Genomic DNA, 56,533 nt, shown 5'->3' with positions numbered 1-56,533 from the left:
AGTTCGAGCACGGCATGAAGTACAAGGTGACGGCGGAGGATCTGGCCGACATCCCGGCGGGGTCCAGCCTCGTCGGCATCCAGGCCGGAACCACGTACACCGTCCACCAGTTGTGGCAGGGCGTCTTCCTGCGCTCCGGGAACGACGCCGTGCACGTGCTCGCCTCGATGTACGGCGGCGTCGACAAGGCGGTCGCGGCGATGCAGACCCGCGCGCGGGATCTCCAGGCCCTCGACACGCACGTGGTCAGCCCGGACGGCTTCGACCATCCGGGCCAGGTCTCGTCCGCGTACGACCTGACGCTCTTCGCCCGCGCCGGGCTGCGGAACGCGGACTTCCGCGGCTACTGCGCCACGAAGGTCGCCGACTTCCCGGCGGGCGGCGGCAAGACGTTCCAGATCCAGAACACCGACCGCCTCCTCACCGGGCAGGGCATCGCCGCGTACGAGGGCCTCATCGGCGTCAAGAACGGCTACACCTCGCACGCGGGCAACACCTTCACCGGCGCGGCGACCCGCGACGGCCGTACGCTCCTGGTCACCGTCATGCACCCGAAGGCCGGGTACGAGGCGGTCTACGCGGAGACGGCCGCGCTCCTCGACTGGGGCTTCGCGGCGGGCGGCAAGGTGAGCGCGGTCGGCGAGCTGGTGACGCCGCTGAGCGAGCGCCCGAAGTCCTCCGGGTCCTCCGCGTCCCCGGTGCCCGGCGCCCCCGGCGCCGCCTCCGCGACGCCGCCCGCCGAGACCACACAGGGCTGGGCGCTGGGCGGCTCGGCTGCGATCGCGGCGCTGGCGGGTGGCGGGTTGTTCGCGTTGCGGCGACGGGGGCAGCAGCGGCCCACCGGCCGCCGCAGGAAGGCGTGACCGCACTGGCACCAGACGGCCCCGTCCGTGGCCCCGTGACCCCGTAGCCTCGTAGCCTCGTAGCCTCGTAGCCTCGTAGCCTCGTAGCCCGCGTCAGCGTACGGCGCCGGCGCGCGGGTCCGCGTCCGTCGACACCTCCACGTCGTACACCAGGGGCTCGTCGCCGACCGTGACGCGCCGTTCGAGCGAGTCGGCGTTCCGGTCGGGCGCGGTCACCCTGAGGACGTACGTGTCCGGGGCCGGGGCCGCCACGATGTAGGAGCCGTCGGCCAGGGACTCGACGCGGTCGAGCGGGCGGCCGTCCGTTGCGGCCAGGGTGACCGCGGCCCCGGCGAGCGGGTCGCCGTCCGGGGTGCGCAGGAAGCCGTGGACGACGGTGGCCCCGGGCGGCTTCTCGGCTGTCAGCGGATGGGGTGCCGGTGCTTGTGTCGGTGCCAATGCCCGGGCCGGTGTCGGTGCCGGTGCCGGTGTCTCGCGGGGTTCCACCGCGAGATGGGGCAGGCGCCGGTCGAGGCCGCGCGGCAGCCACCAGTTGGCCCGGCCGAGCAGGAACATCGCCGCCGGCACCAGCGCCGTACGCAGGATGAACGCGTCCAGGGCGACCGCCGCCGCGAGCCCGATGCCGGCCATCGCGCCCTCCATGTCGCCGCTGAGGACGAACGCGGAGAAGACGCAGACCATGATCAACGCGGCGCAGTTGATGACGCGGCTGGTCTCGGCGAGGCCGACCCGTACGGCCCGCGCGTTGTCCTTCGTATGCACCCATTCCTCATGCATCCGGCTGACCAGGAACACCTGGTAGTCCATGGAGAGGCCGAAGAGCAGCGACAACATGATGACCGGGAGGAAGGCCGTGATGGGCCCCTCCTTGCCGAGACCGAGGGCCTCCGCGCCCCAGCCCCACTGGAAGACCGCGACGAGCACGCCGAACGAGGCCGCCGCCGCGATCAGATTCATCAGCGCCGCCGTCAGCGGGACCACCAGCGAGCGGAACGCGACGAGCAGCAGCAGGAATCCGAGCGCGATGATCGTGCCGATGAAGTACGGCAGCCGGTCGCCGGTCACCGCCGCGAAGTCCTTGAAGACCGCGGTCACACCGCCGACATGGGCCTCCACCCCGGCCGCCGGAATCACCTCCTCGCGCAGCCGGTCGATCAGCTCGTCCGTCTCGACGGACTGCGGTGAGGTCGTCGGTACGACCTGGACGACCGAGACGCCGTGCGCGGGCGGCGCCGCCGCGACCTGCGCGACCCCCTCGGTCGTACGGATCCGGGCGACCAGGCCCGACGCGTCGGCGCCGTCCGCCATGACAACCTGCAGCGGCCCGTTGAAGCCGGGTCCGAAGCCCTCCGCGAGGAGGTCGTAGGCCTGCCGGGTCGTGGTCGAGGTCTTGTGGTTGCCCTGGTCGGTGGCGCCCAGGCGCAGCGAGAGCACCGGGATCGCGAGGACCAGCATGACGACGAGCGCCGCCGCGCCGATCGTCCTCGGCCGCTTCTGCACGTACGCCGCCCAGCGCGCCGCGAGCCCGATCGGCTCGGCCGGCTCCGGTCCCTGCGCGGCGAGGCGACGGCGCCTGCGGCGGCTGAGCACGCGCGGGCCGAGAACGCCGAGCAGCGCGGGCAGCAGCGTGATCGCGGCGAGGACCGAGAGCACGACCGTGAGGGAGGTGGCGATGACGACGCCGTCGAGGAAGCGCAGGTTCATCACCAGCATCCCGGCGAGCGCGACGCAGACGGTGCCGCCCGCGAACAGTACGGCCCGGCCGGAGGTGTTGAGCGCCTGGACCGCCGACTCCTCGGGGGCGAGGCCGCGTTCGATGCCCTTGCGGTGGCGGGTGACGATGAACAGGGCGTAGTCGATGCCGACGCCGAGCCCGATCAGCGAGCCGAGCAGCGGGGCGACCTCGGGGACGTCCGTGACGTGGCTGATCAGCGCCGTCGACATCAGGCCCGTGCCCACGCCCATCACCGCGACGACGATCGGCAGCGCCATCGCGAACAGCGAGCCGAACGCCAGGAAGAGCACGACCGCGGCCGCCGCGACGCCGACCGCCTCGGACAGGCCCTGCGGCGGCTCCTGGGTCCGGGTGATGGCCTGACCGCCCAGTTCGACCTGCAGCCCGCCCTGTTCGGCCGCTCGCGCACGGTCGACGACGTCCTGCACGAGGTCCTTCGGCACCTCGTTGGCCTGCTGGGTGAAGGTGATCTGGGCGTAGGCGATGGTGCCGCCGTCCTCCCTGCTGATCTGTGCCGCCGCGCCCGGTCCCGTCCCGTACGGGCTGGTGACCTCGCCGACGCCCTTCATCGCGGCGATGTCCTCCAGCGCGGGCTCGATCCGGTCCCGTACCGCCCGGTCCCGTACGGAGCCCCCGTCGTCGGGGGTCTTCCAGACGATCGTGTCCGTGTCGCCCGCGCGCTCCGGGAACGCCTTCGTCATCTCGTCGTACGCCGTCTTGGAGTCGGTGTTCGGGAGGGAGAAGACGTTCGCGTAGTCGGTGCCCGCCGCCGTGCCCGTGGCCCCGAGGCCGAACAGCGCCCCCAGCCAGAGCAGCAGGACCACGAGGCGGTGCCTGTAGCACCACCGTGCCAATGCCGTCACGTTGCTCGCTCCTTGTCGATGCGTCCGCGTCCCCCGAGGCATGGACCTGTGCGGACCTCAGCATCCGCCGACGGCCCGCCGTCCGCCGTGGCGCGGCCATGACTCTCAAGGAACTCCAAGGAGCGCGGGGCCCTGCCGGGGCGGGGCGCGCGGATACTTGGGGTATGAGTGCCGATGACAGGGACGGTGCGAGGGGTTGTGCCGGGGGCGATTCCGCGACCAGGGACGAGCGCCTGGGGACGAAGCCGGCTGAGCGCGCGGGCTCCGCGCCGGGGGGCGGGGCCGGGGTCAGGGCCGGGTCTGGGGTCGGGGTCGGGGTCGGGGCTGAGCATGCGGGTTCCGCGCCGGAGGCCGGGGCAGGGATCGAGGCCGAGGCCGGTTCCGCAACCGGGGCCGGTTCCACGACCTGGGCCGGGGTCGGGGCTGAGCATGCGGGCTCCGCGCCGGAGGCCGGTTCCACGACCGGGGCCGGGGCCGGGGCCGGGACCGGGGCCGGGACCGGGGCCGGGGCCGGGGCCGGGACCAGGGCCGGGGTCGGGGCCGGTTCCGCGACCGTGCTCGTCGTCGAGGATGAGCCGAGCATCGCCGACGTCCTGACCATCGCGCTGCGCTACCACCGCTTCGAGGTGATGGCGGCCGGCACCGTACGCCAGGCCCTCGCCCTCGCCGAACGGACCCGGCCGGACGCCGCGCTCCTCGACATCATGCTGCCGGACGGCGACGGCCGCGCCCTGGGCCGGGAGCTGCGCGCCCGCCGCCCCGAACTGGCCCTGGTCTTCCTCACCGCCCGGGACGCGCCCGCCGAGGTCGTCGGCGCGCTCGGCTTCGGCGACGACTACATCACCAAGCCGTTCAACATCGACGAGGTCGTCGCCCGCCTCCACGCCGTCCTGCGCCGCACCCGCCCGGCGGACGTCCTGCCGCAGCGGCCCCCGCTCACCTACGGCGACCTCGAACTGGACGACGTGACGTACACCGTCCACCGCGACGGCCGCGCCGTCCGCCTGACCCCGACCGAGTACGCGCTCCTCCGCTTCCTCGTGCGCAACGGTGGCCGGATCGTGCCCAAGGAACAGCTCCTGCGCCACGTATGGCAGTTCGAGCACGCGGCAACAGCGGAGTCCACGGTCGTCGAGACGTACATCAGCTACCTGCGCCGCAAGCTCGACGCGCTGGGCCCGCCGTTGATCACGACCCGGCGCGGCGTGGGGTACGGGCTGGCGACGCTGTGAGGCACCCCCGCCGGTGGACGCGTTCGCTGCGCGCCAAGCTGACCTTGGCCAACGTGGTGCTGCTCGCCCTCGGTATCGTCGCCGCCACCGCCGTCAGCCTGATGGGCATGCGCCACTACCTTCTCGACAACGTCGACCAGGAGCTGCGCGCCTCCCGCACCTCGATCCAGCGGACCGGGATCACCCTCAAACAGGTCCAGGCCCTCAGCCAGCTGGGCATCGCGCTGGACAAGATGTCACCGGGCACCACCGGCCCGGCGGGCTCTCTCCCCCGGTCCGAGTCGGTGTTCGTCGCGGTGGACAAGGACGGCGAACCGGTCCCCGTCGGCGCCCTCCGTCCGACCGGCCGCCAGCGCGAACTGGCCGCCGCCGTCGACGACCCCGCCGCCCTCGCGCGCGACACCGGCATCCGCGACCTGCACCTCGGCGGCGACCCGTACCGCCTGGTCGGCGCCCATCTCGCCGACGACACCACCATCCTGATGGCGACCTCCACCGGCGCCGTGCAGTCCGCCGTCCACAAGGCGCTGCGCCTCGATCTCGCGCTCGGCGCCGCGCTGTTGCTGCTCCTCGCGGTGGCCACGCTGCTCGGCACGCGGCGCCGCCTGCGCCCCCTGGAGGACATGGTGGAGACGGCCTCAGCCATCGCCGAGGGCGACCTGACCCGGCGCGTGCCCTCGCGCCGCGCGCCCGTCCAGGAGACCGAACAACTCCGCATCGCCCTCAACTCGATGCTGCACCAGGTCGAATCGGCCTTCGACACGCGCGAACGCAGCGCCGCCCAGCTCCGCCGCTTCGTCGCCGACGCCTCGCACGAACTGCGTACGCCGCTCTCCGCGGCTACCTCCAGCTCTACGACAAGGGGATGCTCCGCGACCCCGAGGAGCGCGCCCGCGCCTGGCGACGGGTCAACGCCGAGGCCGACCGCATGCAGCGTCTCGTCGACGAGCTCCTCACCCTGGCCCGCCTCGACCAGCGGCCCGAACTCCGTCTGCGCAACGTCGACCTGAGCCGCCTCGCCCGGGACGCCGCCGACGACCTGCGGGTGCAGCAGCCCGAACGCCCGGTGACCGTCGCCGCCGAAGGGGCGGTACTCGTCCGCGCCGACGAGCCTGGGCTGCGCCAGGTCCTGGGCAACCTCCTCACCAACGTACGGGTGCACACGCCGGTCCGTACTCCCGTCTCGGTGTCCGTGACACGGGCGCCGGCCGATTCCGGGGCGGTACGCCTCGTCGTCGCGGACGAGGGCCCGGGGCTCGCACCGGAGGACGCGGCGCGCGTCTTCGACCGGTTCTTCCGGGCCGGGGGCGCCGCGGGGAGCGGACTCGGTCTGGCCATCGTGCAGGGGGTGGTGGAGGCGCACGGCGGGAAGGTCGCGGTGCGTACGAGCCCGGGGGCGGGGCTCAGCGTGACGGTGACGCTGCCGGGGGCGGGGCCGGGAACGGGCACGAGCACGGACACGAGCACGAGCACGAGCACGGGCACGGGGACGGGGACGGGGACGGGCACGGGCACGGATGCGCGGCCCGGAGCGGAAGGTGCGGAGAGGGCGGGGGCAGGGCCCGGCTCCGTGGAGCAGGGTCAGGAACGCACCAGCGCCCAGACCGTCTTGCCGTAACGGCCCCGATGCCACACACCCCACGCCTCGGCGAGCGCGTCGACCAGGTGCAGGCCGCGACCGCTCTCGTCGTCGGGGGAGCGCGGCGGCCGCATCTCGGGATCGGCCGTGGACTCGTCGGACACCTCGATGAAGCACGAGCCGTCCGCGAGCACGGTCACCGCGATCTCGAACTCCCGCTCGCGCGCGGGCCCGTGCCGGATCGCGTTGGTCGCCAGCTCGGAGACGAGCAGTATCGCGGCGTCGAGCGCGTCGGCCGGTTCCGTGTGGCCCCAGACAGCGAGATGATCGCGCACGCGCAGCCGCGCCACCCCCACCGAGGCCGGGTGTCGGGGCAGTCTGAACGCACTGCGCCGCAACACACGTAGCCACCTCCTCCACTAGTGAACACAGGTTCGACACATAATGCAGCGTGAAGGCAACTGTGTGTGTCACTGCGCTCACTTTCCCCACACCACTATTCGGACAGTTTGCCGACGTGCAGGAGGAATGCGCGTTCTCAGGCCTGTTTTGAGGCGAGTTCGACGACCGTGATGTCGGACGGCGCCCCCACCCGGACGGGCGGTCCCCACGCGCCCGCGCCGCGGCTGACGTAGAGCTGGGTGTCGCCGTACCGTTCAAGACCGGCGAGCGTCGGATTGGCCGCGTCGGCGACGAGGTTGCCCGGCCACAGCTGACCGCCGTGCGTGTGCCCTGACAACTGCAGATCGACGCCGTGTCGCACCGCTTCGTCGATCATCACCGGCTGGTGCGCGAGCAGCACCGCGGCGCGGGATCTGTCCCGGTCACCGAGCGCCTTCGCGTAGTCGGGCCCGTCGTCGTGGTTCTCGCCGCTGATGTCGTTGACCCCGGCGAGGTCGAAGGCGCCCATCTCGACCCGGGCGTTCTCCAACGGGCGCAACCCGATCTCCCGCACATGCGCCACCCACGGCTCGGCACCGGAGAAGTACTCGTGGTTGCCCGTGACGAAGAAGGTGCCGTGCCGCGCGCGCAGCCCGGCGAGCGGGGCGACCGCGGGGGCGAGGTCCTCGACGCTCCCGTCGACCAGGTCCCCGACGACCGCGATCAGATCCGGCTGCGTGGAGTTGATGGTGTGCACGACCCGCTCGGCGAACCCCCGCCCGAGCACGGGCCCGAGGTGGACGTCGCTGACCACCGCGATCCTGAACCCGTGCGCCGAGCGCGGCAGCCTGGCCAACGGCACGGTGACCCGCTTCACCTTCGGCCCCCGCAGCACGCCGTACGCCCCATTGCCCACGACGCCGACGGCCGCGACGGTGGCCACGGCCCCGACGGAACGAGCGAGCACCAGCCGCCGGGTCGGGGCGCGTGGGACGGTCGGAGCGGGGGCGGTCGGAGCGGGGGCGGTCGGAGCGGGGGCGGTGTGGTCGGCGCTCTCAGGGGCGGAGGCCAGGGTTACAGGGTCGGCGGCAGCGGGGTCGGCGGCAGCGGGCCCGGCGGCAGCGGGGTCGGCAGTAATGGACGCAAGCTCCGCTGAAGGAACCTCGGGCACGAACACGCGCCGCAGCAACGGTCGCACCACCTCCCCCACCAGCAGGCCAAGCAGCAAGTAGAGCGCGAAGGCCAACCAGAGGAACCCCGGCCACGCCAGAATCCGCTGCAACAGGAACGGCGCCCCGGCCCGCTCCGCGATCAACGCCGCGAACATCAGCACCGGCCCGGCGACGAACACCACCGTGCCCAGCCGCCTCGGCCATCCGGGCCCCGCGGTCGTGTCCCGCACGAGCCGCCGCCACGCGTAGTAGTGCAGCCCGGCGAAGGCCGCGAGCACCACAAGGCCGACCAGCACAAAGACAACGACCATGACCCCGCCCACCCGCTTCGCTCGTTATTGCCGATAAGTCCGTGCTGTGGCCCGCTAGGTCGCCGAGGTGCGCCGCAGAGCGCGCACTCCACGGAACCCGATACCTCCGACCACCGTCCCCAAGACAAAGGAGACGACGGCGAGCGTCAGATGCACGAAGAAGTACGCCGTCGGGTCACCGGCGTCGTCGAAGGCGAGGCCGCTGCCGTCCTTCCACAGGTTCTTGACGAAAGTGATCCAGATGATCCAGCTCCACACCCCGAAGGCGAGCAGGAACCAGGAGACGGGACGGCTGAGCTTCATACGTTCAGTATCGTCAGCCGCCGTCGCACACCGCCGCCGGGGTGGGGCCGGAGAGACACAGAACACCTCGGCGAAGACTTACGGGCCGGGTACATGTACGTTTCCGACCGTGCCTGCCTCCCATGCGTCGTACTCGTCATACTCGTCGGACACGTCATATGTGCCGCACGTGTCGGACGCGTCGAACTCGCCGTACCCACCGCGCTCTCCGTACTCGTCGCGCTCCAGGCTGCTGGCGGCTTCCGCGGCCCTGCTGACGGTCTCCGCGCTGTCCCTGACAGCCGCGCTGCCCGCGTCCGCCGCGGACAGCCCGGACAGCAAGCCGACGGAAAGCGCCTCGGGCAAGGCCGGTCCCCCGGCCGACATGTCGACCATCGGCGGCGCGCAGCTCGGCAAGTCGGGCACCCAGGTGAACCTCGGATCCGGCGCCCCCGTCCTCCCGAAGGACCTGACCGCCAAGTCCTGGATCGTCACGGACGCCGAATCCGGCGAGGTGCTCGCCTCACACAACGCGCACTGGCAGCTGCCCCCCGCAAGCACCCTCAAAATGCTCTTCGCGGACACGCTCCTCCCCAAGTTCCCCAAGACCACGACACACAAGGTCATCCCCTCCGACCTGGACGGTATGGGCGAGGGCTCCAGCCTCGTCGGCGTCAAGGAGAACTTCACCTACACCGTCCACGACCTGTGGCTCGGCGTCTTCCTGCGCTCCGGCAACGACGCCGTGCACGTCCTCTCCGCGATGAACGGCGGCGTCTCCCAGACCGTCGAGGACATGCAGACCCACGCCGACGAGCTCCAGGCCAACGACACCCACGTCATCAGCCCCGACGGCTACGACGCCCCCCGCCAGTACTCCTCCGCCTACGACCTCACCCTCTTCGCCCGCTCCGGCCTGCAGAAGGCGGACTTCCGCGAGTACGCCGCCACGGCCACCGCCAAGTTCCCCGAGGCGCAGAAGAAGGGGAAGACGACCAGCCGCTTCGAGATCCAGAACACCAACCGCCTCCTCACCGGCGACGTGGGCCTCGACGCCTACAAGGGCATCGCCGGCGTCAAGAACGGCAACACCACCAACGCCGGCGCCACCTTCACCGGCGTCGCCGAACGCAACAACAAGGTCCTCCTCGTCACCGTCATGCACCCCGACGCGAAGGAGAGCCACGCGGTCTACAAGGAGACCGCCCGCCTCCTCGACTGGGGTTTCCAGGCCGACGGCAAGGTCACCCCCGTCGGCACCCTCGTCCCCCCGAAGAGCGCCGCCTCCCCCAGCGCCTCCGCCGGCTCCCAGGGCGACGCGGGACCCACCAAGCCGGCCACCCGCGCCGCGGTCTCCGCCTCCCGCTCCAGCGGCATCGGCATCGCCCTGGCCATCACCGCCGGCGCCCTCCTCGTCCTGGCCGCCGCAGCCTTCACAGTCCGCAAGAAGTGGCCCACCCGCACGTCTAAGCCGTAACTCCCCCCTCCCCTCAACCCCGCCGAGCCGCTCCCCTCGCCCACTAGCTCCGCCCTGCCCCGACGGGGCGGATCGGCCTACTGGGGCAAGGCTGCCGGACGGGGCTGTCCCGGCTTGGCGAGCCTCCTGTCGTGTGTCGTGCCTTGTGTCTCGTGCCTCGTGACCAGGCGGATTGGTTTTGCTGGGCTGAGGCCGCTTGGCGCTGCTGGGCTGAGGCTGCTGGGCCAGGGCTGTCGCGGCTAGCCGGACCCCTTGTCGTAACCAGGCGGATTGGTCCTGCTGGGCTGAGTCTGCTGGGCCAGGGCTGTAGCGGCTTGCCGAGCGATCTGACCGCCCAGGCCGGCTGACCGCCCAGGCCGGCTGGCGGCTGGCGGCTGGCGGCTGGCGGCTGGCGGCTGGCGGCTGGCCGAGGTGACCCGGCGACCCGGCCGGTCCGCACCTTCAGCGTCTGCAGTTCAAGCCCACCCAGCCGGACCCTGCCCCCTCACCGTCGGTCACGCCCCGGCTCTGGACTCCCGGTCGGCCCCGCCCCCAGCAGCGAGGGAACTCCCTCCAGCCTTCCGCGCGCCACGACCACCATGGCCACCACCAGCCTCACCACCACCAACTTCACCACCACCAACCTCACCGGCGTCCGCAACTCCGGCGGCCCCTGCACCACCTTCCAGACCGGCGGGACCCACCGCCCCCTCCAACTCGGCGCTCTCCCCATCCCGCTCCCGCGCGGCAGCGCGCCCCGTCGCGGTCCACGCCGCGCAGAACAGCACCAGCTTCGCCGTGAAGTTGATCCACAGCATCAGCGCGACCGGCGTACCGAACGCCCCGTACATGCTCTTCCCGGCTACCCCCTTGATGTACCCGCCGAGCAACAGCTTCAGCAGCTCGAACCCCGCCGCACCGATCAACCCCGCCTTGAGCAGATCCCGCCGCGGCGGCTGCACCCCTGGCAACAACGTCAGCACGTACAACAGCAGCAGGAAGTCCGCCGCCACCGCGATCACGAACGCGAAGACTTGCAGCAGCGCCCCGCCCCACCCCTCCTTGTCGATTCCCAGGTGATCCGCGGACCACCCCACTGCCGTGGACGCCACGGTCGATGCCACCAACGAGGCGAGCCCGGCACCCCCGAGCCCCACCAACACCCCAGCATCCTTGAGCTTGCGCAGAATCGGGTTCTCGTCACCCTGCGGCAACTCCCACACCGTCCGCAGACAGTCCCTTATCGACCCGACCCAGCCGACACCGGTGAACAACAGCAACGCGCCGGCCACCACCCCGATCGTCCCCGCATTGTCGATCAGCGCCCCGAGATCCAGCTGATCGGCGATCCCCGGCACCTGCTCGCTGATCTTCTCCTCGAACTTCCGCTGCTGCCCCGGCCCAAGCGCCCCCGCCGCGACCGCCGCGCCCACGGTGATGAGCGGGAACAGCGCCAGGAAGCTGATGAACGTCATCGCCGCCGCCAGCCTCGACCAGAGCACCTCGTCGAGCCGCTCGTAGGCCTTCCAGACATGGGTCCGCATCAGCCGGGCGAACAACGGCCCGACTACGGGAAGTCTCTTCAGCCAATCCATGATCCCCGCCTGCCCTGATCGACCGGTCCGACCGGTCCGACCGGTTCAACCGGCACGCCCGATCGAACTCGTCGCGCCGCGGTCGGCTCCTCGTCAGCCGGCCTCCCACTCGGTTTCGTACCGAAGGCCAGAGTCCGAGTACCCCAGAACCGCACCACCGTGGCCAGAGCCATCCCCACCCCGGCCCCTGAGACAGTGTCCGCCCGCGGCGACGTGAAGCCGAGCACGTAATGCGAGACCGCGATGCACAGCACCTGCACCAACGCCCCCGCCACATTCACCGCGAAGAACACCCCGTACTGCCGCAGCCGCGACGCCCCCGTCACCCTCTTCCGGTACGTCCCCAGCGCGTTCCCCACGTACGCCACCGAGCAACCGGCGACGAACGACAAGGCCTTGGCAGAGATCGGATCCATCCCCGCCGCCCCGCGCAGGCACACGAAGAGCCCCAGGTCAACGGCGTACGCACACACCCCAGCCGCCGCGAAACCCACCAGCTCGGGCCCCAACACCCGGAGCCGCTCCCCCAATAGCCGACGCCTCTCGCGCATGACTCCCCTCAAGCCCGCCACCACACCCCGCCCCCTTCCTCTGCCCTCTCCACACCCCTGGTCCTCTCCAGACCTCTGGCCCGGTCCACACCCTTGGTCCCCTTCACACCTCTGGCCCGGACCACACCCCTGGTCTTCTCCACACCTCTGGCCCGGCCCATGCCCCTGTTGCTCACCAACCCACGACCGCGAGCCCATACATCGCCAGCCACACGAGCCCGATCACCGCCAGCGCCCGGTCCCGCAGCACCACGTTCTCCGGTTCGCCCGCCGTGCCCCGGTCGGCGAAGACCGCGTATCTCAGCACCGCGACGATGAACGCCACCATGGACAACTGCCGCCACGGCAACAAGCTGCTGTCCGCGCCCCCTCCCTCCTCCATCGCCCACAGGCAGTACGCGAGCACAGCCACCCCTGCAGCCAACTGCCATACGAAGCGCAGGTATCCCGTCGTGTACTCGGTCAGCAGCGCCCGCGTGGCGCCCGCTCTGCCAGCCATCTGGACCGACTCCGAATACCGCTTGGCCGAGACCATGAACAACGCCCCGAACCCCGTAGTGATCAGAAACCAGCGCGACAACGGAATCCTCAGCGCGAGTCCCCCGACCATCGCCCGCATCAGAAACCCGGTGGTCACCACGATCAGGTCGACGACCAGCACATGCTTGAGGCTGATGCAGTACGCCAACTGCATCCCGACGTAGGCGGCCAGCAACGCCGCCGTCACCGCATTGCACAGCACCACCGCCCCAGCCGGCGCGAGCACGGCCAACGTCCCGCCGACGGAATACGCGACCGGCACCGGAACCAGCCCCGCCGCCACGGGCCGATGCCGCTTCAACGGGTGCGCCCGATCCGCCTCCGCGTCCCGCGCGTCATTGATCAGATACACCGCCGAGGCCGCCGCCGTGAACAAAACAAAGACGACCGCCAGTTGCACGAGCGCGTCCGGTGCGAACAACTCGCCTGCCGCAGCCGGAGCGGCCACCACCAGGACGTTCTTCACCCACTGCTTCGGCCTGGCCGTCCAGAACAACCCGACCGGCAATGCGACCGACATCGCAACGGCACCCGCCGCGACCTGCCCAGGCGGCCGCTCCAGCACCGCGGTGCCGGCCCCAGCATTACGCGCCGCCCCGGCAGACCACGCTGCACCTTCACTCACCCCCATGTCCTCCTCACCCCCTGCCCTCTCATCCCGGCCCTCACCGCCCACTACGCGGCCCTCCAACCCGTCGGCCCTGTCCCCGTCCTCGAAACGCCCCGCACCTCGCCCTCCCCCACACGGCGGCTTGCCGCCCTCCACCGGCCCCACCTGCTCCACCGGCTTCGCTCGCCCCACTCGCTCCGTCACCGCACTCCACCCCCGGCCATCCAGCGGGCCCCGAGCCGAGCTGTGACCGCGCCCAGCAACGCGCCCGCCGCGACATCGGAGGGGTAATGCACACCGACGACCATCCGTGAGACGCACACCGCGGCTGCCAACGGCGGCACCAGCTGCGCCCCCACCGGCCTCAGCGCCCCGTACGCGACTGCCGCCGCGGCCGCCGACGTCGCATGCGAGCTGGGGAACGAGTGCTTTCCCGCCGTCCGCGCCAGCGGTTCCGCCCCCGCTTGCCCGCCTGGCCTCGGCCTGCGCACCACCCGTTTCACTCCCATGCTGGCCAGATGCGCTCCGGCCGTGAGAGCCGTCCCGCGCAACCATGCCGAACGCCGCTCACGATCGGCCGCGGCACCTGTAAGCCCCACCACCAGCCACAACGCCGCATGCTCACCCGCCCAGGACAGTGCACGCGCCGCCCCGGCCACGCGCCGGTCGGTGCCACAGTCGCGCAGTGCCGACAGCAATCGACGGTCCATGTCGTCCATGTGGCTCACCCTGAGTCCCCGACCACTCATATTGTTGGCTATTCATAGCGACATCCCCTGAATCACCCGTTTCGTGGAGAGATCACTAGTTTTAGAGTGAATTCTCCTATTCGGAGCGATACGGTTTCGCACATGGCTGCCGACTCCGCACCCGCCCTCACTTCCGCGCCCGCACCTGTCGCCGCCCCTTCACCCCTCGCTCCCACCGCAACCGCGCTCAACCCTTCGCCTTCCACCTCGGCTGCGCCGACCTCTCCCTCGGTCCCGGCAGCGACTTCCGTCTCGCTCCCCTCTGCATCTGCCGACGCCGCTTCCCGCCCGGCCTCGGAATCGATCCCTGCGTGGACTCCCGGTTACGACACGGCGCCCATCACCGGCTGGGGTCGGACGGCGCCCACATCCGCGTACCTGGTGCGGCCCCGCTCCTACGAGGAAGTCGTGGCGGCGATCGGAGAATGCGCTCTCCCCGGCCACCGGGGCGGCATCGCCCGTGGTCTGGGCCGCGCCTACGGTGACGCGGCACAGAACGCCGGGGGCGCCGTCCTGGACATGACCGCGCTCGACGCGATCCATGCCATCGATGCCGCCGGCGGCACCGTGTTGTGCGACGCGGGTGTCTCCCTGCATCGGTTGATGGAAGTGCTCCTCCCTCTCGGCTGGTTCGTGCCAGTGACTCCGGGCACGCGCTACGTCACGGTCGGCGGTGCGATCGGCGCCGACATCCACGGCAAGAACCACCACGTCTCCGGATCGTTCTCTCGCCACGTCCTCGCTTTTGAGCTCCTCACGGCCGACGGTGAGATCCGCATCGTCGAGCGCGGCACCGAACTCTTCGACGCCACCGTCGGCGGCATGGGACTGACCGGCGTCATCCTCACTGCCACGGTGCAGCTGCAGCCCGTCGAGACCTCGCTGATGTCCGTCGACACGGAACGGGCCTCCGACCTCGACGATCTACTGGCCCGGCTCACCGCCACGGATCACCGCTACCGCTACTCGGTCGCCTGGATCGACCTGCTGGCCCGCGGGACAGCAATGGGCCGCTCCGTCCTGACCCGGGGGGATCACGCCCCGCTGGACGCCTTGCCTGCCCGCACCCGTCGCAAGCCGCTCGCCTTCCGGCCCGGCCGGCTCCCGTCCGCTCCCTCCGTCTTTCCAGGAGGTCTGCTGGGCCGGACGACAGTCGGTCTGTTCAATGAGTTGTGGTACCGCAAGGCCCCCGCTTCGCGTGTCGGCGAGATCCAGAAAATGTCGACATTCTTCCACCCCCTCGACGGCATTCCGCACTGGAACCGCATTTACGGGCGCGGCGGTTTCGTGCAGTATCAGTTCGTCATCGGCTATGGAAAAGAAGAGGCGCTCCGGCGCATCGTGCAGCGCATTTCGGATCGCCGCTGCCCTTCCTTTCTCGCGGTACTCAAGCGCTTGGGAGACGGAGATTCGGGCTGGCTGTCCTTTCCCATGCCGGGCTGGACCCTCGCTCTCGACATCCCGGCCCACCTTCCGGAGCTCTCCCTGTTCCTCGACGAACTCGACGAGGAGGTGGCTGCCGCGGACGGTCGCGTCTATCTCGCCAAGGACTCCCGGCTGCGCCCCGAACTGCTTGCCGCGATGTATCCGCGTCTGGACAATTTCCGCTCGCTGCGGGCACGGATGGACCCCCGGCAGGTGTTCCGCTCCGACTTGTCGCGTCGGCTGAATCTCTGAATTGCTGCGTGGCGCGAGCTGAATCCCGCATCCGTACTCGTACTCGCACCCGCTCTTGCTCTCGCTCTCGCTCTCGCTCTCGCTCTCGCTCTCGCGCGCAGGCTTCCATGTGACGCACCCGTCCTGTCCGATTTACCGCCGCGGCTCCTCCGCGCCTTCGTCACTTTCAATACACCGCTCGGACCGACCAGGTTCCCGATCTCATTCGTCGAATTTCCGGCCGCCGGCCGACACCGCACCCTTGGAGTTCGGATCTCATGAAGGACGCCTTCGGCACCCCGCAGTCCCTTCTCATCCTCGGTGGCACGTCCGAGATCGCCCTGGCGACAGCCCGTCGGCTCGTCGCCCGCCGCACCCGTACCGTGTGGCTCGCGGGCCGTCCGTCCCCCGCGCTGGACCGTGCTGTCGCCCAACTGCGGGGATTGGGCGCCGATGCGCATGCCGTCCCGTTCGACGCCCTGGACTCGGGATCCCACGAGGAGACGCTGGGCAAGGTTTTCGCCGAAGGCGACATCGACATGGTGCTGCTGGCCTTCGGCGTCCTCGGTGACCAGGCCCGGGACGAGGGCGAGCCCATGGCGGCGGTGCGTGTCGCGCAGACCAACTACACGGGCGCGGTCTCGGCCGGTCTGGTCTGTGCCCGGGCGCTGCAGACCCAGGGGCACGGTTCGCTGGTCGTACTCTCCTCAGTCGCGGGTGAGCGGGCCCGCCGCGCCAACTTCATCTACGGATCGAGCAAGGCGGGACTGGATGCTTTCGCTCAAGGGCTGGGTGACGCACTGCACGGCACGGGCGTCCACGTCATGGTGGTGCGCCCCGGGTTCGTGCGGTCGAAGATGACGGCCGGCATGGCGGAGACGCCGATGGCCACGACGCCGGAGGCAGTGGCACTGGCCATCGAGACGGGGCTCCGACGCCGTTCGGAGACGGTCTGGGTGCCGGGGGCGCTGCGGGTGGTCATGTCGGCTTTGCGGCACGTGCCTCGGCCGTTGTTCCGCAGGCTGCCGGTCTGACGGTCCCGCACGCGCGCGATGCCGCGTACGTGTGTGCCTGCGCGACCTGGGTCAGCTTGCGGGCAGTCGTCGGCCGCGCTTCGTGCGGTCGGGCGCCTGTGCGGGGAGCGTGGGCTTGCCGAAGGTGAAGTCGCGCAGCCGCCGCCAGATGCCGTCCTCGCCCTGCTCGTAGAGGGCGAAGCCATTGCATGACCATGCCGCTTCGTAGTCGGCGAGCTCCGCGAAGGCGTGGTCCATCGCCTCTTCGGAGATCCCGTGCGCCACAGTGACGTGCGGGTGGTACGGAAACTGCAGCTCGCGTGCGACCGGCCCCGACGCGTCACGTACTTGCTTCTGCAGCCAGGTGCAGGCCTCGGCGCCTTCGACGACCTGCACGAAAACAACGGGCGACAACGGCCGGAAAGTTCCTGTACCCGAAAGACGCATCGAGAACGGCCGCCCGGACGCGGCGACCTCCACCAGGTGCGCCTCGGTCGCCGGAAGATCCCCAGCCTCCACCTCGGTGGGCGGAAGCAGGGTGATGTGCGTGGGGATGCCGTGCGCCGCGAGGTCGCCGAAGCCCGCACGCCGCTCCTGGAGCAGGCTGCCGTGAGGCTCCGGGACCGCGATCGAGACACCGATCGTTACGGTCCCCACGTCGTACTCCTGTCGTCGTGTGGCGGGCGTGCGGGCGGGCGTGCAGCAGGTGCGGGCTCAGTGCTTGGCGGGCAGGAAGCCGATCTTCTCGTACGTCTGGGAAAGGGTCTCGGCGGCGACGGTACGCGCCTTCTCCGCACCCTTGGCCAGGATCGAGTCGAGCGTCTCCGGATCGTCCAGGTACTCCTGGGTGCGGGTCTGGAACGGTGTCACGAAGTCCACCATGACCTCAGCCAGGTCCGTCTTGAGCGCACCGTACATCTTGCCCTCGTACTTCTGCTCCAGTTCCGGGATACCGGCGCCGGTGAGGGTCGAGTAGATGCTGAGGAGGTTGCTGACGCCCGGCTTGTTCTCCGCGTCGTAGCGGATCACGGTGTCGGTATCGGTGACCGCGCTCTTGACCTTCTTGGCGGTGGCCTTCGGCTCGTCGAGGAGGTTGATGAGGCCCTTGGGCGTCGACGCCGACTTGCTCATCTTGATCGACGGGTCCTGAAGGTCGTAGATCTTGCCCGTCTCTTTCAGGATGTACGGCGCCGGGATCGTGAAGGTCTCCCCGAAGCGGCCGTTGAAGCGCTCGGCCAGGTCGCGCGTCAGCTCGATGTGCTGGCGCTGGTCCTCGCCCACCGGAACCTGGTCTGCCTGGTAGAGGAGGATGTCCGCGACCTGCAGGATCGGGTACGTGAAGAGACCGACTGTGGCGCGGTCGGCACCCTGCTTTGCGGACTTGTCCTTGAACTGTGTCATGCGGCTCGCCTCGCCGAACCCTGTGAGGCAGTTCATGATCCAGCCGAGCTGAGCGTGCTCGGGGACATGGCTCTGGACGAACAGCGTGCAGCGATCCGGGTCGAGACCGGCGGCAAGGAGCTGGGCCGCGGCGAGCCGCGTGTTCGCGAGGAGTTCCTTCGGGTCCTGCGGAACCGTGATCGCGTGCAGGTCCACCACCATGTAGAAGGCGTCGTGGGACTCCTGCAGGGCCACCCACTGGCGGACCGCGCCGAGGTAGTTGCCGAGGTGGAACGAGCCTGCGGTGGGCTGGATACCGGAGAGCACGCGGGGACTGTCAGAGGCCATGCTCCTCATTCTCTCAGGTGTCTCTCATTGCTTGGGCCCAGGTGCGTGCCGTGTGCGCATCGCCATGTGGAAGCTGCGCACGCAGGCTCGGGCCCGGGCGTGACCGAACGTGAGAACTCGTGCGGTACGAGTGGGAACCGATCACCGCCGGCCGGTGTATCAACGCTGTGAGGGCACAGGTGGAAGTCCTGGAGGGGGGCCGCATCGTCGACGAGGATGCGGTGATCGCCCGCGTGCGCGCCGGAGAGCCGGAGGCGTACGCGGAGCTGGTCCGCGCCTTCACCGGCGTCGCTCTGCGGGCAGCGAGAGCGCTTGGGGCGGGGGCGGACGTGGAGGACGTGGTGCAGCAGTCCTTCTTCAAGGCGTACTGCAACCTGGGGCGATTCAAGGACGGGTCGGCGTTCCGGCCTTGGTTGCTCAAGATCGTCGCCAATGAGACGAGGAACACAGTGCGATCGGCCGGGAGGCAGCGCTCCGTCCTCGGCCGGGAGGCCGCGATGGTCGAGGCCGAGCCGCTTATACCGGAGTCGGCCGATCCGGCGGCCGCGGCGATCGAGATAGAGCGTCGGGCCGAGCTGCTCGACGCGGTGGAGCGGCTGAGTGAGGAGCATCGGCTCGTCGTCACTTACCGCTATCTCCTGGAGATGGACGAGGCGGAGACGGCGCAGGCGCTCGGCTGGCCGCGTGGCACGGTCAAGTCCCGACTCAACCGGGCGCTGCGCAAGCTGGGCGAGTTGTTGCCCCGTGCGGCGCAGGGAGCCGCTTCAGTACCGGCACAGCGGTCGAGGAAAGGAGGTGACGAGCATGGGCGGGCGACGCGGTGAGGAGCCGAAGCTGCCTGACGAACTGCGCTCCCTGGGCCGCCTCCTGGAGGGGCCGGAGAACGCGGGCGAGACGATGGCGGAGCGCGTGCTGGCCCAGATACTCGCCGAGCGCGTGCCCACGCCGGTCGCCGAACCACGGAAACCGATGGGCCTTCTGCACACGATACGGCGATGGGTGCGGCTGCGCTGGCGGGCGCTGGTCGCTGCGCTGTGCGGGGTGGCGACGGTCGTGGTGTTCACGCCGCCGGTACGGGCTGCGGTCGAGGACTGGTTCGGCTTCGGTGGGGTCGAGGTGCACTACGACCCGTCGGCCACTCCGTCGGCGGGCGCTCACGTCCCGGGGTGCGGTGCCTCCCTTTCTTTGGAGGAGGCCGTGCAGCGGGTCGGTTTCGAGCCTGCAGTCCCGTCCGAGCTCGGCCGGCCGCAAGCGCTCACGGTCACCCGCGCGCCGGGCGATCGCATGCTGCTCACCCTGTGCTGGCGTGCCGCGGGCCGCACGATACGGCTCAACGAGTACCCCGCCCACCTTGATATCGGGTTCACCAAGACGGCCCCGCTCCGTCCGCGGTGGGTCACGGTGAGCGGCTCACCCGGCCTGTGGTTCGCGGACGAGCACCGGTTGAGCTTCTGGATGTACGACGAGCACGGTCACCGGTGGACCCGCTCGGAGCGGACAGCAGGTCCGACGCTGCTGTGGGCCCACGGAACGGACGGCGCCGACCTCACGCTGCGACTGGAAGGCGTCGCGTCCATGGACGAGGCCATGACGATCGCCGAGTCCGCAGGCGAGGCACGCGAAGGCTAATGCGGGCGCCGGACAGCGCGGGCTGAATCGGAAGGACACCGCGCCGGATCGGGAACCTCGAAGCGTCGAGCGGTGTACCAGAAGTGAATCGGCACGGAGCACCCGTGCCAAACCGACTGGGGGGTTCGGATGCGTACGTTGTTGAGAGGGGCGGCGCTGCTCACAGCGGTGGCGGCCGCACTGGCCATGGTGTTGTGGAGCGGGCCGCAGGCGTTGGCCGGCGGACCCACGAGCGTCCTCGTCGTTTCACCGGAGAGCAAGCAGAGCGCGTCGCTCTACTTCAGTGACAAGGAGTACGACGCTTTGAGCGGTCTGCTCGGTGCGCCGGGCAAATCACCGGAGGAGCTGCCGCCCGGGCTCGGGGTGGGTGCGGGGCGGCAGCTCAACGTCACGTGGTTGCTCCACGATGTGCAGCCCTGGCGCATGGACCGCGTCTATCCCGACACGCCGGGCACCAAGGCCGTCTGGATACACACGTCCGCAAAGCTGCCGAGGTCGTACGACGGTTACTGGCACAAGGCGGAGAACCCGGCCGAGCTGCGCGCCCTGCTACGCAGGCTGGGTGTGATGGGTAAACGGTCACCCGGAGGAGCCCCACCCATATTTCCGCGCCCGGAGACCCACTGGAACTCGGCTGCCACTGCTTCCGGAGCCGACGCAGACGCACCAGCAGCGCCCTCAGCGGCTGCGGTGAGCCGCAGCACCAACTGGTGGTGGGCGCTGCCCGGCCTCGCTGCCGGAGTGGCGGTGACTCTGCTGGTGCGGCCGATGGTGGCGCGCATACCGGAGTCCTTGGCTTTGGTTCGACGACGCCGGGAGGCGGGGCCGAGGCAGGAGCTTCAGGATCTGTGAGGGTCCTGGAGGCCAGGCCCTCGGAACGGCGCCAGGGCGAGGCGGGTGCCGCCTCCGTCGGGTCATCCCGTACCGGAGACGGCGACCGGTGAACAGGCTCAGGTGAGGTCGACCGACGGGTAGAGCGGGAAGCCGGTGAGCAGCTCGGCCGCCCGGTGGGCGACCTCATCGGCGATCTTGGCCTCCAGCACGTGCTGCGCCTTGGAAGGAGCTCCCTTACTGGTGGTGCCGGGCTCGGTGGCCGTGAGGACACGATCGATGAGCGCGGCGATCTCGTCCATCTCGCCCGCCCCCAGTCCGCGCGTGGTGAGCGCGGGGGTGCCGATGCGGATGCCGGAGGTGTACCAGGCGCCGTGCGGGTCGGCAGGGATGGCGTTGCGGTTGGTGACGATGCCGGAAGCGAGAAGCGCGGACTCGGCCTGTCGGCCGGTCAGACCATAGGAGGTGGCGACATCGATCAGATTCAGGTGATTGTCCGTACCGCCGGTGACCAGGGTGGCGCCGCGACGGGTGAGGCCTTCGGCGAGAGCCCGGGCGTTGTCGACGACGGCTTGGGCGTAACCGCGGAAATCGGGGCGGCGTGCCTCGGCGAGGGCGACGGCCTTGGCCGCCATGACGTGCGGGAGCGGTCCGCCCAGCACCATCGGGCAGCCGCGGTCGACCTGGTCGGCGAGCGAGTCGTCGCACAGGACCATGCCGCCGCGCGGGCCGCGCAGCGACTTGTGGGTGGTCGTGGTGACGATCTGGGCGTGGGGTACCGGGTCGAAGTCCCCGGTGAGCACCTTGCCGGCGACGAGGCCGGCGAAGTGCGCCATGTCGACCATCAGCGTCGCCCCGACCTCGTCGGCGATCTCCCGCATGAGGCGGAAGTTCACCAGACGCGGATAGGCGGAGTAGCCGGCCACGATGATCATCGGCTTGAACTCGCGGGCCGTGGCACGCAGCGCCTCGTAGTCCAGGAGCCCGGTGGCCGGGTCGGTTCCGTAGCTGCGCTGGTCGAACATCTTGCCGGAGATGTTGGGCCGGAAGCCGTGAGTGAGGTGACCGCCGGCGTCAAGGGACATGCCGAGCATGCGCTGGTTGCCGAAGGCCTGGCGCAGTTCGGCCCAGTCGGCGTCGGACAGGTCGTTGACGTTGCGTACGCCGGCCCGCTGCAGGGCCGGGGCCTCGACGCGGTCCGCGAGGACGGCCCAGAAGGCGACGAGGTTGGCGTCGATACCGGAGTGCGGCTGGACGTAGGCGTGCTGGGCGCCGAACAGCTCTCGGGCGTGCTCGGCGGCCAGGGCCTCGACGGTGTCGACATTGCGGCAGCCCGCATAGAAGCGGCGGCCGACGGTGCCCTCGGCGTACTTGTCGCTGAACCAGTTGCCCATCGCGAGGAGGGTCGCCGGAGAGGCGTAGTTCTCGCTGGCGATCAGCTTGAGCATCTCGCGCTGGTCGGCGATCTCCTGGCCGATGGCGTCGGCGACCCGGGGCTCCACACCCCGGATGACGTCGAGGGCGCTGCGGAAAGCGACGGACTCGGTGGAGAGAGAGGAGGAAGAAGGGGTGGGCTCTGGCATGAGGGACCTCCGGGACGGGTTTCCCCGGGCCCGAAAGAGATCGGGCGCACGGGGCGGTGCACGGTTCGGCCCAGGCGCACGGCACACAGTTCGCGGGCCGCTCCCCGATGGTCGGTCCCATCCCAGCGCGCCAGTCACGGCCCGGACATCACACTACCGGGCGCGGCGGTGCGGAAGGTTTCCGCGTCCATGATGCGAGCGACGATAGGAATGGGCGACAAACCCGTTTCGCGCCGTAAGAGCCGCAAGGCCTTCAGAGCCGTAAGAACGGAGATCCCGTGACTTCTGTAACTCCCACCCACACCGATGGGAACGCACGCACCGCTACGGAGGACCTGATCGCTGTCTCCGACGAGCACAGCGCGCACAACTATCACCCACTGCCTGTCGTCATCGCCACGGCGGACGGCGCCTGGATGACCGACGTCGAGGGGCGGCGCTATCTGGACATGCTGGCCGGATACTCCGCGTTGAATTTCGGGCACGGAAACAAGCGGCTGATCGACGCCGCGAAGGCACAGCTGGACCGGGTCACCCTGACCTCCCGGGCGTTCCATCACGACCGGTTCGCCGAGTTCTGTACGCAGCTCGCCGCTCTGTGCGGCATGGAGACGGTGCTGCCGATGAACACGGGGGCGGAAGCGGTGGAGACCGCGGTGAAGACCGCACGCAAGTGGGGCTACCGGGTGAAGGGGGTACCAGACGGACAGGCCCGGATCGTGGTCGCGAGCGACAACTTCCACGGCCGGACGACGACGATCGTCAGCTTCTCGACGGACCCGGAGGCCCGGGCGGACTTCGGGCCGTACACGCCGGGGTTCGACATCGTTCCGTACGGGGACCTGGCGGCGCTGCGGGACGCGGTCACCGAGAACACGGTGGCGGTGCTGCTCGAGCCGGTACAGGGCGAGGCGGGGGTGCTGGTGCCGCCGCCGGGGTACCTCGCGGGCGTACGGGAGCTGACGCGCGAGCGGGGCGTGCTCTTCATCGCGGACGAGATCCAGTCGGGTCTCGGCCGGACGGGGCGGACGTTCGCCTGTGAGCACGAAGGTGTGGTGCCCGACATGTACGTGCTGGGCAAAGCGCTCGGCGGTGGTGTCGTGCCGGTGTCTGCGGTGGTGTCGAGCAGGGCGGTGCTTGGGGTGTTCCGGCCGGGCGAGCACGGGTCGACGTTCGGGGGCAATCCGCTCGCGTGTGCCGTGGCGCTCGAGGTGATCGCAATGCTGCGCAGCGGCGAATTCCAGCAGCGGGCCGCGGAACTGGGTGAGCACCTCCACGCTGAGCTCGGCCTGTTGGCGGGGACGGGCAAGGTGACGGAGGTCCGGGGCCGCGGGCTCTGGGCGGGTGTCGACATCGATCCCGCGTACGGGACGGGCCGGGAGATCTCGGAGAAACTGCTGGAGCGGGGTGTCCTCGTCAAGGACACCCATGGCTCCACGATCCGGATCGCCCCGCCCCTGGTGGTCAGTAAGGAGGATCTGGACTGGGGACTCGACCAGCTCCGTGCGGTACTCGGCGCGTGAACGGCAGCGCCCGGACAGACGTCCGACAGATCTTTGACATCTGAACAGTGACAGCCCCGGCCCGCGCTAGAGGATGACGTGCGGCAGGAAGCGGGCGTACTCGTCCGTGACCGGGCCTGATGACTCGCGGATGCCGAGTCCTGCCGCCTCGTTCTCCACGACCCAGGCACCGAGCACCACGCGGTTGCCGTCGAAGTCGGGCAGGGGGCACAGCTCCTGGTAGCAGCATGCCTCTTCGCGGACGGGCGGCGCGGACGGGGCACTGCTCGGTTCGTGGAGGGTGATGCCCGCGCCCTCGCGACCGAGGAGGGGCTTGGCGACGTACCCCGTAGTGCGGGCGAGTTCGCGCGGGCCATCCAGATAGGCGGGGAGGAGGTTCGGATGGCCTGGGAAGAGTTCCCAGAGCACCGCGAGGAGCGCCTTGTTGGAGAGGAGCATCTTCCAGGCTGGTTCGATCCAGAGGGTGGTGCCGGTGCCGCCGCCGTTGTCGAGCGTGTCCAGGACGTGCGGCGCGAAGCGGTCGGTGGTCAGCCACTCCCAGGGGTAGAGCTTGAAGCAGCTGCGGATGAAGCGGAGCTTCTTGTCGACGAAGCGCCGCGACAGGGGGTCCCAGCCGATGTCCTCGACGGAAATCGCTTCCGTGTCCAGGCCTGCCTGGGCGGCGGTCTCGCGCAGGTACGCCACGGTCATCAGGTCCTCGCCGAGTTCGTCGGCGGCGGAGTGCGCGAAGTACAGGGGGCTGCCGGGTGGGAGGAGCGTGGCCTGCTTCTTCCAGGCGTCGACGAGGCGCTCGTGCAGCGAGTTCCACTGGTCGGCGCCAGGGAAGCGCTCCTCCATCCAGAACCACTGGGGGCTCGCGGCCTCGACGAGGGAGGTGGGTGTGTCGGCGTTGTACTCCAGGAGCTTGGCGGGAGCCCCGCCGCGGCCGTCGTAGTGGAGATCGAAGCGGCCGTACACGGCAGGCAGTTCCGCGCGGCGGTGCCAGGACTCGCGGACCAGGCACTGGAGGCGTGGGTCGGTGATACCCAGGTCGGCGAGGCGGTCCTGGGCTACGAGGTACTCGGCCGCGGCGAGGCACATGTCGTGCAGCTCTTCGACGACCTCCTCGAGCGCCTCTACCTCGGGGAGGGAGAACGCGTAGTAGGCGCCCTCGTCCCAGTAGGGGCGCAGGGAGTCGTCGGGGTAGCGGGTGAGCGGGTAGATCAGTCCCTGGCTCTCGACGGTCTGCTGCCAGCCGTCGCGGGGTTGGATGGTGTGGCGCCGCATATCCGGTTCAGCCGCCCCCGGAACCGGAGCCCGAGCAGCCGAAGCCGCCACGGTCGACAGCTTCGCTCTTGCTGAAGGTGCCGTCGTCGGCGTAGCGGCCGCTGACGTCGGGGTCGTAGTACCAGGCGCCGTCGACGCGTCCGTTTTTGCCGGTGCCGCTCGTGTTGCCACCGGTGGTGGTCTTGCGGCCCTTCCCGGCCGAGGTCGTTCCCGAGCCGCTCTTGCAGTACTGGTCGCTGACGATCTTGTACCCGTTGTATGTGTCGTAACTGTCGCGGTCCACGCAACGCCGGTCCGGATCGGAACCGCACGAGGTCAGGGCCGTGGCGATCACGCCCATGCCACCGAGCACCACTGTGCTCGACCGCAGCCGTCGTCGTTTCTCCGTCATGCTCAGGACTCCCCCGTATGTCGATGCTCAGACATGTCGGTGTCCAGACATGTCTGCGGCCAGCGTAGAAGAACGTGGGCGGTGTCCGCGCATCGCCTCCGGCGGCTACGGCAGCACCCGGCACAGCGCGTCCAGGGCTCCGGCCCAGGCGTGGTCGGGTGGGGTGCCGTAGCCGACGACCAGGGCGTCGAGTGTGGCAGCCGCTGCCGCGGCGTGCTCGTGGCGGAAGCTGGAGAGGCCTGCGACGCCGAGGCGCTGCCAGGCGGCGGCGCGGACCACGGACCGTTCGGTGCCGGGAGGGAGCTGAAGGACCGCGTGCAGACCCGCGGCGATACCGGTGGCGTGGACGGAAGGGGCGTTCTCGGCGAGGGCGGTGACGAGCTGGTCGCGGCGGCGGCGGTAGCGCAGGCGGGCGTTGCGCAGGTGGCGGTCGTAGGCGCCGGAGTTCAGGAACTCGGCGAGGGTCAGCTGGTCCAGGACCCCACAGGACCAGTCGGTGGCGCCCTTGGCTTCCACGACCTCGTCGGTGAGGGACGCCGGGAGGACCATCCAGCCGAGGCGCAGTCCGGGGGCGAGTGACTTGCTCGCCGTGCCGAGGTAGACGACACGGTCCGGGTCCAGTCCCTGGAGGGCGCCGACCGGTTGGCGGTCGTAGCGGAATTCGCCGTCATAGTCGTCCTCCAGGATCAGTCCGCCTGTTCGACGGGCCCAGTCGACGACGGCTGCTCTGCGGTCCGGGTGCAGCGGTACGCCCATGGGGAACTGGTGGGCGGGCGTGAGCAGGGCCGCGCCGACGGCAGCGCGTTCGGCGTCCTGGGGTGGCCCGTTCGTGGCCCAGGCATCCAGTTCGCCGGTGTCCGTACCGAGTCCGTCGAGAGGAAGGGGGTGGGTGCGCAGGGCGGCACGGTGCAGGAGGTTCCAGTGGACGTCGAGGCCGTAGGTCTCCACGGCTACGTCCTGTACGCCTCGGCGGCGCAGTACCTCGCCGAGCAGCATCAGGCCCTGCGCGAAGCCGGCACAGATGACGACGCGGTCGGGGTGGGCGTGGACGCCCCGGACGCGGGAGAGGTAGCCGGCGAGGGCGCTGCGGAGTTCGGGGCGGCCGCGAGGGTCGCCGTAGCCGAGGGCCTCGTTCGGGGCGGCGGTCAGGGCCCGCCGGGACGCCTTGAGCCATTCGGTACGGGGGAAGGAGGCGAGGTCGGGGGTGCCGGGGTGCAGGTCGTGGAGGAGTCTGCCCGGAACGCGACGGCCGGGAGCGGGGGCTGGGCGCGGGGCTTCGACGGGACGTTCGGCAACGCGGGTGCCCGAGCCCTGGCGGGCGGTGAGCCAGCCTTCCGCGACGAGGTCGGCGTAGGCATCGGCGACGGTGTTGCGTGCGATGCCCAGATCGACCGCGAGTGTGCGGGAGGCGGGCAGTCGGGTGCCGGGGGCGAGGCGTCCGCCGCGTACGGCTTCGCGGAGTGCGTCGGTCAGGCCTCGGCGCAGGCCGGTGCCGGTGCCCGTGCCCGTGCCCGTGCCCGTGCTGGTGCCCATGCTCGTGGGCTCGATGTGCAGGTCGATGCCGAGTGCTTGACCCGACGGCGAAGTGGCCCAGGATTTCTCCATGGGAATGGACCATACCGTTGGGCCACATCGTTCGTAGGCTCGCAGCATGACCACGCACGAGAGCAACTCAGGACAGGCCGGGAACGGCGTAGCGGCACACGGCACGGACGGCGGATACATGCACGAGCACACTCCGCGGCTCGCCTGGTCCCAGCACGCCCCCGAGGTGTTCAAGGCGATGGTCCGGCTGGACGCGGCGGCTCGTCAGGGGGTCGACCCGGTGACGTACGAGCTGGTCAAGATCCGTGCGTCGCAGATCAACCACTGTGCGCTCTGTCTCGACATGCACTCCAAGGACGCGCTGGCCGCCGGGGAGAGCGTGGAGCGGATCATTCAGCTCGCCGCCTGGGAGGAGTCGAAGCACTACTACACCGAGAAGGAGATCGCCGCGATCGAGCTGACGGAGGCGATCACGGTGCTCACGGACGGCTTCGTGCCGGACGAGGTGTACGAGCGGGCGGCGAAGCTCTACGACGAGCGGGAGCTGAGCCAGTTGATCGCGGCGATCACCACGATCAACGCGTGGAACCGGTTCGGCGTGTCCACGCGTCAGGCGCCCGGGCACTACCAGGCGGGGGACTTCAAGTGAGTGCTCGGACGACGCAGCTGGACGCCGGGGTGCGGAACGCGTTGTCCGCGTTCAGCGCCGCTGCCAAGAAGGGGCTCGGGGACGCGGTCCTGGCCGAGCTGGTGATGATCCGGGCTTCGCAGATCAACGCGTGCGCCTTCTGCCTGGACATGCACGTCGACGCCGCCGTCGACAAGAACGGGGAGAGCGCGAAACGCATTGCGCTGCTCAACGCCTGGCGCGAGGCTGGTGAGTTGTACAGCGAGCGGGAACGGGCAGCTCTCGCGTTGACCGAGGCGGTGACGGTGCTCACGGACGGCTTCGTGCCCGACGAGGTGTACGAGAGTGCGGCGAAGCACTTCAGTGAGGCGGAGTTGGCGCACCTCATCGGGGTGATCGCTGTGATCAACAGTTGGAACCGGCTGATGGTCAGCCGCCGGATCGAGCCGGGAGGGCCCGCGTGGTGAGTGCGGAGGGGCCGAGCAGTACGGGGGCCCGAGTGGACGTGTTCCGCGCGTTGCACCAGCGCCGGGCCACGGGGGATCCGTTGGTGCTGCCCGGGCCGTGGGACGCGGCCAGTGCGCGGGTCTTCGAGGAGGCCGGGTTCCCGGCTCTGGCGACGCCGAGCGCGGGGGTCGCGGCGTCTCTCGGCCATGAGGACGGGCAGACGCCGGCGGACGAGATGTTCGCCGCCGTGACCCGGATCGTGCGGTCCGTGTCGGTGCCGGTGTCCGCAGACATCGAGGGCGGGTACGGGATCGCGCCGAAGGAGCTCGTGGAGCGGCTCCTTGAGACAGGGGCCGTCGGATGCAACCTCGAGGACTCGGCCGACCCTGCGGAGGCCGCGTCCGGGTCGGTTCTCAAGGACCCGCGGCGGCATGCCGACTGGCTGGCCGAGGTGCGGGCGGCCGCGGGGGACCGGATCGTGCTGAATGCGCGGATCGACACGTTCATCAGGGACGTCGACGATCCGGTCGAGGAAGCGGTCGAGCGGGCTCGGCTGTACGTGGCGGCGGGGGCGGACTGTGTGTACCCGATCGGGGCGCCCGTCGAGGTGCTGCCCCGGTTGCGGGCCGGGATCGAGGGGCCGATCAATGTCGGGGCGCCGCTCGACGGGCCTTCGTTCCGGGAGTGGGGGGAGCTGGGGGCGACGCGGATCACGTTCGGTCCCGGGTTGCAGCGGCGGGCGGCTGTCGCGCTGCGGGAGATCGCGGACCGCCTCGCCTGAAGGGCGGCGGGTGCTCATAGGCGTGCCGGGTGCCCCCGTCAGGAAAGGCACCCGGCACCGTAGAACCTGCCCGGCTAGTCGGGCAGCCACGCCTGCCAGGTCGAGCGGTGTGCGTCGATCCACTTCTTCGCCGCTTCGTCCGGCGACAGCTTCTGATCGGCGATCATGAGGGAGACCTCGTTCTGGTCCTCCGTGGTCCAGTGGAAGTTCCGTAGGAGGGCCGCGGCCTTGCCGCCGTTCTTGGCGAAGTCGGCGTTGAGGTACTTCTGCAGTGGGGTCTGCGGGTAGGCGCAGGCGACCTTCTCGGGGTCGGCGTCGCAGCCGTCCTTGTAGGCGGGCAGCTTCACCTCGGTCATCGGCACCTTCTTGAAGAGCCATTGCGGCTGGTACCAGTACGTGAGGAACGGCTTCTTCTGCTTGGCGAACTGCTTGATCTGGGTGATCTGGGCAGCCTCGGAGCCGGAGAAGACGACCTGGTAGTCCAGTTTCAGGTTCTGGACGAGGGCCTTGTCGTTCGTGACGTAGGACGGTGAGCCGTCGAGCAGTTGGCCCTTGCCGCCGCTCTCCGCGGTCTTCAGCCGGTCGGCGTACTTGTTGAGGTTCTTCCAGTTCGTGACGTTCGGGTGCTGCTTCGCGAAGTACGTGGGGACGAACCAGCCGATGTGGCCGGTGACGCCGAGGTCGCCGCCGTTGCGGATGGTCTTCTTGTCCTTGACGTAGCGCTGTTCCTGGTCGGGGTGGCCCCAGTCCTCCAGGATCGCGTCGACGCGGCCCTGGCTGAGGGCGTCCCAGGCGGGGACCTCGTCGACCTGGACGGTGTCGACGCGGTAGCCGAGTTCGTGCTTCAGGAGGTACTGGGCGACGGCGACGTTGGCCTGGGCGCCGACCCAGGACTGGACGGAGAGGGTCACCGTCCTGGCGCCCTGGGCGTTTGCGTAGGGGGACGCCTGTTTGGTCATGTCGGCGGCGCCGCAACCGGTGAGGGTCAGGAGTGCGCCGAGGCTGGCGGCTGCTGCTCCGAGGGGCCTGCGCCTGCGGGGCCGGGGGGCCTTCGTTGACCTGTTCTGCGTGGTGGGTGTTCGCCTGGTCGGTGTGGGCGTGGTCGGTGTGGGCGTGGTCGGTGTGGGCGTGGTCGGTGTGCGCATGTCAGGCCCCCTTTCCCTGGCGGGTGCGGCGTTCCGTCGGCTGGGTCACCCGGTCGAGCATCAGGCCGAGGCAGACGATCGCGGCGCCCGCGACGAGGCCGGTGGCGAGGTCCCCCTGGGCCAGGCCGAAGACGACGTCGTAGCCGAGCGCGCCGCCGCCGACGAGGCCGCCGATGATGACGACGGCGAGGACCAGGACGACCCCCTGGTTCACGGCGAGGAGCAGCGCCGGGCGCGCGAGCGGGAGTTGGACCTGGCGCAGTTGCTGGCCGGTGGTGGCACCCATCGAGCGGGATGCCTCCATCGCCGCCGGGTCGACCTGACGCAGGCCCTGGGAGGTGATGCGGACGACGGCGGGCAGCGCGTACACGATGGCTGCGGCGGCGGCCGGGGCGCGGCCGACGCCGAAGAGGGCGACGACCGGGATCAGGTAGACGAACTGGGGCATGGTCTGGAAGACGTCGAGGATGGGACGCAGGACGCGTTCGAGTCGCTCGCTGCGGGCGGCCGCGATGCCGATGGCGAAGCCGAGGACGAGGGTCACGGCGACGGCGGCGAGGACCTGGGAGAGCGTGTCGAGGGACGGTTTCCAGACGCCGAGCACGCCGATCGCAGCCATGGCGAGCACCGCGGTCAGTGCGGTGCGCCAGGTGCCGATGAGCCAGGCGAGGGCGGCGACGATCAGGAGCACCGACCACCAGGGCAGCCAGGTCAGGCCGGAGCGCAGCGGGTCGAGGATCCAGGTGGTGAAGTGGCCGGCCCAGTCGGCGGTGCCACCCACGTAGGGGACGCCGGTGTAGAGGTGGTCGGTCATCCAGTCGACGGTGTCGTTGACGGGGGTGGCGATGGTGACGGCCCAGGATCCGGGCCAGTCGAGGTGGTCGGTGAACCGGGTCGCGAGGGCTGCCACGAGAGTGCCCACGGCTACGACGCCCCACTTCCAGGGGGCCGGGGATTCGTGGGAGCCGAGCCGTTCGCCTGCCGCGCCGGTCACCCGGTCGAGGACGACGGCGAGCAGCACGATCGGGATGCCGGCGGCCAGGGCGGCGCCGACGTCGACGGAGGCGAGCGCCTGGTAGACGCGGTCGCCGAGGCCGCCCGCGCCGATGACGGAGGCGATGACGGCCATGGAGAGGGCCATCATGATCGTCTGGTTGACGCCGAGAAGGAGCTCCTTGCGGGCCAGGGGCAGTCGGGCGGTCAGCAGGCGCTGGCGTCCTGTGGCGCCGAGCGAGGCGACGGCCTCCATGACGCCGCTGTCGGCCGAGCGCAGGCCCAGGGCGGTGAGGCGGGCCATGGGCGGGGCCGCGTAGACGACGGTGGCGAGGACCGCGGCGGGGACGCCGATGCCGAAGACCAGCACGACGGGGAGGAGGTAGGCGTACGCCGGGAACACCTGCATGGTGTCGAGGACCGGGCGCAGGGCGCGGTTCATCCGGTCGCTGAGGCCCGCGGCCAGGCCGAGCAGGGCGCCCAGGGCGACCGAGACGAACACGGCGACGGCCATCAGCGCCAGCGTCTGGACCGTCGGTACCCACATGCCGAGGACGCCGCACGCCATCAGGGCGAGCACGGAGGTGGCGGCGAGGCGGACGCCCGCGACGCGCCAGGCGATCAGTCCGGCCGCGGCCGTGACGCCGGCCCAGCCTGCGGCTAGCAGGACGAGGTAGACGGCTCGGACGGAGAGGACGATCGCGTTGCTGATGTGGCCGAGGAAGTAGAGGAACAGGGGGTGGCTGTCCCGGTTGTCGATGATCCAGTCGCTGGCCTTGCCGAGCGGTTCCGAGATGTCGACGGTGAGGGCGTCGGGCCAGGTGCCGCTGGACCAGCGGGCGTTGACGATCGGGGCGATGACCGCGGTGAGGGCGGCCAGGAGGAGGAGTTTGCCGAGTATGTGGTTGCTCCGCAGGGACCTGAGGCTCTGGGTGCCCCGGGTTCTCTGGGTGTGTTGAGGTCCCTGGGGGGTCTGCGTGCCCTGGGGGTTCTGGTTCTCGGCGGGGTTGGTCGTGACAGCGGCTGACATGTCAGGAGGCGTCCTCTCCGGCGGGGCGGAGGGAGGTGGTCCGGGGCAGGGAATCGGCCCCTTCGCCTCCGCCTCCGCCATCGCCATCGCCATCGGGGTGGAGAGTGGACGTCCCCAGCGGAGTTGCGGCGCCCTCGGGGTGGGCGGTGGCCGTCTCTGACGGGGGCTCGGCGCCCTCGGGGTGGGCGGTGGCCGTCTCTGACGGGGGCTCGGCGCCCTCGGGGTGGAGGACGGGCGTCTCGGGCGGGGGCTCGGCCCCTTCGGCACGCGCGGCCTTCCACGTGGCTGCGCCCTTATCCAAGTCGCCGGTTTCCGGGGTCATGTCGGAGCTCGGCGTCACGCCAGACCCGGATTCCTCGTCCTCAACCTCCGGCGTCAGGCCAGACTCAGAACCCTCACCCTCAGCCCCCGGCACCACACCAGACCCCGGGCCCTCGCCTCCAGCCCCCGGCATCACACCAAGCCCGGAACCCTCACCCCCGGCCCCAGCCCCAGCCCCAGCCCCAGCCCCAGCCCCAGCCCCAGGCATCACACCAGACCCCGGGCCCTCACCCGTACCCCCCGGCATCACACCAGACCCAGACCCCTCACCCGTACCCCCCATCGTGGTCCCCGCCACAACCCGCAGAAGTTGTTCGTGGTCGACCACGCCGACGCACTGGCCCGCGTCCATCACCCGTACCGCGAACCCGCTGCGGGCCACCGCGTCGATCGCCTCCGAGACTGTGGCGTCGGGGGCTATCTCGGGGCCGCGGGTGGTTTCGTCGGTGTTGGCGGGGCGCATGGCGCGGCGGACCGTCATGACCTGTTCGCGGGGGACGTCGCGGACGAAGGCGCGGACGTAGTCGTCGGCGGGGGCGCCGACGATCTCCTCGGGGGTGCCGAGCTGGACGATGCGGCCGTCGCGCATGAGGGCGATGCGGTCGCCGAGGCGCAGGGCCTCGTTGAGGTCGTGGGTGATGAAGACCATCGTGCGGCCCTCCTCGCGGTGCAGGCGGACGACCTCCTCCTGCATGTCGCGCCGGATCAGCGGGTCGAGCGCGCTGAACGGTTCGTCGAACAGCAGAACCTCGGGGTCCACGGCGAGGGCGCGGGCGAGACCGACGCGCTGTTGCTGGCCGCCGGAGAGCTGACCGGGGCGGCGCGATTCCAGGCCCTCGAGGCCCACCTTGGCGATGACCTCCAGCGCCTTCGCCCGGCGTTCGGCGCGTCCGACGCCCTGGATCTCGAGGCCGTAGGCGACGTTGTCGAGGACCGTGCGGTGCGGCAACAGGCCGAAGTGCTGGAAGACCATGGCGGCGCGGTGGCGACGCAGGGCACGCAGACGGGCCTTGTCCATGGCGCGGACGTCCTCGCCGTCGATCGACAGCGACCCGGACGTCGGTTCGATCAGGCGGGTCAGGCAGCGCACCAGGGTGGATTTGCCGGAACCAGACAGGCCCATGACAACGAAGACCTCACCGCGTGCGACATCGAAGGAGACGTCGCGCACGGCGGCCGTGCAGCCGGTGCGGGAGCGGAGTTCGGCGGCGGTGAGGCCGGAGAGCTCAGGGTCCGCCGGCACGCGTTCGGCCTTCGGGCCGAACACCTTCCACAGGTTGCGGACCGAGAAGACGGTCTCGCCGGTGCCGGCGCTCGTACCCGCGTCGCCCTTCCGGTCCGGGGCAGGGTCCTTCACCACAGTCTGCGTACTCATCACGCATCACCACCCAGCAGTTCGGCGCACTTCTCCCCGACCATGAGCACCCCGATCATCGGGTTCACCGCGGGCATCGTCGGGAAGACGGACGCGTCGGCGATTCGGATGGAACGCAGCCCGCGGACTCTCAACGCGGGGTCGACTACCGCGAGTTCATCACTCGCGGCGCCCATGCGACAGGTTCCGGCCGGGTGGTAGACGGTGTGGGCGACCTTCCGGGCGTACTCGCCGAGCTCCTCGTCGCCGGTGACGTCGGGGCCGGGGCACACCTCGCGCTTGAGCCAGCCGGCCAGCGGCTGCGTCTTCGCGATCTCGCGGGCGATGCGGATGCCGTCGACGAGGGTGCGTCCGTCGTAGTCTTCCTCGTCCGTGAAGTAGCGGAAGTCGAGGGCCGGCTTGTCCTCAGGATCCGCGCTGGTCAGGTAGAGGCGACCACGGCTCTTGGGCTTGGGGATGTTGGGGGTCATGGAGACGCCGTGCTCGGGCCGGACGTAGCCGAGCCGTTCCGGGTTGTCGGTGAACGGGATCTGGTAGAAGTGGAACATCAGGTCCGGCCCGGCAGCTTCGGGGTCGCGCTGGATGAACAGGCCCGCGTCGCTGTCCATCGCGCTGTTGTCGGGGATCGGGCCGTCCGTCTCCCAGACGATCACCGACTCCGGGTGGTCGAGCAGGTTCTCCCCGACGCCCGGCAGGTCGTGCACGACGGGTATGCCGAGCCTCTCCAGGTCGGCCTTGGGGCCGATGCCGGAGTGCAGGAGCAGGCGGGGTGTGTCGACGGCCCCGGCGCACACGATGACCTCGCGACGCGCGGTGATCAGCCTCTTCTCGCCGTCCTTCGTACGTACGTGCACGCCGCGGGCCTGAGGATGACCCCCGTCGGCGTCGCCGTCCTCGACGAAGTCGAGCCTGTACGCCCACGTCTCGAGCAGCAGCGTCAGGTTCGGGCGGTCGCCCGCCTCCATGTGGGGGTGGAGGTACGCGACCGAGGCCGACGACCGCTTGTTGTCCTCGGGGTGGTAGGCGAGGTCGAAGAAGCCGACGCCGTCCTTGAACGGGGCCTTGTTGAAGCCCTCGACGCGCGGCACGCCGGTCGCCGCCCGCGCGGCTTCGACGAAGTCGCGGGCGATGGCGTTCCGGTCCTTCTCGTCGACGGCGACGATGTTGTTGCGCAGCTTGGCGAAGTACGGGTCCATCGCCTTGTGGTCCCAGCCCTCGGCCCCGGCGGCCGCCCACTCGTCCCAGTCGCCGGGCAGCGGCTTGAACGAGATCAGGGTGTTGTGCGAGGAGCAGCCGCCGAGCACCTTGGCGCGGCTGTGCAGGATGTGCGAGTTGCCGCGCGGCTGTTCGGTCGTGGTGTAGCCGTAGTCGAGGTCGCCGCCGAGCAGGCCGAGCCAGCGGCGCAGGGTCAGCACGTCGTCGCGGTCGATGTCGCTGGGGCCGCCCTCGATGACGGCGACGGTGGTGTCCGGATTCTCGGTGAGCCGGGAGGCGATCACCGATCCGGCGGTGCCGCCGCCGACGATCACGTAGTCGTAGGCGTCGTACGGAACATCGGGGTTCTCAGAGTTCTCAAAATTCCCAGTGTTCCCAGGGTTCCCAGGGTTCCCAGCGTTCCCAGGGCTTTCAGGGCTTTCAGGGCTTTCAGGCATGCGTCAACTCCTATGCGGCGCGCGGTGCTTCTCGTAGAGGGAGTCCGGAAGGGCGCGGGATCAGCCCGCGAACCAGCGCACCGGCTTCGGCGCCAGGTTCTGGTACACATGCTTCGCTTCGCGGTACTCGGCGAGTCCGGCCGGGCCCAGCTCGCGTCCGATGCCACTCTTGCCGAAGCCGCCCCACTCGGCCTGCGGCAGGTAGGGGTGGAAGTCGTTGATCCAGACCGTGCCGTGGCGCAGGCGGGCGGCGACGCGGCGGGCGCGGCCCGCGTCGGCGGTCCAGACGCCGCCGGCGAGACCGTACTCGGTGTCGTTGGCGAGGGTGACGGCCTCGTCCTCCGTGCGGAACGTCTCGACGGTGAGGATCGGCCCGAACGTCTCCTCGCGCACGACGCGCATCTCGCGGTGGCACTGGTCGAGGACGGTCGGCTCGTAGAAGTAGCCGGTGGCGGGGCGTACGGCGCTGGGCTCGGGGCGCTTGCCGCCGCAGCGCAGCACGGCGCCCTCGGCGAGCGCGGAGGCGACGTACGACTCGGTCTTGTCACGCTGCTGCTCGCTGACGAGCGGCCCGCACTCGACGCCGTCCTCCGTACCGCGGCCGAGCCGGATCCTCTCGGCGCGGCGGGCGAGTTCGGCGACGAAGCGTTCGCGGACGGACTCCTCGATGATGAGCCGGGAGCCGGCGGAGCAGACCTGGCCGCTGTGGATGAACGCGGCGTTGAGGGCCTGGTCGACGGCGGTGTCGAAGCCGTCCTCGGTCTCGCAGGCATCGGCGAAGACGACGTTCGGGTTCTTGCCGCCGAGTTCGAGAGCGACCTTCTTGACCCCCGCGGCGGCGGCCTGCGCGACCTTGACGCCGCTGACCAGGCCGCCGGTGAAGGAGACCAGGTCGACACCGGGGTGGTCGGCGAGGCGGGCGCCGACCGAGGCGCCCGGGCCCGTCACGATGTTGGCGACACCGGCGGGCAGCCCCGCCTCCACAAGGAGCTCGACGAGGACGACCGTGGTCAGCGGGGTGATCTCGCTCGGCTTGACGACGAAGGTGTTGCCCGCCGCCAGAGCCGGAGCGATCTTCCAGCTCGCCTGCAGCAGCGGGTAGTTCCACGGCGTGATCATCGAGCAGACGCCGACCGGTTCGTGCACGACGACGCTGTGGATGTCCTCGGAGCCCGCGTCGACGACGCGTCCCGCACCCTCGCCGATCACGAGGTCGGCGAAGTAGCGGAAGGCGTCGGCGACGCAGTCGACGTCGACGCGGCCCTCCTCGACCGTCTTGCCCGCGTCCCGGCTCTCCAGGAGGCCGATCTTCTCCCGGTCGCGGACGAGGAGGTCGGCAACGCGGCGCAGCAGCGCGGCGCGCTCGGCGACCGGCGTCCTCGGCCAGGGCCCTTCGTCGAAGGCGCGGCGCGCGGCGGCCACGGCGGCGTCCACGTCCTCGACGCCGCCTTCGGCGATCACCGCGAACGCCTTGCCGTCCGCGGGGTCGAGGATCTCCCGGCTCTCCCCCGAGGCGGCGCCGCGCCACTCCCCGCCGACATGGATGGTGCTCTGAACCGACACGACTGACCCGTCTGACACGTCCCGCTTCGCCTTCCGCTTCCGTTTCGCAGCGCTCCCGAGCGCCGCAGACGGCCCTCTCGGCGCGCTCTGCCGTGATGCCGGATGCCCCTGCCCGGGGCGGCGGGAAGCATGCGCGTTACGTGGTCGAAAGTGCGCCGCGTCACCGGTCATACCGCGTATGTGCCGGTCAAAGCGGCGAAACGTACCCTGAGGATGTTCTGTCTTCGGGGGTGCGCACATGGTCAAAGAGAGTCAGAGGCAGCCCACGAAGAAGCACGGGTGGGTGTGGGTGCTCGTGTCGGCCGTCTGCACGGCGACGCTGCTCGCGGCGACCGCACGCTCGAACGGCGACAGCAACAACAACAGCAGCAACGACAAGAACAACGGCAACAGCAACAGCAACGATGACAGAGGCGGAGACGACGGCGTCGCGCGGCTCTCCGCCCGCGACATCGCCGACAGGGCGCGGCAAGAACTACTCACCACCACATCGCTGCACGTCACGGTCGTGGACCGGTCGAGGGGGGCCGGCGGCACCGCCCCCTCCTCGATGGACCTCGCGCTCGACCGGGAGGGGAACTGCACGGCGACGCTCACGTTCGGAGCGGACGGCAAGGCGAACGTCGTACGGCGTGGGGACCGGGTCTGGATGCGCATGGACGACAAGTTGTGGCAGGCACAGGTGCCGGGCGCCGAGGGGAAGGCGGCGGCCGACCTTCTCAAGGGCCGCTACGTCACGGGCTCGGTCGACAAGCCGGTCCTCAAGAATCTCGCGGGTGTCTGCGACTGGAACACCCTGCGGCGACAACTGCGCGGCCAGACGGCGTCCGACGAAGTCGGCAAGAAGGGCTCCCCGACGACGCTGGACGGCACCCCCGTCATCCCGCTGAGCGGCGAGGAGCGGAACGGCACGCGCAAGACCTTGTACGTGGCCACGCGCGGCAAGCCGTACCCCCTGAAGTACACCGAGGTCAGCGCCGGTGCGCCCGGTACCCGTAAGACCGACACGACGACGCTGTACGCGGACTACGGGCAGCCGGTGCTGCTGCGGACACCGTCCGCCTCCGACTCCGTGGACATCGCGAAGCTGGACTCACTCGACGCGATCTGAGTCCGCACCTGGGTCCGCATCCGGGTCCGCATCCGGCTCTGGGGACCGCATCAGGTCCCGTACGCACCCCCGGAGCCACGCGTGTGCCGGGTCCGCGTCGTGGCGCGGGTGCCAGGCCAGGCCGATCGGCAGGGGTGGCAGGTCCAACGGGACCGGGAAGGTGACGAGGCCGAGCGCGTCGGTCATGGGCAGGCACCACGAGCCGACGAGCCCCACGAGGTCCGTCTCGCGCAGGAAGAACAGCGACGACGGGAACGAGCCGACGCTGCCCACCACGCGGCGTTGCAGCCCGAGTTCGGCGAGCGCCTCGTCGACCGGGCCGTGCAGTCTGCCGCGCCGCGACACCGTGAGGTGCTCAGCTTCCTCGGCGAACCGACGGGCCGTCATCTCACCGCTCAGCAACGGGTGCCCGGCGCGCACCGCGCCCAGCATCCGGTCCACGGTCAGCGGCTCGATCCGCACCTCGGGCGCGGTCGCGTCGATGACACCGACCTCCAGATCGGCCGTGCCCTCGCGCAGCACCGGCGCGTCGAGGTGGCTCTCCCCCAGGAACCGCAACCGGATGCCGGGCGCCTCGGCCGCCGCGCGGGAGAGCAGGGGCGGGCCGAGGAGCGCGGCGAGCGAATCGCTGCCGTGGACGGTGAACGTACGGGTCAGGGACCGCAGGTCCTCCGCGCCGCGTGCGGCGAACAGCGCCCGCGCCCGTTCCACCACCGCTCCGACCTCGGCGCGCAGCGACAACGCGTACGGCGTCGGCACCATCTGCCGTCCGGCGCGCACCAGGAGCGGGTCGCCCAGCGCCTTGCGGGCTCGGCCGAGGGTGCGGCTCATGGCGGGTTCGGACAGGTGCAGGCGCGCGGCGGCGCCCCGCACGCTCTGCTCCTCGAGCAGTACGTCGAGTGCGACGAGGAGGTTGAGGTCGAGTCCGGCGGCCGACGCGGACGGCGATGACGCCGAGGCCGACGCCGACGCCGTTGCGGATTGCGTCATACACAATCATCCCCTGCATAAGTTGCACTGGAAAGCAGGTCGGGGCCGACCCTACGTTGGACGGGCATCCCACGCATCCCTCACTCGCACACGCACGCTCCTAGGAGGAGCCATGCCCTCCCCTGCCCGCGCCCAGAAGACCGGGGTGACCCGAACCGCGGCGGTCCCGCCCCGCCTCCGGCGGCTCACCCTGCTCGCCGTCTGCGCCTGCGTCATGGTCGCCCAGAGCATGGTCGCGGCCATCAACCTCCTCATCCCGCAACTGGCTTCTTCGTCACTGCACCCCACCTCTTCACAGATCCTGTGGACGGTCGACGCGTACGTGATCGCGTTCGCGGGGCTGCTGATCCCCGCGGGCGCCGCCGCCGACCGGTACGGCCGCAAGGGGGCACTCCTTTCCGGCCTCGCCCTGTTCGCCGCGGGCGCCGCCACCAGCGCGCTCGCCACCGCCCCCGGCGTCCTCATCGCGGGCCGCGCGATCTGCGGCACCGGCGCCGCACTGATCACCCCCGCGACCATGTCGATCCTGGTCCATCTGGCCGAGGGTCCGGCGCGTCGCGCCCAAGCCATGACCGCGTGGACGCTCGCGATGGGCGTCGGCGGCGCGCTCGGCAACCTGGGCGGCGGCCTCGCGGGCCAGTTCCTGACCTGGCGGGCGCTGTTCTGGGCGATGGTCCCGCTGGCGGCGCTGCTCGCGCTGGCCGTCGTGCGAGCCGTCCCGCGCACCGCGCGCGTGGACCGGGGCAACCCGGACCCGCTCGGCACCCTGCTCCTCACGACCGCGCTGGTCGCGCTCCTCTTCGGCATCATCGAGGGGCCGACGTACGGCTGGGGCTCGGCCCGTATCCTCGTCGCCTTCGCCCTCGGCGCGCTCCTGGCGGCGGCCTTCACCGCGCACGCGCTGCGTTCGGCGGCGCCGCTGTTCGACCCGCGCGTGTTCCACTCCGCGCGGCTGCGCGCCGCGACGCTCGGCACAGCGGTGGGCTTCTTCGGCCTCTTCGCCCTGTTCTTCGTCAACTCCCAGTACCTGCAGAACGTGAAGGGGTACGGGGCCGCCCTCACCGGCGTCGCGATCCTGCCGGTGACGGTGGGCATGGCGCTGGCCCCGAGGTTCACCGCGCGCTGGCAGACCGCGCCCCGGCCGGTGGTCACGGCCGGCCTCGCGCTGATCGGGCTCGGCCTGCTCGGCACGTCCACGGCCGGGCCGCACACCCCGTACGGGGTCTACGTCCTCTGGCTCCTGGTCATCTCCTTCGGCACGGGCGCCTGCATGCCGGCCCTGACCATCGGCGTCGTGACCTCACTGCCCGCGCACCAGGCGGGCCTGGGCTCCGGGCTCGGGACGGCGTCCCGCGAACTCGGCGCGGCGCTCGGCGTGGCCGTCACCGGAACGGTCCTGGCGGGGGCCGGGCGGGACTTTTCCTCGGGTATGTCTTCGGGGCTGGTCTGGGTCGGGGCGGTGACGTTGGTCGCGACGGTCGTGGTGAGTCTGGGGTACCGGGAGCGTGCGTGAGCGTCTGCCCCGTGGGGTCTCGGGCGGGTGCGGGTCCCGGGCGAGTGCAGGTCTCGGGCGAGTGCGGGTCGCAGGCGAGTGCGGATCGCAGGCGAGTGCGGATCGCAGGCGAGTGCGGATCGCAGGCGAGTGCGGGTCCCGGGCGAGTGCGGGTCCCGGGCGAGTGCGGGTCCCGGGCGAGTGCGGGTCTCGTCGTGGCTGGTCACGCAGTTCCCCGTGCCCCTGGAGGCATGCGGCTCCGCCGCGCCTCCCCCGACGGCGCACGCCCACCGGAACAGCACCCCTGAGATGGCGCACGCCGATGACGCAGGGCCTGAGATGGCGCAGGGCCTGAGATGGCGCACGCAGTGCGCGTCTCAGGGGCGCGGGGAACTGCGCGAGCGACCACGGCGGCGCCGCACCCGGAAGACGGCGGGAGAATGCCGCACGAAGTACGCGTCTCAGGGCGCGAGGCACTGCGCGACCAGCCACGACGAACCTGCGGGCGGGCGCGAAGCACAAACCGCCCACGGCGAGTCGCGGAGACAACTCGCCGAGGGCGGCGGACCCGGTCGGAACCGGAGGTCAGAGCAGGCCGAGACCGCGCACAGCCTCCCGCTCCTCCGCCAGCTCCGCGACGGACGCGTCGATCCGCGCGCGCGAGAACTCGTTGATGTCGAGGCCCTGGACGATCTCGTACTTGCCGTCCTTCGTGGTGACGGGGAACGAGGAGATGAGGCCCTCGGGGACGCCGTACGAACCGTCCGACGGGATACCCATGGAGGTCCAGTCGCCCTCGGCCGTGCCGTTGACCCACGTGTACACGTGGTCGATCGCGGCGTTGGCGGCCGACGCGGCCGACGACGCGCCGCGCGCCTCGATGATCGCGGCGCCGCGCTTGGCGACGGTCGGGATGAACTCGTCGGCCAGCCACGCCTCGTCGTTCACGGTCTCGGCGGCGTTCTTGCCGGCGATCGTGGCGTGGAAGATGTCGGGGTACTGGGTGGCGGAGTGGTTGCCCCAGATGGTCAGGCGCTTGATGTCGGCGACCGTCGAGCCCGTCTTCTTCGCGAGCTGGGTCAGCGCACGGTTGTGGTCGAGGCGCGTCATCGCGGTGAAGCGCTCGGCCGGTACGTCCGGCGCGGCGGCCTGGGCGATGAGGGCGTTGGTGTTGGCCGGGTTGCCGACGACGAGGACCTTGATGTCGTCCGCGGCGTGGTCGTTGATGGCCTTGCCCTGGGGCTTGAAGATGCCGCCGTTGGCCTCGAGGAGGTCACCGCGCTCCATGCCCTTGGTGCGGGGGCGGGCGCCGACGAGGAGACCGACGTTGGCGCCGTCGAAGGCGACGTTCGGGTCGTCGGTGATCTCGATGCCCTGGAGCAGCGGGAAGGCGCAGTCGTCGAGCTCCATGGCGGTGCCCTCGGCGGCCTTGAGCGCCGGGGTGATCTCCAGGAGGCGCAGCTTGACCGGCACGTCCGCGCCGAGCAGCTGGCCGGAGGCGATGCGGAAGAGCAGTGCGTAGCCGATCTGGCCGGCTGCGCCGGTGACGGTGACGTTCACGGGAGTGCGGGTCATGGCGTTCTCCGTAGGACAGCGGGTCTTTTGATCGATCTCTCGGCATCAAGAGATCCGCTCGTCAGGCTATCGCGCCGCGCCCCTGCCGGACCTATCGGTACGTGTGGCTCACCCCACAGGGCGATCACGTGGCGATCCGGTTCGAGGCCCCCGGACACGGGACGGCCGCCGGCCCGGGGGGAGGGGCATCGGCGGCCGCCGGGGGTGTCACCGAGTGACCATCCCGTGGGGGTACTCGTGCGCCTTCCCCGAAAGCACACCCCTATGCACGGTCATCAGCCGTTGCATTGCCATCGGGGCCCGCTGAGTTACTGGGCCCGCTGAGCTACTGGGCGTACTCAGCTACTGGGCCCACTTAGCTACTGGGCTGAGGCCGGTTACTCGGTGCAGCCCTGCTGTCCGGAGCCGAGCGTCGTGCAGGCCTTCGCGTCCGCGGACGAACCCACCGCCACCATCGGCGTGTACGCGTCCGTGTCGGCGTCGTCGACCAGGCCCTTCTTCGACTTCTCGCTGCCCGCGTCGAGTTGCACGCTGTCGCCCGGGGCGGCGCCCTGGATCCGCGCCCAGGCCGCCTTGCACGTCTTGCTGTAGCGGACCTCGACGGTGACAGCGCCGACGACGGCCCGCGCGGAGCTGTCCGCATGGGCGCCGCCGCACCCCATGGCCTCCGGGTCCTTGCCGGTGCAGCCGGCGCCCACACACTCGACGCCGGCGGGCAGCACGGGCGCGCTCGTCGTCGGTGACGGCGACGGCTCGGCCTTCTTGTCCTTGTGGCCGGTGAGGAAGCTGGTCAGGACGTAGGCGACGACCACGAGGAGCGCCGTACCGACGGCCCCGGCGAGGAACACGAGCACCCTCCGCCTGCCACGACCACGACCACGACCGGAACCGGCTCCAGACCCAGACCCAACCCCAGACCCAGACATAGGCCCAGACCCGGCGCCCGGATTCACACCCGGCCCCCGCCCGGCAGGCGAAGCACCCGTCGGCGCGAACCCGACCGGCGGCCCGAACTGGTCCACCGGCGGCGCCGACCTCTGCGGCGGCACGGTCGCCGCGCCACCCGCACCCGCGACACCGGTGCCGGTGCCGATACCTGCACCGGCACCAGCGGCACCAGCACTGGTACCGCCGGCACCTCGCTGCCCCGCAGTCGCGGCCGGCCCCCCGGACTCCCCCAGCGCTGCCCGCGCCTGGGATATTCGGATCGCTTCCATGGTCATGTCATGGCGCATCTCGGAGCGGCTCCAGGCGCGCTCCGCGAGCTCCCACAAGGTCGTCAGGTGGACAGGGCTGGTGCCGGTCACCTCGGCGAGCGCCACGACAGCGCCCTTGGGTGCGAGCAGCCGTCCGTTCAGATACCGCTCCCAGGACGTCTTGCTGTACCCGGTACGGTCCGCCAGCGCGGCGATGCCGAGTCCACTGCGGTCGACCAGTCTGCGCAGTTGGCCGGCGAACTCCGCGAGCTGCGGGTCGAGTTCGTCCGGTAGCGCCTTCCAACGAGGCATTGCTTACCCCTCTTCCCCCCGTACGTGCTGAATTACCCCGCCGTTCCCCCGACGCCCGACAACGTCCCCCGTCTGACTGGGATGCGTGCAGCCAGGATGACAGTTCCCGTGTCGGCGGCGGCGTGCGCCCTCTGCCGACAAAAACCCCGAGGCGGGCCGGACATCGTCACACAAGGACGAAGGGCCTCCGTCCCGGAGGCCCCGCCCGTCGTACGAGGAACAGGAACGAGGAACAGGAACAGTCACCGCACGGTGAAGTGCAACGTGTCCTGGAGGAAGGGGATCTGCAGCCACGGGTTCGGCTGCGCCATCATCGCCAGCAGCACGATGGCGAGGCCGAGGACCCCGTACGTGGCCAAGTCCGTGAAGCGGGAGCGCACGGCGAGCATGCCGACGGACGGCAGGGCCCAGCGCAGCGCGGCGCCGCCGAGGAGAGCGAGGCCCACCAGGATGGTGCCGACGCGGAACAGGCCGAACGCGGTGAGCAGCAGTCCGAGCCCGGTCGCCACCAGCACCGCGATCAGCGGCCACTGGCGGGCTGGGACGGGGGCGTCGGCGGGGGCCGCGCGGCCGCCACCCTCGGGGCGTGCGGTGTCGCGCGTCCAGAGCGGGAAGCGGCGCGTGCCCCGCCTCTTGGCGCGCGCGCCCTTGACGCCCTCGTCCTGATCGCCCGCGCTCACGGCACCCGTGTCCTCGGCACCCGCTTCCGTGGTCACCACATCCTGGGCACCCACGTCCTCGGCACCCGCTTCTGTGGACCCCGCGTCCTGGTTGTCCGCGTCCTGACTGCCCGCGTCCTGACTGCCCGCGTCCTGGCTGCCCGCGCCGTCCCGGGAGGCCTCAGCGAACACCGCTGGCGTTCCGCTCGGCTGCCTCGACGACGTTGACCAGGAGCTGGGCGCGGGTCATCGGGCCCACTCCGCCGGGGTTCGGGGAGATCCAGCCGGCGACCTCGGCGACGCCGGGGTGCACATCGCCGACGATCTTGCCGTTCTCGTCGCGCGAGACGCCGACGTCGAGGACGGCCGCGCCCGGCTTGATGTCCTCGGGCTTGACCAGGTGCGGGACGCCCGCCGCGGCCACGATGATGTCGGCGCGCTTGAGGTGGGCGGCGAGGTCACGGGTGCCGGTGTGGCACTGGGTGACCGTCGCGTTCTCCGACTTGCGGGTGAGCAGCAGCGGCATCGGGCGGCCGATGGTCACGCCGCGGCCGACCACGACGACCTCCGCGCCCTTGATCTCGACGCCGTGCTTGCGCAGCAGCGTGATGATGCCGAACGGGGTGCAGGGCAGCGGCGCCGGCTCGTTCAGGACGAGACGGCCGAGGTTCATCGGGTGCAGGCCGTCCGCGTCCTTGGACGGGTCCATCAGTTCGAGGATGCGGTTCTCGTCGATGCCCTTGGGCAGTGGCAGCTGGACGATGTAGCCGGTGCAGGCCGGGTCCTCGTTCAGCTCGCGGACGACCGCCTCGATCTCCTCCTGCGTGGCCGAGGCGGGCAGCTCGCGCTGGATGGAGGCGATGCCGACCTGCGCGCAGTCGCGGTGCTTTCCTGCCACGTACTTCTGGCTGCCGGGGTCCTCGCCGACCAGGACGGTGCCGAGTCCGGGCGTGACCCCCTTCTCCTTCAGGGCCGCCACGCGGGCGGTCAGTTCGGACTTGATCGCGGCTGCGGTGGCCTTGCCATCGAGAATCTGGGCGGTCATGGTGCCCATTCTTTCAGGGCGGCCCTGGTTCACCCAAGTTGCACTTGCACAACGGCCTGACGGCCCACTGGACAGGAGCATGTCCGATTAAGGAGCATGATCCGCGCAGTGCCGCGGACGGCGGCAGGGGGCGAACCGCACAAGCGGTGGCATTTCCGTTCCTATACCTCCGCATTCCTCCGCGGGGCCGCACCGTCCCCGTAGTCGTCCCCGGAGGAATCTCGCCATGAGTCACGGCGAACCGAACAACCCTTACGGTCAGCAACCGCCACAGCCGAACCCGTACGGCCAGCAGGCCCCGCAAGGCGTCCCGCCGCAGCAGCATTACGGCTACCCGCAGCAGCAGGGCCAGCAGCCCTACGGGGCGTACCCGCAGTACCCCCAGTCCCCGCAGCAGGGGATGCCGGCGCCCGGGGGCATGGGCATGCCCGGTGTGCCGCCGCTCGCCACGATGGGCCGCAGGCTCGGCGCGCGCCTGATCGACGGCGTGCTGTACTTCGTCATCTACCTCGCGGTTCTGCTGCCGAAGTTCACCGACTTCTTCTCGGAGGTCCAGGACTGCGACGCCAACTCGTCGTCCTTCGACACCTGCGTGGACAACGCCGTCTCGGACTTCCAGTCCTCGACGCTGCCGCTCGCCGGCCTCTTCCTCGTCCTCGTCCTGCTCTACGAGGTGCTGCTCATCGCCTTCGTCGGCGCGACCCTGGGCAAGCTGGCCGTCGGCATCCGCGTCCTGAAGCTGGAGAACGGCGCGAAGCCGGGTATCGGCAGCGCCTTCCTGCGCTGGATCATCCCGACCGTCGGCGGCTTCGCCTGCGGCATCGGCGGTCTGCTCGTCTACCTTTCCCCGTTCTGGGACAAGTCCGGCCGCAGGCAGGGCTGGCACGACAAGGTCGCGAGCACGGTCGTCGTACATGTGAAGGGCTGACACCCGCACGCAACGGCACGACGAGGGCCCGCCGGTCGGCGACCGGCGGGCCCTCGTCACGTACGGGGCGGTGCTCAGCGGGACACGTACAGGGTGCTGCTCAGTGGAAGAAGTGGCGCGTCCCCGTGAAGTACATCGTCACGCCCGCCTTCTTCGCGGCCTCGACGACCTGCTCGTCACGGATCGAGCCGCCGGGCTGCACGATCGCCTTGACGCCCGCGTCGATGAGGATCTGCGGCCCGTCCGGGAACGGGAAGAACGCGTCCGAGGCGGCGTACGCGCCGCGCGCCCGCTCCTCGCCCGCCCGCTCGACGGCGAGCTTGCAGGAGTCGACGCGGTTGACCTGGCCCATGCCGACGCCGACGGAGGCGCCGCCCTTGGCGAGCAGGATGGCGTTGGACTTCACGGCGCGGCACGCCTTCCAGGCGAACGCCAGTTCGTCGAGTTCGCCCTGCGAGAGCGCGTCGCCGGTCGCGAGGGTCCAGGACGCCGGGTTGTCGCCGTCGGCCTGGAGCCGGTCGGTGACCTGGAGGAGCGCGCCGCCGTCGATCTGCTTCGTCTCGACCGGGGCGGACGGGCCGTCGGGGGCCCTCAGCACTCGGATGTTCTTCTTCTTGGTGAGGGCTTCGAGGGCGCCGTCCTCGTAGTCGGGCGCGACGATGACCTCCGTGAAGATGTCGGCGACCTGCTCCGCCATCTCCTTGGTGACCGGCCGGTTGACCGCGATCACGCCGCCGTACGCCGAGACCGGGTCGCAGGCGTGCGCCTTGCGGTGGGCCTCCGCGACGTTCGAGGCGACGGCGATGCCGCAGGGGTTCGCGTGCTTGATGATCGCGACGCAGGGGTCGTCGTGGTCGTACGCGGCACGGCGCGCGGCGTCCGTGTCCGTGTAGTTGTTGTACGACATCTCCTTGCCGTGCAGCTGCTCCGCCTCGGCCAGGCCGCCGGTGCCGTCGACGTAGAGGGCAGCGCCCTGGTGCGGGTTCTCGCCGTAGCGCAGGACGTTCTTGCGCGCGTACGTGGCGCCGAGGAACTCGGGGTGGCCACTGTCGTCGGCGGCGGCGTAGTCGGCGGCGAACCAGGAGGCGACCGCCACGTCGTAGGAGGCGGTGTGCTGGAACGCCTCGGCGGCGAGCCGCTTGCGCGTGGTGAGGTCGAAGCCGCCGTCCTGGACCGCCGCGAGGACATCGGCGTACCGCCGCGGGCTGGTCACCACGGCGACCGACGGGTGGTTCTTGGCGGCGGCGCGGACCATCGACGGGCCGCCGATGTCGATCTGCTCGACGCACTCGTCCGGGGTGGCGCCCGAGGCGACGGTCTCCTTGAACGGGTACAGGTTCACGACGACCAGCTCGAACGGCTTCACACCGAGGTCGGCGAGCTGCTTCTGATGGTCCTCCAGGCGCAGGTCGGCGAGGATGCCGGCGTGGACCTTCGGGTGCAGGGTCTTCACGCGGCCGTCGAGGCACTCCGGGAACCCGGTGACGTCCTCGACCTTGGTGACCGGCACCCCGGCTGCGGCGATCTTCGCAGCGGTCGAACCGGTGGAGACCAGCTCGACACCCGCCTCGTGGAGCCCGCGCGCCAGCTCCTCCAGACCGGTCTTGTCGTAGACGCTGACCAGCGCCCGGCGGATGGGCCGCTTGTTGCTCTCGGCGGTCACGAAATAACTACCTTTCGTCCCTCAATGCTGTAGCCGTTGCGGGCCAGACGCCCCACGACATCGACGAGCAGCGTGCGCTCGACTTCCTTGATGCGCTCGTGCAGAGCGCTCTCACCGTCGTCCGAGTCCGCTTCCACGATCTCCACCACGCCCTGGGCGATGATCGGGCCGGTGTCGACGCCGTCGTCGACGAAGTGGACGGTGCAGCCGGTGACCTTCGCGCCGTACGCGAGGGCGTCGCGCACACCGTGGGCACCGGGAAAACTGGGCAGCAGAGCCGGGTGCGTGTTCACGAACCGGCCGCCGAAACGGGCGAGGAACTCCTTGCCCACGATCTTCATGAAGCCCGCGGAGACGACGAGGTCCGGCTCGTACGCGGCCGTCGCCTCGGCGAGCGCCCGGTCCCAGTCCTCGCGCGCGGCGTGGTCCCTGACCCGGCAGACGAACGTCGGGATCCCGGCGCGCTCGGCGCGCTCCAGACCGACGATGCCGGTCCGGTCGGCGCCGACGGCGACGATCTCCGCGCCGTACGCGTCCGCTCCCCGCTCCGCGATGGCGTCGAGCAGGGCCTGCAGATTCGTACCTGATCCGGAGACCAGCACGACGAGGCGCTTGGCCTTGGCCACGGCGGGGCCCTTTCTCGTACAGGGGCGTACTTGTATGTTCCTACGGAAGCTTCGCTCTGCCCCGTACGGGGGACTCTACGAAGCGGCCGACCGTCAGCAACGATACCGGCACACCAGCCAGCCCCCACGGGACGGGGGCGCGGCCGGGAGGTAGCGTCAGCGTGCAGGAAGACCGGGCCTTCGCGCGGAACGCGGAGCGGGCGCGGAACGTTGACGTGAATGAACGTAAAGAACGAACCAAGCACCAGACGACCCACTCGACCCACGCGACCCACGCACCGACGACCTAGGGGAAGACGCACAGCTGATGCCGGACCGAAGCCTTCGCCAGTCCCAGGAGTCCAAGGAGTCCGACGAGGGCAAGAACTCCGGGGCCTCTGGGGACTCCGGGAACACCGGGGACTCCGGTAACTCCGGGAACTCCGGCGCGGACAATCCGTTCGCACCGCCGCCCGAGGACGCCCCGGACCGCCCCTGGCAGCCGCGCCGCCCAGAGGGCTCCGACGCCGAGCAGGGCGGGCACGGCGACGGCCGTTCACCCTGGGGCAGCCAGTGGAGCGACCGCCAGCCCGGCCCCGCCCAGGGCGGCCGGTTCGGCGACCGCCCGGGCAACAACGGCGGCGGACAGGGCGGCCCCGAGGGCCAGGGACCCGGCCGCGGGCCCGGCTCCGGCGGCATGCGCTGGGACCCGACGGACCCGGCCCAGCGCCGCGCGCGCTACGCACTCCTGTCGGGCATGTGGGGCTTCTTCTTCGCCCTGTTCGCCTGGCCGTACGTGGCGCTGCTGCTCGGCGCGCTCGCCCTGTACTGGAGCATCAGCGCCCTGCGCGCCAAGCCCCGCACCACGAACCCGGACCCGGACACCCCCGCGCCGCCCGTCAAGGCCGACGCCGCCGGCAGCTCGCGTCCGCAGACGACGGCGGCGATCAGCGGCCTGGTCACGGGTGCCCTGGCGCTGGCGATGGTGGCGTCGATGTTCGCGGCGAAGCTCGTCTACAGCGACTACTACGAGTGCCGGGCGGACGCCCTGACATACGCGGCGGACCAGTCCTGCGAGGACCTTCTGCCGAAGCAGCTCCGGCCGCTGCTCGGGTCGCGGTGACGGTACGTCAGGAACTCGGGCGGGCCTGAGCATCGGGGCCCGGCTCCGGCTCCGCATCCGGGGCCGGGGGTCCGCCCCTCGGTCCGTTCCTCGGTCCGTTCCTCAGGATCGCCCAGCGCTCGGCGCGTGACTCCTCGTCGAAGAAGTCGAACGGGTCGAAGTCGTCGTCCGTCCCGACGGGTTCGGGCTCCGGCGCGACGGGCTTCCGGCGCCACGGCACACGCCGCCCCGCCTTCGGTACGCCCCCGGGCCCGGCCACGTCCTCGGCCACGGACCCCGCCTGAGCCACGGACTCCGCCAATGACTCCGCCTGAGGCTCGGGCCCGACCACGGGCCCGAGCCCGACTACGGGCCCGAGCCCGGACTTATGAACGGCCCCGGGCCCGGACGCATGAACGGCCCCGAGCCCCGAATCGGTCGCAGACGCAGGCACAAGCGCAGGCCCAAGCGCAGGCACAAGCGCGGACGCGCCTCGGCGCCCACGCCACCACCCCACCACCAACGCCACCGGCAGCCCGAGCACGCCCACCCACGCCGTTGCGGCGAGCCCGGTCAGCCAGCCGACAGGCCCGAACGTGGCGAGGACCTCCACCCCGAGCGCACCGCCCGCCGCCACCGCGAGCACGGCGAGAGCCACTCCGCACAGCGCGGCCGCGACGACGGTCCCGTAGGCCATCCGCCCCCGCGACCAGGCGGACCGCTCGCCCCCGATCACCACGAACCAGGCCACGGTCACCGCCGCCACGACGGGCACCACCCCGACCGCCCAGGTCAGCGGCGATCCCTCGCCCTCCGGGGGCACCGCCGCGAGCAGCGGGACGGCCGGAAGCATCAATCCGCCCGCGCTGCCCAGCGGCCCCACGACGTGTCCGGCCCCGACGGCGAATCCGGGCCCGAGCGCGTACGCGGCGCCCCAGACCGCCGCGTTCGGCACCAGCGCGAGGCAGAGCAGCAGGACCGCGATGCGCCCCGTCCACGCCGCCGTGAGCTGGGTGAACGCCTCCCGCGCCGCGCCCCCGTGCCAGACGAGGCCGACGGCCACCAGGAGCGCTCCCCCGGCGACCAGGACGAGGACCCCGGCGGCCGCGGCCCGCGCGGCGACCGGGAGGACCTCCCGTACGAGCACCTGCGGCAGCACGTCGAGCGACCTGCGCAGCGCTTGCGGCAGAGGCCCGTACGGCCTGCCGTGCGCGGCCCACACCCCGGCCCCGGACGCGACCACGGCGACCAGGACGAGGTGGGCGGCGCAGCTGATCCAGGAGGGCCGCAGTTCGCCGCCGCAGGTGTAGAGCGCGGCGGCGGCGCCGATCAGCAGGTAGCCGAGCGCGACCCCGCCCCACACCCCGGCGGCGGGGGCGGGCGGCGCGCCGGCCTCCTCCTCCGGGGGCTCGGCCGCGTCACGCCCGGCCCGGAAGACCAGCCACACCGGCAGCGCGAGCAGCAGCAGCGGACTCACGCCCACCGGGGCGGGGGCGCCGGTCAGCGTGTCCGTCCTGACGATCTCGGCGCCGTGCGCGAGCAGCCACAGCGCGGTGGCGGTGTGCAGGGCGCCGTCGGGGCCGCTGTCCGGGTAGGGCGAGCTGATCCACATCGCGATGACCAGGACCGCGAAGAGGCCGAGCCCGAGCCCCGCCGCGACGAACCCGCCGAACATCCCGGCGGCGGGCCCCGGCGAGCGTTGCCGCACGCGGGTGAGGAGCACGGGCATCGACGGTCCACGGCCGGTCATCTGCGTCACGGGCCCATGCTGCCAAGTACACCCGCGTTCCTCGCGTAACAGGCAAAGTACGGATGTGTCGCTCAAGATACGCTTATGTACTTTTTGGCGCGAAAGGGTGTGTGGAGTTCCTCATGACGCAGAGCGCCGCCACCCCACTGCCGACGCCGAAGGAGCGCCGCAGGCTCCGCGAGGCGAAGTCCCTGACCCAGGCCCAGCTGGCCGCGAAGGTCGGCGTGACGCGCGAGACGATCCGCGCGTGGGAGTCGGGCCGTACCACGCCCGGGGGAACGAGGCGGGAGAAGTACGCGGAGCTTCTGCTGGCCCCGGTGGAACGACCGGTACCGCGGGAAGCGGCCCCGAAGCCCGACCGGAAGCCCCGGCAACCCGCCCGAGAGCCCCAGAAACCCGCCCCGGAATCCGTCGCGCCCGCCACGAAGACCGTCGCGCCCGCCACGAAAACCCCCGCACCCGCCACGAGGACCGCCGCACCCGCCCAGGCCGTCGCCCGGCCCCCGGCCCAGGCATTCGACGCCCTGTACGCGTACGCCGCTCCCCTCCTGGTGCGCCACACCTACCTGCTCTGCGGTCGGCGGGGGCTGGCCCGCGAGGCCGTCGAGCGCGCGTTCCAGCTGGCCTGGCAGCGCTGGCCCGAGGTCGCCGTCGACCCGGATCCGGCGGGCTGGGTGCGCGCGGCGGCCTACGAGTACGCGATGTCGCCCTGGCACCGGCTGCGCCCCGGTTTCCGCCGCCCGGACGCGCCGCCCGCCGATCCGGCCGACCGCGAGCTCCTCGACGTACTCCTGAGCCTGCCCCCCGTCTACCGGCGCACGCTGCTGCTCTACGACTGGGTCGGCCTGGATCTTCCGGAGACGGCCGCCGAGACGGAGGCCAGCACGCCGGCCGCCGCCAACCGCATCCTGCACGCGCGCGAGGCCGTCGCCGAGCGGCTGCCGGAGCTGGCCGTCCCCGAGCGGCTGCACCGGCGGCTGACCGAGCTGGCGGGCGCGGAGAAGCTGGACGCGCCGAAGCCGGTGCTGGTGCGGGAGGTCGGCGAACGGCGTACCCGGTTCTGGACGCGGGCGGCGATCGCCGTCACGACGTTGATCGTCGGGGCGACGGCGCTGACGCTGCGGGTGGCCCCGACGCACTACGAGCCGGTGCCCGCGCCCGGCGCGCCGATCAGCGGCGTGCCCGCGCTGACGGGACCCGGACCGCTGTCGGACCAGGAGCGGGAGCTGCGCGCGCTGCTGCGGGCGGAGCTGAGCGGCGGCCCGGAGCGGCTCGCACCCGCCGCCGAATAGCCACAGAACAGCGACCGGACAGCCTCCGGACACATCAGTGGGCCCGCGCCGACGTCGGCGCGGGCCCACTGATGAACGTACGTAGAAACGTACGACTGCTGAAAACGTACGACTACTGGCTACTGACTACGAAAGCAGCTCGCGCGCCAGCTTCGCCGTCTCGGTCGGCGTCTTGCCGACCTTGACGCCGGCGGCCTCGAGGGCCTCCTTCTTCGCCTGGGCGGTGCCGGACGAACCGGAGACGATGGCGCCGGCGTGGCCCATGGTCTTGCCCTCGGGGGCGGTGAAGCCGGCGACGTAGCCGACGACCGGCTTCGTCACGCTGGCCTTGATGAAGTCGGCCGCGCGCTCCTCGGCGTCGCCGCCGATCTCGCCGATCATGACGATGAGGTCGGTCTCGGGGTCGGCCTCGAACGCGGCGAGCGCGTCGATGTGCGTCGTGCCGATGACCGGGTCGCCACCGATGCCGACGGCGGAGGAGAAGCCGATGTCACGGAGCTCGTACATCATCTGGTACGTCAGCGTGCCGGACTTCGAGACCAGGCCGATGCGGCCCGGCTTCGTGATGTCGCCCGGGATGATGCCGGCGTTCGACTGGCCCGGCGTGATGAGACCGGGGCAGTTCGGGCCGATGATGCGGGTCTTGTCGCCCTTGGACTTCGCGTACGCGTAGAACGCGGCGGAGTCGTGGACGGCGATGCCCTCGGTGATGACGACGGCGAGCGGGATCTCGGCGTCGATCGCCTCGACCACGGCGGCCTTGGAGAAGGCCGGCGGGACGAAGAGGACGGACACGTTGGCGCCCGTCTTCTCGATCGCCTCGGCGACCGTGCCGAAGACCGGGATCTCGGTGCCGTCGAAGTCGACGTTGGTGCCGGCCTTGCGCGGGTTCACACCGCCGACGATGTTCGTGCCGTCGGCGAGCATGAGCTTGGTGTGCTTCATGCCCGTGGCACCGGTCATGCCCTGGACGATGACCTTGCTGTCCTTGTTGAGGAAGATAGCCATGGCTGTTCTGTCCCTCGTCCCTTACTTCGCGGCCGCGAGCTCGGCGGCCTTGTCGGCCGCGCCGTCCATGGTGTCCACGCGCTGCACCAGCGGGTGGTTGGCGTCGGAGAGGATCTTGCGACCCAGCTCGGCGTTGTTGCCGTCGAGACGCACGACGAGGGGCTTCTCGACCTTCTCGCCCTTCTCCTCGAGCAGCGCGAGCGCCTGGACGATGCCGTTGGCGACCTCGTCGCAGGCGGTGATGCCACCGAAGACGTTGACGAAGACGGACTTGACGTCCGGGTCGCCGAGGATGATCTCCAGGCCGTTCGCCATCACCTGGGCGGAGGCGCCGCCACCGATGTCGAGGAAGTTGGCCGGCTTCACGCCGCCGTGCTTCTCACCGGCGTACGCGACGACGTCCAGGGTCGACATGACCAGACCGGCGCCGTTGCCGATGATGCCGACCTCGCCGTCGAGCTTGACGTAGTTGAGGCCCTTCTCCTTGGCAGCGGCCTCGAGCGGGTCGGCCGCGTCCTTGTCCTGGAGCGCCTCGTGGTCGGGGTGGCGGAAGTCCGCGTTCTCGTCCAGGGACACCTTGCCGTCGAGGGCGATGATGTCACCGGAGGCGACCTTGGCCAGCGGGTTGACCTCGACGAGGAGGGCGTCCTCCTCGATGAAGGTCTTCCAGAGCGTCACCAGCACGTCGGCGACCTTGTCGGCCACCTCGGCCGGGAACTTCGCGTCCGCGACGATGCGACGGGCGACCTCGGGGGTCACACCCTCGTTGGCGTCGATCGGCGTCTTGGCGACGGCCTCCGGGCGCTCGACCGCCACCTCCTCGATCTCCATGCCGCCCTCGACGGAGGCGATGGAGAGGAAGGTGCGGTTGGTGCGGTCCAGGAGGAAGGAGACGTAGTACTCCTCCACGATCTCCGGAGCCGTCTCGGCCATCATCACCTTGTGGACCGTGTGGCCCTTGATGTCCATGCCGAGGATGTTGGTGGCGTGCTCGACGGCCTCGTCGGGCGTGGCGGCGAGCTTGACGCCACCCGCCTTGCCGCGGCCGCCGACCTTCACCTGGGCCTTGACGACGGACTTGCCGCCAAGACGCTCGGTCGCCTCGCGGGCCGCCTCAGGCGTGTCGATGACTTCACCGGCCAGCACCGGTACACCGTGCTTGGCGAAGAGGTCCCTCGCCTGGTACTCGAACAGGTCCACGCGCGTCCGTCCCTATCAGTGATCTCGCGGTTCGATCTTCCTGCGTGGGCGTGCCGCGATGGGCAACGTGACTCCGCTGTCACAAGGGAGGCGTACGAGGCGTACACAGTGGCCGGGTACGCGGCATGTCCGTCTCGCAGGTTATCGCCGCTCAGCGACGGCTTCTAAATCGCAGATCACACATGAGCGGTGATACCTGTCACAGAGCGCGTCCGATACCACCTTTTTGCGGGATCGTTCGCGGCCTCACCGCGCGGGGGTACGCACGGTGAGGCCACCCGATGAGCCCCGTGCCTCGCACGCGGAGCACGCGAAGCAAGCAGGGGCCCGGAACGGGCGGCCCGTCCCCAACGGGTCCGCCCGCACGCCGGGAATCGGCCAGGTCTCGCCGACGGATTCGGCTGACGGGGCGCTCCGGCGTCGGTCAGATGCCGGGCTGTCTAGCCAGGGAGTACGGGAATGTCGCGATGCCGGTCGGTCACCGGCGCGGCCGTGCCGGACGCGAAGGCGCCGGGCGGCAGCAGCACGGACACCCGGCGGCCGGCGAACGCGGCCGCGTGCAGATCGCCGTGGCGCGAGCCGCCGCCGTCAGCCGCGGACGCGCCCGCCACGAGTACGCCGCCCGGGTGCACCGGGGCGTGGGGCGCGGCGGGCTGGGGCGCGACGGTGTGCCGGGCCGCGGAGGAGCGGTGCGGGTGCGCGTCCGCCCGGTTCTCCTGTACGGCGCCGGTTCCGGCGGGGTCGTACGCCGTCGGGCCGGCCGGCGCGAGGGCGTACGGACCGGGGGCGTACGGACCGGGGGCGTGCGGTTCGCCGCGCGCGGCGTCGGGGGCCTGGCGCTCGGCCTCGGCCTCGACGCCGGAGGCGGCCGATGTGACGGGCGCGGCTGAGCCGGTGGTGTCGGCGTCGGCATCGGTGGACCCGGCTGGCCCGGCGGACGCCGGGGGCTCGGCCGGGTTCGCGGGTGTCACGGGCGCCGTGGGCCGGGGCGGCGCGGGCAGCGGAACGATCGCGCCGGGCGCGTCCGGCAGCCCCGGAAGCACCGGCGGCCCGCCCGGCAACGGTCGCGGGGCCGCCGAGGCGAGCCCGTCCACGACCTGCCCGGCCAGCTCACCGACCGGCTCCGTCACGCCCCGCACGGTGTCCTGCACAGTGTTCTGCACCGTGTCGAGAACCGGCAGCAGGACCGTGTCCCGTACGGTTCCGACGACGTTCCGGTCTTCCGGCGCTCCGTCCCGCCCGAGCAGCCCACCGAGAACGCCGTGGCCGTGGCCGGGCTGCTCCGAGCCGCCGCCGGTGGTTTCCTGTGCTGCCGTGTACCGGAGGGTGCCCGAGGCGCCCTCCGCGTGAGCCTGGCCGCCGCACAGGAACCCGAGACCGATCAACCCGCCGAGCAGCAGCGCCAGTTGCAGCGCGCGACGTCTCGCCACCGGGCGCGGAAGGCGCTCGGCGGGGGCGGGAGACACGGTCGCATAGATCACGGTGCGCGAATCCTCGCACGGGACGCGGGCGCCTGCGCAAGCCCCGTGTTACCGATGGGTACTCAATTCCGGTTTGCCGCTGCGGACCCGCTTTCCGCCCCTGCG

The 56,533-nt window shown here is 71.0% G+C and carries 47 protein-coding genes, 2 pseudogenes and 1 riboswitch (2 of these 50 only partly in view); of the genes and pseudogenes, 18 read left to right on the top strand and 31 right to left on the bottom strand.

Going from position 1 to position 56,533, the window contains the following annotated elements:
* Window positions 1-863 carry the 3' portion of a D-alanyl-D-alanine carboxypeptidase family protein gene (locus tag ACH4RC_RS10815; protein ID WP_398198096.1) on the top strand. 412 nt of this gene lie to the left of the window's left edge, so the window shows 863 of its 1,275 coding nt (coding positions 413-1,275); its start codon lies beyond the left edge, outside the window; its stop codon occupies window positions 861-863.
* A 93-nt stretch (window positions 864-956) separates the two neighbouring features.
* Here the strand turns inward: ACH4RC_RS10815 and ACH4RC_RS10810 are convergent, their stop codons facing one another.
* A complete protein-coding gene (locus tag ACH4RC_RS10810) occupies window positions 957-3,452 on the bottom strand; it encodes an MMPL family transporter (RefSeq protein ID WP_398199147.1) in 2,496 nt (831 codons plus the stop codon).
* 563 nt (window positions 3,453-4,015) lie between these two features.
* Here ACH4RC_RS10810 and ACH4RC_RS10805 point away from each other — a divergent pair.
* Window positions 4,016-4,693, top strand: a complete 678-nt coding sequence (locus ACH4RC_RS10805) for a response regulator transcription factor (protein ID WP_398198093.1) — start codon at window positions 4,016-4,018, stop codon at window positions 4,691-4,693.
* Window positions 4,690-6,119, top strand: a pseudogene (locus ACH4RC_RS10800) (ATP-binding protein); the annotation flags it as partial. The gene ACH4RC_RS10805 and the pseudogene ACH4RC_RS10800, both read left to right, overlap by 4 nt.
* A gap of 155 nt (window positions 6,120-6,274) precedes the next feature.
* Here ACH4RC_RS10800 and ACH4RC_RS10795 read toward each other — a convergent pair.
* From ACH4RC_RS10795 to ACH4RC_RS10785, 3 genes are all read right to left on the bottom strand, one after another.
* Window positions 6,275-6,673 (bottom strand): ATP-binding protein, encoded by a 399-nt coding sequence (locus tag ACH4RC_RS10795; RefSeq protein ID WP_398198091.1) that lies wholly within the window; start codon window positions 6,671-6,673, stop codon window positions 6,275-6,277.
* 137 nt (window positions 6,674-6,810) lie between these two features.
* Entirely contained in the window at window positions 6,811-8,136 is a 1,326-nt protein-coding gene (locus ACH4RC_RS10790) for a metallophosphoesterase (protein WP_398198089.1), read from the bottom strand.
* Window positions 8,137-8,190: 54 nt separating this feature from the next.
* Window positions 8,191-8,439, bottom strand: coding sequence for an SCO4848 family membrane protein (locus ACH4RC_RS10785; RefSeq protein WP_398198087.1), 249 nt, complete (start codon window positions 8,437-8,439; stop codon window positions 8,191-8,193).
* On the opposite strand from ACH4RC_RS10785, the gene ACH4RC_RS10780 reads away from it, so the two are divergent.
* The gene (locus ACH4RC_RS10780) at window positions 8,378-9,895 is read left to right on the top strand and encodes a D-alanyl-D-alanine carboxypeptidase (RefSeq protein ID WP_398198085.1); all 1,518 of its coding nucleotides are present in this window, start codon (window positions 8,378-8,380) and stop codon (window positions 9,893-9,895) included. The two genes, ACH4RC_RS10785 and ACH4RC_RS10780, sit on opposite strands and share 62 nt — an antisense overlap.
* A 494-nt stretch (window positions 9,896-10,389) precedes the next feature.
* Here ACH4RC_RS10780 and ACH4RC_RS10775 read toward each other — a convergent pair whose 3' ends face one another.
* The 4 genes from ACH4RC_RS10775 to ACH4RC_RS10760 form a co-directional block, all read right to left on the bottom strand.
* Window positions 10,390-11,469 (bottom strand): YihY/virulence factor BrkB family protein, encoded by a 1,080-nt coding sequence (locus ACH4RC_RS10775; RefSeq protein WP_398198082.1) that lies wholly within the window; start codon window positions 11,467-11,469, stop codon window positions 10,390-10,392.
* Complete coding sequence (locus ACH4RC_RS10770) at window positions 11,457-12,020, bottom strand: GtrA family protein (RefSeq protein WP_398198080.1); 564 nt, start codon at window positions 12,018-12,020, stop codon at window positions 11,457-11,459. The genes ACH4RC_RS10775 and ACH4RC_RS10770 overlap by 13 nt, the downstream gene beginning before the upstream one ends.
* A 172-nt stretch (window positions 12,021-12,192) precedes the next feature.
* Complete coding sequence (locus ACH4RC_RS10765; protein ID WP_398199145.1) at window positions 12,193-13,080, bottom strand: decaprenyl-phosphate phosphoribosyltransferase; 888 nt, start codon at window positions 13,078-13,080, stop codon at window positions 12,193-12,195.
* A gap of 290 nt (window positions 13,081-13,370) precedes the next feature.
* Window positions 13,371-13,889, bottom strand: coding sequence for a phosphatase PAP2 family protein (locus ACH4RC_RS10760; RefSeq protein WP_398198078.1), 519 nt, complete (start codon window positions 13,887-13,889; stop codon window positions 13,371-13,373).
* A 132-nt stretch (window positions 13,890-14,021) separates the two neighbouring features.
* Between ACH4RC_RS10760 and ACH4RC_RS10755 the strand changes: the two genes are divergently transcribed.
* Together ACH4RC_RS10755 and ACH4RC_RS10750 are read left to right on the top strand one after the other, a co-directional pair.
* Window positions 14,022-15,596, top strand: coding sequence for an FAD-binding protein (locus ACH4RC_RS10755; RefSeq protein ID WP_398198077.1), 1,575 nt, complete (start codon window positions 14,022-14,024; stop codon window positions 15,594-15,596).
* Window positions 15,597-15,853: 257 nt separating this feature from the next.
* A complete protein-coding gene (locus tag ACH4RC_RS10750) occupies window positions 15,854-16,609 on the top strand; it encodes a decaprenylphospho-beta-D-erythro-pentofuranosid-2-ulose 2-reductase (protein WP_398198075.1) in 756 nt (251 codons plus the stop codon).
* A gap of 51 nt (window positions 16,610-16,660) precedes the next feature.
* Here the strand turns inward: ACH4RC_RS10750 and ACH4RC_RS10745 are convergent, their stop codons facing one another.
* Window positions 16,661-17,245, bottom strand: coding sequence for a 2'-5' RNA ligase family protein (locus ACH4RC_RS10745; RefSeq protein WP_398198074.1), 585 nt, complete (start codon window positions 17,243-17,245; stop codon window positions 16,661-16,663).
* 57 nt (window positions 17,246-17,302) lie between these two features.
* Window positions 17,303-18,316, bottom strand: coding sequence for a tryptophan--tRNA ligase (gene trpS, locus ACH4RC_RS10740; protein ID WP_398198072.1), 1,014 nt, complete (start codon window positions 18,314-18,316; stop codon window positions 17,303-17,305).
* A 179-nt stretch (window positions 18,317-18,495) separates the two neighbouring features.
* Here trpS and ACH4RC_RS10735 point away from each other — a divergent pair, with 179 nt between their 5' ends.
* The 3 genes from ACH4RC_RS10735 to ACH4RC_RS10725 all read left to right on the top strand — a co-directional run bounded on the left by ACH4RC_RS10735 (window position 18,496) and on the right by ACH4RC_RS10725 (window position 20,797).
* A complete protein-coding gene (locus ACH4RC_RS10735) occupies window positions 18,496-19,140 on the top strand; it encodes an RNA polymerase sigma factor (RefSeq protein ID WP_398199142.1) in 645 nt (214 codons plus the stop codon).
* Window positions 19,121-19,945: a hypothetical protein gene (locus tag ACH4RC_RS10730; protein WP_398198070.1), complete on the top strand. Its 825-nt coding sequence runs from the start codon at window positions 19,121-19,123 to the stop codon at window positions 19,943-19,945. Before ACH4RC_RS10735 ends, ACH4RC_RS10730 begins: the two co-directional genes overlap by 20 nt.
* Window positions 19,946-20,074: 129 nt before the next feature.
* Window positions 20,075-20,797, top strand: a complete 723-nt coding sequence (locus ACH4RC_RS10725; RefSeq protein ID WP_398198067.1) for a hypothetical protein — start codon at window positions 20,075-20,077, stop codon at window positions 20,795-20,797.
* 98 nt (window positions 20,798-20,895) lie between these two features.
* Here ACH4RC_RS10725 and ACH4RC_RS10720 read toward each other — a convergent pair whose 3' ends face one another.
* The gene (locus ACH4RC_RS10720; protein ID WP_398198064.1) at window positions 20,896-22,359 is read right to left on the bottom strand and encodes a glycine hydroxymethyltransferase; all 1,464 of its coding nucleotides are present in this window, start codon (window positions 22,357-22,359) and stop codon (window positions 20,896-20,898) included.
* Window positions 22,360-22,420: 61 nt separating this feature from the next.
* A riboswitch (ZMP/ZTP riboswitch) is annotated at window positions 22,421-22,507 on the bottom strand.
* A 187-nt stretch (window positions 22,508-22,694) separates the two neighbouring features.
* Here ACH4RC_RS10720 and rocD point away from each other — a divergent pair.
* Window positions 22,695-23,882, top strand: coding sequence for an ornithine--oxo-acid transaminase (gene rocD, locus ACH4RC_RS10715; RefSeq protein WP_398199139.1), 1,188 nt, complete (start codon window positions 22,695-22,697; stop codon window positions 23,880-23,882).
* Window positions 23,883-23,948: 66 nt separating this feature from the next.
* Here the strand turns inward: rocD and ACH4RC_RS10710 are convergent, their stop codons facing one another.
* The 3 genes from ACH4RC_RS10710 to ACH4RC_RS10700 form a co-directional block, all read right to left on the bottom strand.
* Window positions 23,949-25,148, bottom strand: coding sequence for a glutathionylspermidine synthase family protein (locus tag ACH4RC_RS10710; RefSeq protein WP_398198062.1), 1,200 nt, complete (start codon window positions 25,146-25,148; stop codon window positions 23,949-23,951).
* A 7-nt stretch (window positions 25,149-25,155) separates the two neighbouring features.
* Complete coding sequence (locus ACH4RC_RS10705; RefSeq protein WP_398198059.1) at window positions 25,156-25,539, bottom strand: hypothetical protein; 384 nt, start codon at window positions 25,537-25,539, stop codon at window positions 25,156-25,158.
* A gap of 105 nt (window positions 25,540-25,644) precedes the next feature.
* Window positions 25,645-27,144, bottom strand: coding sequence for a PLP-dependent aminotransferase family protein (locus ACH4RC_RS10700; RefSeq protein WP_398198056.1), 1,500 nt, complete (start codon window positions 27,142-27,144; stop codon window positions 25,645-25,647).
* A 46-nt stretch (window positions 27,145-27,190) separates the two neighbouring features.
* Here ACH4RC_RS10700 and ACH4RC_RS10695 point away from each other — a divergent pair, with 46 nt between their 5' ends.
* Genes ACH4RC_RS10695 through ACH4RC_RS10685 form a run of 3 tightly spaced genes read left to right on the top strand, consistent with a single transcriptional unit; the run spans window position 27,191 to window position 28,940 of the window.
* Window positions 27,191-27,733 (top strand): carboxymuconolactone decarboxylase family protein, encoded by a 543-nt coding sequence (locus tag ACH4RC_RS10695; protein WP_398198054.1) that lies wholly within the window; start codon window positions 27,191-27,193, stop codon window positions 27,731-27,733.
* Window positions 27,730-28,179 carry a carboxymuconolactone decarboxylase family protein gene (locus ACH4RC_RS10690; protein ID WP_398198051.1) on the top strand — a complete coding sequence of 150 codons (450 nt, stop codon included), beginning with the start codon at window positions 27,730-27,732 and terminating at the stop codon, window positions 28,177-28,179. The genes ACH4RC_RS10695 and ACH4RC_RS10690 overlap by 4 nt, the downstream gene beginning before the upstream one ends.
* 32 nt (window positions 28,180-28,211) lie before the next feature.
* Window positions 28,212-28,940, top strand: coding sequence for an isocitrate lyase/phosphoenolpyruvate mutase family protein (locus ACH4RC_RS10685; protein ID WP_398198048.1), 729 nt, complete (start codon window positions 28,212-28,214; stop codon window positions 28,938-28,940).
* Window positions 28,941-29,014: 74 nt separating this feature from the next.
* Here the strand turns inward: ACH4RC_RS10685 and ACH4RC_RS10680 are convergent, their stop codons facing one another.
* The 5 genes and pseudogenes from ACH4RC_RS10680 to ACH4RC_RS10660 all read right to left on the bottom strand — a co-directional run bounded on the left by ACH4RC_RS10680 (window position 29,015) and on the right by ACH4RC_RS10660 (window position 37,190).
* Window positions 29,015-29,899 carry an ABC transporter substrate-binding protein gene (locus ACH4RC_RS10680; protein ID WP_398198046.1) on the bottom strand — a complete coding sequence of 295 codons (885 nt, stop codon included), beginning with the start codon at window positions 29,897-29,899 and terminating at the stop codon, window positions 29,015-29,017.
* 187 nt (window positions 29,900-30,086) lie between these two features.
* A complete protein-coding gene (locus tag ACH4RC_RS10675; RefSeq protein ID WP_398198043.1) occupies window positions 30,087-32,108 on the bottom strand; it encodes an ABC transporter permease in 2,022 nt (673 codons plus the stop codon).
* A 597-nt stretch (window positions 32,109-32,705) separates the two neighbouring features.
* Window positions 32,706-33,804: pseudogene (locus ACH4RC_RS10670) on the bottom strand (glycine betaine/L-proline ABC transporter ATP-binding protein); the annotation flags it as partial.
* On the bottom strand, window positions 33,804-35,333 hold the full coding sequence (locus ACH4RC_RS10665; protein ID WP_398198041.1) for a GMC family oxidoreductase: 1,530 nt from the start codon (window positions 35,331-35,333) through the stop codon (window positions 33,804-33,806). The pseudogene ACH4RC_RS10670 and the gene ACH4RC_RS10665, both read right to left, overlap by 1 nt.
* 183 nt (window positions 35,334-35,516) lie before the next feature.
* Window positions 35,517-37,190, bottom strand: coding sequence for an aldehyde dehydrogenase family protein (locus ACH4RC_RS10660; protein ID WP_398198038.1), 1,674 nt, complete (start codon window positions 37,188-37,190; stop codon window positions 35,517-35,519).
* 67 nt (window positions 37,191-37,257) lie between these two features.
* On the opposite strand from ACH4RC_RS10660, the gene ACH4RC_RS10655 reads away from it, so the two are divergent.
* On the top strand, window positions 37,258-38,130 hold the full coding sequence (locus ACH4RC_RS10655; protein ID WP_398198035.1) for a hypothetical protein: 873 nt from the start codon (window positions 37,258-37,260) through the stop codon (window positions 38,128-38,130).
* Here ACH4RC_RS10655 and ACH4RC_RS10650 read toward each other — a convergent pair.
* A complete protein-coding gene (locus ACH4RC_RS10650; RefSeq protein ID WP_398198032.1) occupies window positions 38,113-39,120 on the bottom strand; it encodes a LysR family transcriptional regulator in 1,008 nt (335 codons plus the stop codon). The genes ACH4RC_RS10655 and ACH4RC_RS10650 overlap by 18 nt on opposite strands.
* 112 nt (window positions 39,121-39,232) lie before the next feature.
* Between ACH4RC_RS10650 and ACH4RC_RS10645 the strand changes: the two genes are divergently transcribed.
* Window positions 39,233-40,633 (top strand): MFS transporter, encoded by a 1,401-nt coding sequence (locus ACH4RC_RS10645; protein WP_398198029.1) that lies wholly within the window; start codon window positions 39,233-39,235, stop codon window positions 40,631-40,633.
* 564 nt (window positions 40,634-41,197) lie between these two features.
* Here the strand turns inward: ACH4RC_RS10645 and ACH4RC_RS10640 are convergent.
* The 4 genes from ACH4RC_RS10640 to ACH4RC_RS10625 all read right to left on the bottom strand — a co-directional run bounded on the left by ACH4RC_RS10640 (window position 41,198) and on the right by ACH4RC_RS10625 (window position 45,399).
* Entirely contained in the window at window positions 41,198-42,187 is a 990-nt protein-coding gene (locus tag ACH4RC_RS10640) for a malate dehydrogenase (protein ID WP_398198027.1), read from the bottom strand.
* A 377-nt stretch (window positions 42,188-42,564) separates the two neighbouring features.
* Window positions 42,565-43,695, bottom strand: coding sequence for an XRE family transcriptional regulator (locus tag ACH4RC_RS10635; RefSeq protein ID WP_398198024.1), 1,131 nt, complete (start codon window positions 43,693-43,695; stop codon window positions 42,565-42,567).
* A gap of 242 nt (window positions 43,696-43,937) precedes the next feature.
* Entirely contained in the window at window positions 43,938-44,546 is a 609-nt protein-coding gene (locus ACH4RC_RS10630; protein WP_398198022.1) for a DUF3017 domain-containing protein, read from the bottom strand.
* Window positions 44,536-45,399 carry a bifunctional methylenetetrahydrofolate dehydrogenase/methenyltetrahydrofolate cyclohydrolase gene (locus ACH4RC_RS10625; RefSeq protein WP_398198019.1) on the bottom strand — a complete coding sequence of 288 codons (864 nt, stop codon included), beginning with the start codon at window positions 45,397-45,399 and terminating at the stop codon, window positions 44,536-44,538. Before ACH4RC_RS10625 ends, ACH4RC_RS10630 begins: the two co-directional genes overlap by 11 nt.
* A gap of 226 nt (window positions 45,400-45,625) precedes the next feature.
* Here ACH4RC_RS10625 and ACH4RC_RS10620 point away from each other — a divergent pair, with 226 nt between their 5' ends.
* On the top strand, window positions 45,626-46,327 hold the full coding sequence (locus ACH4RC_RS10620) for an RDD family protein (RefSeq protein ID WP_398198016.1): 702 nt from the start codon (window positions 45,626-45,628) through the stop codon (window positions 46,325-46,327).
* A 100-nt stretch (window positions 46,328-46,427) separates the two neighbouring features.
* Here ACH4RC_RS10620 and purH read toward each other — a convergent pair whose 3' ends face one another.
* Together purH and purN are read right to left on the bottom strand one after the other, a co-directional pair.
* Window positions 46,428-47,990, bottom strand: coding sequence for a bifunctional phosphoribosylaminoimidazolecarboxamide formyltransferase/IMP cyclohydrolase (gene purH, locus ACH4RC_RS10615; protein WP_398198014.1), 1,563 nt, complete (start codon window positions 47,988-47,990; stop codon window positions 46,428-46,430).
* A complete protein-coding gene (gene purN / locus ACH4RC_RS10610) occupies window positions 47,987-48,616 on the bottom strand; it encodes a phosphoribosylglycinamide formyltransferase (protein WP_398198011.1) in 630 nt (209 codons plus the stop codon). Before purN ends, purH begins: the two co-directional genes overlap by 4 nt.
* 307 nt (window positions 48,617-48,923) lie before the next feature.
* On the opposite strand from purN, the gene ACH4RC_RS10605 reads away from it, so the two are divergent.
* Window positions 48,924-49,718, top strand: a complete 795-nt coding sequence (locus tag ACH4RC_RS10605) for a hypothetical protein (RefSeq protein WP_398198008.1) — start codon at window positions 48,924-48,926, stop codon at window positions 49,716-49,718.
* Between the two features lie 7 nt (window positions 49,719-49,725).
* Here the strand turns inward: ACH4RC_RS10605 and ACH4RC_RS10600 are convergent, their stop codons facing one another.
* Complete coding sequence (locus ACH4RC_RS10600) at window positions 49,726-51,447, bottom strand: DUF6350 family protein (protein ID WP_398199137.1); 1,722 nt, start codon at window positions 51,445-51,447, stop codon at window positions 49,726-49,728.
* A 122-nt stretch (window positions 51,448-51,569) separates the two neighbouring features.
* On the opposite strand from ACH4RC_RS10600, the gene ACH4RC_RS10595 reads away from it, so the two are divergent.
* Window positions 51,570-52,739 (top strand): helix-turn-helix domain-containing protein, encoded by a 1,170-nt coding sequence (locus ACH4RC_RS10595; RefSeq protein WP_398198006.1) that lies wholly within the window; start codon window positions 51,570-51,572, stop codon window positions 52,737-52,739.
* A 126-nt stretch (window positions 52,740-52,865) separates the two neighbouring features.
* Here the strand turns inward: ACH4RC_RS10595 and sucD are convergent, their stop codons facing one another.
* From sucD to ACH4RC_RS10575, 4 genes are all read right to left on the bottom strand, one after another.
* Window positions 52,866-53,747, bottom strand: a complete 882-nt coding sequence (gene sucD, locus ACH4RC_RS10590; protein ID WP_398198003.1) for a succinate--CoA ligase subunit alpha — start codon at window positions 53,745-53,747, stop codon at window positions 52,866-52,868.
* 21 nt (window positions 53,748-53,768) lie between these two features.
* A complete protein-coding gene (gene sucC / locus ACH4RC_RS10585; protein ID WP_398198000.1) occupies window positions 53,769-54,947 on the bottom strand; it encodes an ADP-forming succinate--CoA ligase subunit beta in 1,179 nt (392 codons plus the stop codon).
* 440 nt (window positions 54,948-55,387) lie between these two features.
* Window positions 55,388-56,428, bottom strand: coding sequence for a hypothetical protein (locus ACH4RC_RS10580; RefSeq protein ID WP_398197997.1), 1,041 nt, complete (start codon window positions 56,426-56,428; stop codon window positions 55,388-55,390).
* A 62-nt stretch (window positions 56,429-56,490) separates the two neighbouring features.
* Window positions 56,491-56,533, bottom strand: the 3' end of a protein-coding gene (locus tag ACH4RC_RS10575; RefSeq protein ID WP_398197995.1) for a vWA domain-containing protein. 1,172 nt of this gene lie beyond the right edge of the window; 43 of the gene's 1,215 nt are visible here — the last part of the coding sequence; its start codon lies beyond the right edge, outside the window; it ends in the stop codon at window positions 56,491-56,493.

Source organism: Streptomyces sp. NPDC016845 (genome assembly GCF_044332585.1).
Taxonomy (GTDB): domain Bacteria; phylum Actinomycetota; class Actinomycetes; order Streptomycetales; family Streptomycetaceae; genus Streptomyces.
The sequence above is the reverse complement of the archived record's forward strand: the minus strand, read 5'-3'. Positions and strand labels throughout refer to the sequence as shown.

What these genes read in the sequence shown, in the direction of transcription:
- ACH4RC_RS10790 (WP_398198089.1), bottom strand. Translation starts at nt 8,136, where the DNA reads ATGGTCGTTGTCTTTGTGCTGGTCGGCCTTGTGGTGCTCGCGGCCTTC.
- ACH4RC_RS10695 (WP_398198054.1), top strand. Translation starts at nt 27,191, where the DNA reads ATGACCACGCACGAGAGCAACTCAGGACAGGCCGGGAACGGCGTAGCG.
- ACH4RC_RS10680 (WP_398198046.1), bottom strand. Translation starts at nt 29,899, where the DNA reads ATGACCAAACAGGCGTCCCCCTACGCAAACGCCCAGGGCGCCAGGACG.
- ACH4RC_RS10640 (WP_398198027.1), bottom strand. Translation starts at nt 42,187, where the DNA reads ATGACCCGCACTCCCGTGAACGTCACCGTCACCGGCGCAGCCGGCCAG.
- ACH4RC_RS10595 (WP_398198006.1), top strand. Translation starts at nt 51,570, where the DNA reads ATGACGCAGAGCGCCGCCACCCCACTGCCGACGCCGAAGGAGCGCCGC.
- ACH4RC_RS10730 (WP_398198070.1), top strand. Translation starts at nt 19,121, where the DNA reads ATGGGCGGGCGACGCGGTGAGGAGCCGAAGCTGCCTGACGAACTGCGC.
- ACH4RC_RS10725 (WP_398198067.1), top strand. Translation starts at nt 20,075, where the DNA reads ATGCGTACGTTGTTGAGAGGGGCGGCGCTGCTCACAGCGGTGGCGGCC.
- ACH4RC_RS10710 (WP_398198062.1), bottom strand. Translation starts at nt 25,148, where the DNA reads ATGCGGCGCCACACCATCCAACCCCGCGACGGCTGGCAGCAGACCGTC.
- ACH4RC_RS10720 (WP_398198064.1), bottom strand. Translation starts at nt 22,359, where the DNA reads ATGCCAGAGCCCACCCCTTCTTCCTCCTCTCTCTCCACCGAGTCCGTC.
- ACH4RC_RS10605 (WP_398198008.1), top strand. Translation starts at nt 48,924, where the DNA reads ATGCCGGACCGAAGCCTTCGCCAGTCCCAGGAGTCCAAGGAGTCCGAC.
- ACH4RC_RS10780 (WP_398198085.1), top strand. Translation starts at nt 8,378, where the DNA reads ATGATCCAGCTCCACACCCCGAAGGCGAGCAGGAACCAGGAGACGGGA.
- ACH4RC_RS10770 (WP_398198080.1), bottom strand. Translation starts at nt 12,020, where the DNA reads ATGCGCGAGAGGCGTCGGCTATTGGGGGAGCGGCTCCGGGTGTTGGGG.
- ACH4RC_RS10760 (WP_398198078.1), bottom strand. Translation starts at nt 13,889, where the DNA reads ATGGACGACATGGACCGTCGATTGCTGTCGGCACTGCGCGACTGTGGC.
- trpS (WP_398198072.1), bottom strand. Translation starts at nt 18,316, where the DNA reads ATGGCCTCTGACAGTCCCCGCGTGCTCTCCGGTATCCAGCCCACCGCA.
- ACH4RC_RS10635 (WP_398198024.1), bottom strand. Translation starts at nt 43,695, where the DNA reads ATGCCTCGTTGGAAGGCGCTACCGGACGAACTCGACCCGCAGCTCGCG.
- ACH4RC_RS10645 (WP_398198029.1), top strand. Translation starts at nt 39,233, where the DNA reads ATGCCCTCCCCTGCCCGCGCCCAGAAGACCGGGGTGACCCGAACCGCG.
- ACH4RC_RS10775 (WP_398198082.1), bottom strand. Translation starts at nt 11,469, where the DNA reads ATGGATTGGCTGAAGAGACTTCCCGTAGTCGGGCCGTTGTTCGCCCGG.
- sucD (WP_398198003.1), bottom strand. Translation starts at nt 53,747, where the DNA reads ATGGCTATCTTCCTCAACAAGGACAGCAAGGTCATCGTCCAGGGCATG.
- ACH4RC_RS10785 (WP_398198087.1), bottom strand. Translation starts at nt 8,439, where the DNA reads ATGAAGCTCAGCCGTCCCGTCTCCTGGTTCCTGCTCGCCTTCGGGGTG.
- ACH4RC_RS10675 (WP_398198043.1), bottom strand. Translation starts at nt 32,108, where the DNA reads ATGTCAGCCGCTGTCACGACCAACCCCGCCGAGAACCAGAACCCCCAG.
- ACH4RC_RS10625 (WP_398198019.1), bottom strand. Translation starts at nt 45,399, where the DNA reads ATGACCGCCCAGATTCTCGATGGCAAGGCCACCGCAGCCGCGATCAAG.
- ACH4RC_RS10655 (WP_398198035.1), top strand. Translation starts at nt 37,258, where the DNA reads ATGGTCAAAGAGAGTCAGAGGCAGCCCACGAAGAAGCACGGGTGGGTG.
- ACH4RC_RS10755 (WP_398198077.1), top strand. Translation starts at nt 14,022, where the DNA reads ATGGCTGCCGACTCCGCACCCGCCCTCACTTCCGCGCCCGCACCTGTC.
- ACH4RC_RS10765 (WP_398199145.1), bottom strand. Translation starts at nt 13,080, where the DNA reads ATGTCGGTCGCATTGCCGGTCGGGTTGTTCTGGACGGCCAGGCCGAAG.
- ACH4RC_RS10750 (WP_398198075.1), top strand. Translation starts at nt 15,854, where the DNA reads ATGAAGGACGCCTTCGGCACCCCGCAGTCCCTTCTCATCCTCGGTGGC.
- ACH4RC_RS10620 (WP_398198016.1), top strand. Translation starts at nt 45,626, where the DNA reads ATGAGTCACGGCGAACCGAACAACCCTTACGGTCAGCAACCGCCACAG.
- ACH4RC_RS10700 (WP_398198056.1), bottom strand. Translation starts at nt 27,144, where the DNA reads ATGGAGAAATCCTGGGCCACTTCGCCGTCGGGTCAAGCACTCGGCATC.
- ACH4RC_RS10600 (WP_398199137.1), bottom strand. Translation starts at nt 51,447, where the DNA reads ATGACCGGCCGTGGACCGTCGATGCCCGTGCTCCTCACCCGCGTGCGG.
- ACH4RC_RS10660 (WP_398198038.1), bottom strand. Translation starts at nt 37,190, where the DNA reads ATGACCGGTGACGCGGCGCACTTTCGACCACGTAACGCGCATGCTTCC.
- ACH4RC_RS10650 (WP_398198032.1), bottom strand. Translation starts at nt 39,120, where the DNA reads ATGACGCAATCCGCAACGGCGTCGGCGTCGGCCTCGGCGTCATCGCCG.
- ACH4RC_RS10705 (WP_398198059.1), bottom strand. Translation starts at nt 25,539, where the DNA reads ATGACGGAGAAACGACGACGGCTGCGGTCGAGCACAGTGGTGCTCGGT.